The organism is Nonomuraea sp. NPDC049637, assembly GCF_040675235.1.
Classification (GTDB): domain Bacteria; phylum Actinomycetota; class Actinomycetes; order Streptosporangiales; family Streptosporangiaceae; genus Nonomuraea.
The window spans coordinates 1-48,397 of the sequence record NZ_JBFAOM010000062.1; the positions used below are offsets into that span (position 1 = coordinate 1).

Genomic DNA, 48,397 nt, shown 5'->3' on the forward strand with positions numbered 1-48,397 from the left:
GCGCTACGACAAGCGCGCCTACATCTTCCTCGGCACCGTCACCCTGGCCGCCCTGATTATCTGGCTCCGAACCTGATCCAAGAAACAGCTCCTAGGGGCCCGCGGAGTCCAGACTCTGGACCCCATCTTGGACATCCGGGATCTCCGGAGTATCGTCAAGGTATGCCAGCGGACCCCATGCTCGTCGGTCGACGCCACGTCGACCTTCAGCGTGTCCGCAGTGCCATCTGTTGCGACGCCCGCTAACTCATCTTCTCCACCGCAGAGCGCGTCGCATTCACCTGAACCCCTGCACTCGACGACGAGGCAGGAGGAACGCTGCGCGCGCCCACGAAACGAAGGACGCGCAATGAGCACCCCTGCCAGCCGGCATCACAAGCGCCCGCGCGGCGAGGGCCAATGGGCCCTCGGCTACCGGGAACCCCTGAACAAGAACGAAGAGAACAAGAAGAACGACGACGGGCTCAACGTCCGCCAGCGCATCATCGACGTCTACGCCAAGCGCGGCTTCGACTCCATCGACCCCGCCGACCTGCGCGGCCGGATGCGCTGGTACGGCCTCTACACCCAGCGCAAGCCCGGCATCGACGGCGGCAAGACCGCCGTCCTGGAGCCGGAGGAGCTCGACGACCGCTACTTCATGCTCCGCGTGCGCATCGACGGCGGCCAGCTCGACCTGCGCCAGCTCCGCACGATCGCCGACATCGCCAACGAGTACGCGCGCGGCACGGCCGACCTCACCGACCGGCAGAACATCCAGCTCCACTGGATCGAGATCGAGTCGGTGCCCGACATCTGGGAGCGCCTGGAGGCCGTCGGCCTGTCCACCACCGAGGCGTGCGGCGACACCCCGCGGGTGATCCTGGGCTGCCCGCTGGCCGGCATCGACGCCGAGGAGGTGCTGGACGCCACCGACGACATCCACTCGATCAACCAGCAGTTCATCGGCAACCCCGAGTACTCCAACCTGCCGCGCAAGTTCAAGAGCGCGCTGAGCGGCTGCCCGGCCCACTGCACGGTGCACGAGATCAACGACGTCGCCTTCGTCGGCGTCGTCAACGAGCACGGCGAGGCGGGCTACGACCTGTGGGTCGGCGGCGGCCTGTCCACCAACCCGATGCTGGCCAAGCGCCTCGGCGTCTTCGTCAGCCCCGACCGCGTCGACGACGTGTACGCGGGCGTGATCGGCATCTTCCGCGACTACGGCTACCGCCGGCTGCGGCACAGAGCCCGGCTGAAGTTCCTGGTCAACGACTGGGGCGTGGAGAAGTTCCGCGAGGTGCTGGAGACCGAGTACGTCAAGGAGAGCCTGCCCGACGGCCCGGCGCCCGCCCTGCCGCGCGGCAGCCGCCGCGACCACGTGGGCGTCTATCCGCAGAAGGACGGCAACTTCTACGTGGGCTTCGCGCCCAAGGTGGGCCGCCTCGACGGCGACAAGCTCCACGTGATCGCCGACATCGCCGAGCGGCACGGCTCCGGCCGGGTGCGCACCACCGTCGAGCAGAAGATGGTCGTCCTCGACGTCGCGCCGGACCGGGTGGAGTCCATCGTGGCGGAGCTGGAGGCCAACGACCTGCAGGTCAACCCCTCCACGTTCCGCCGCCAGACGATGGCCTGCACCGGCATCGAGTACTGCAAGCTCGCCATCGTCGAGACCAAGGCCACCGCCGCGCACCTGATCGACGAGCTGGAGCGGCGGCTGCCCGACTTCGAGCAGCCGCTCACCATCAACGTCAACGGCTGCCCCAACTCCTGCGCCCGCATCCAGGTCGCCGACATCGGCCTGAAGGGCCAGCTCGTCGTGGACGAGAACGGCGACCAGGTCGAGGGCTACCAGATCCACCTGGGCGGCTCGCTCGGCGTGAACTCCGGCTTCGGCCGCAAGGTGCGCGGCCTGAAGACCACCGCCAAGGCCCTGCCCGACTACGTCGAGCGCGTGGTGCGCAACTACGACGCCCAGAAGAAGGAAGGCGAGTCCTTCGCCGACTGGGTGCAGCGCGCGGACGAGGCGGACCTGAAATGACCACGCGAGCGGTCCCCTTCCACTGCCCGTACTGCGGTGACGAGGACCTGGAGCCCTACGAGGGGGACGGCGGCTGGTACTGCCGCGCCTGCGCCCGCGCCTTCAAGCTGAAGTTTCTCGGAATCGGAGTGAAGATATGACGCTCGTCGACATCGAGGTGGGTTTGCGAGATCAGCGTGGCACGCTCGACCTGCAGGACATCGTCGAGTCCGCCGCCACGTTCCTTGAGGGCGCCCCGGCCCGGGAGATCATCCGGTGGGCCGCGGCGACGTTCGGCGACCGGTTGTGCCTGACGTCCTCCATGAGCGACGCCTTGCTCATCGACCTGGTGAGCCGCGTCAAACCGGGCGTGGACGTGCTGTTCATCGACACCGGCTACCACTTCGCCGAGACGATCGGCACCCGTGACGCCGTGCGGCAGGTCTATGACGTCAACGTGATCGACATCAAGCCGTCCAGGACGGTCCAGGAGCAGGATCGCGACCTCGGGCCGCGCCTGTTCGGCCGCAACCCCGACCTGTGCTGCTACCTGCGCAAGGTCGAGCCGCTCAACCGGGCGCTGGAGCCGTACCTGGCGTGGATCTCCGGCATCCGCCGGGACGAGTCGTCCAGCCGTACGGACACCAGGGTCGTCGAGTGGGACGCCAAGCGCCAGATGGTGAAGGTCAACCCGATCGCCGCCTGGACGCAGGAGGACGTCGACAACTACATCGCCGACAACGGCGTGCTGATCAACCCCCTGCACTACGACAACTACCCCTCGATCGGCTGCGCGCCGTGCACGCGCCAGGTCGCCGAGGGCGAGGACCCGCGCAGCGGCCGCTGGGCGGGGCTGGGGAAGGTCGAATGCGGCATTCACCTGTGATCCCCGGCAGGGGCCGCGTCCCGTTGGCAGGCGGGCCGGCCCCCGGGCGCGTGCCACTGGTGGCGGTCGCGCACGGGTCGCGTGACCCGCGTGCCGCCGCCACCGTGGCCGCGCTGCTGGACCGCGTGCGCCTGGCGCGTCCCGACGTGCCGGTGCGGGTGGCCTACCTCGACCACTGCGCGCCCACGCTGGGGCAGGCGCTCGACGGGCTGAGCGAGGCCGTGGTGCTGCCGCTGCTGCTCACCGAGGCCTACCACAGCCGGGTCGACCTGCCGGCCGCGCTCAACGAGGCCCGCGCGCGCGATCCGCGCCTGCGGGTCCGCTACGGCACGACGCTCGGGCCGCACCCGCTGCTGCTGCCGGCGCTGGAGCGGCGGCTGGCCGAGGCGGGCGTGCCGGCCGGCGACCCCGAGACGGCGGTCGTGCTGGTCTCGGCCGGGTCGAGCGACGCCAGGGCCAACGAGGTGATCGCGGGCATGGCCCGCGCCTGGCGGCGCGCCGGCTGGTGGACGGTGACCGCGGCCTACGCCTCGGCCGCCGGCCCGACGCCGGGGGAGGCCGTCGCGCGGCTTCGCGCCGCGGGCGCGCCGCGCGTGGCCGTCGCCCCCTACCTGCTGGCTCCCGGCTTCTTCGCCGACCGGATCCGCCGGGCCACCGCCCCAGCCGTCTGCGCCGACGTGCTCGGCCCGGCGCCCGAGCTGGTGGACGTGCTGCTGGAGCGGTACGAGGCGGCCCTGCGCGAGCGCCTGCCCGTGGCCGGCTGAGCCCCCCAGCAGCGGGCTCTCAGCAGCGGGCCATGATCGCGCCGGTCCTCGGATCAACGCTGACCACGTTGGGCCGGCACGACCGGGTGCGGGCGTCGGCCAGGATCAGCCGCCACTCGGCGGGGTAGGAGGCGGTCCAGGCCAGCAGCTCGTCGGCGCCCTCGGCGGTCATCGTGCCGGTGCCCGCGTCCGCGGCCTTCACCACGGCGGCGCTCAGCTCGTTGACGCCGTCGCGGGCCTCGGCGTCGCCGAACCAGCCGGGCGGCTGCCGGACCGTGGGCCCGCACGCGCCGGTGGCGACCAGCTCGCCGTTGAGCCAGATCAGCCCGTAGCTGCCCGGCGGGCAGGTGAGGGCGAAGGACACCTTCCCGGCCTTCGACTCGAAGGTGAACGTCTCCCGCCTGCCGCCCTGGGAGTAACCGTGGAAGAGCGGCGGCCTGGGCCGGGCGCGCGTCGGCGCCGGCTGGGCCAGGGCTCCGGCCCACACGTCCCCGGCGGCGGGGGTGGACCCGGGAACGGGCCGGGCGTCCACGGTGAGCACCGTGACGGCCGTGACCGTCAGGGCCGCCGCCGCCACCGAGGCCGCCGCCCGGCCCCGGCGCCGCCGGATGCGGCGGACGCGGGCGTCCACGTCGGCCAGCCGCACCCCGCCCGGGGGCGCGTCGGCGCTGTCGTGTTCGAGCAGGTCACGCAGTCGCTGTTCGGTCATCGTCAGCTTCCCGTCTCCGCCGCGGCCCTGGCCGCGGGGTCGAGCCGCAGCTTGGCCAGCGCGCGGCTGGCCTGGCTGCGAACGGTGGGCACCGAACAGCCCACGATCTGGGCTATGGCCTCGTCGGGCAGGTCCTCGAAGTACCGCAGCACGACCACGGCCCGCTGCTTGGCCGGGAGCGCGGCCAGGGCGGCCCTGAGCGCGTCCCGGGTGCCGATCCCGGCCGTGTCGTCCTGGTCCTGGGGGCGGTCCGGGAGCTCGCCCGTGGCCACCTCGCCCCGCCAGCGCCGCCGCCACCAGGAGGCGTGCGTGTTGGTCAGGATGCGGTAGACGTACGGGTCGGGGTTCGCGCCGACCCGCCGCCAGGCCAGCCAGGCCCTGGCCAGCGCGGTCTGCGTCAGGTCCTCCGCCGTGGCCCAGTCGCGGCACAGCAGGTACGCCGTCCTGAGCAGGCGGGCCGAGCGCTGCTCGACGTAGCGCTCGAAGTCGGCACGATCCCGCATCGAGGGGTCCTCACTGTCCGGTGATGTTCACCGATCACTACGCCGAAGACCCCCGCCCGCGTTGCACGGCCTCAGTAACCCCGGCGGTCGCGGCGGTCGCGGCGCTCTCGCTCCAGGGCGCGGTGCTCGTCGCGGATCTGCCGGCCGACCTCGCGGGCGTCGTCGCGCATCTGGCGGCCGACCTCGCGCCAGTCGTCGCCGTGCAGCGCCCGCCAGTGCTCCCGCCAGGCGGCCAGGCCGCGCTTGACCGGCTGGGCGCGGGAGTCGCCGAGCACCTTGACGTCGCCCATCACGGCGTAGGCGCGCACCCGGATCACCGGCACGTTCATGCCGGGGGCCGCCTCCAGCACGTCGACCTTCTTGTCGCCCATCACGGCGACGCCGTCGAGGTCGACGTTCACGCCGTCGGGCACGATGATCTTGACGTCGCCCATCACGGACACCGCCGTGACGTCGACCACGTCCGTGCGCACCTCGGCCTCGCGCAGGTCGAGCAGCACGTCGCCCATGACGGCGACCGCGCCGAGCTCCTGGTCGATGCGCCAGGTGCCGCGCCGCTTGGTGTCGCCCATGATGCCGACGAACCAGCGCCGCTTGCCGCCCTCGCGGGCCGGGGCCGGCGCGGGCACGGGCCCTGCGCCCACGGGCAGGTCCTGGGTGAGCAGGGCGAGCTCGGCGTGCGTGGTCGCGGTGTAGGCGGCCTCGGTACGGTCGGTCAGCTCGGCGAGCGTGAGCCTGCCCTCGACCGAGGCGACACGCAGCTGTTCCACGACGGCCTCGCGCTCGGCGTCCGACGCGCGCACCTCACCCGGATCTGTCATAGACGCAACATATCGCGTCTTGGGGCGGTTGGGACTCCTCCCCTGGGAGGAACATCCGTACACCCTTGGATGGGTCCAAAAGCCCCGAGGCCGCCCCTCAGCGTGCTCCGGCGACCGGGGGCCGGGAAGACGCTAGGGTCCTGTCATGCATGAGGAACAGCTCTATCGCGCGGCGTTGAACGGCGAGACCGAGACCGTGGGCAAGCTGCTCACCGGCGGCGCCGACCCCAACAAGGCCAGCGAGGGCGAGGAGGCCGGGCTGCCGCTCTGCGCGGCCGCCGCCTGGGACCGCGTCGAGGTCGCCGAGGCGCTGCTGGCGGCCGGGGCCGACGTCAACGGCCGCGAGGCCGGCGGCTGGACGGCGTTGCTCTGGGCCGCCGCCAACGGCCACGCCGCGACCGCGGGCGTGCTGATCGAGGCCGGGGCCGAGGTCGACGCGGCCAACGACGACGGCGACACGCCGCTCACGCTGGCGGCCAGGCGCGGGGCGCTGGGCGTGGTCCAGACGCTGCTGGAGGCGGGCGCCGACCACGAGAAGTTCGACGGCGACGGCGACAGCCCGCTCGACATCGCGGCCGACTGGGTGGGCGTGCACCTGGAGTCCGCGCTGCTCGACCAGATCGCCCAGGAGGGCTGGGAGTACGTCGTGGGCCGCCAGTACGCCAAGGACGGCACCGAGCTGGTCACCGTGGCCGGCCGCTCCCCCGACGGCTCGCAGACCGAGCAGGTGCAGGCCCAGCGGGGCCACGCCGCCGTGGCGACCCTCCTGGAGGACGCGGCGGGCGTCTACACGCCGGTCGACCAGCTCGTCGCCAGGGCCGTCGCCCACCGCGACGTCGACGAGGACGCCGAGACCTGGTGGATCGTGGCCGACTCGCTCGGCCGGCGGGCCGACGACGAGACGTACGAGGCCCTGTCCCGGCTGTGCGTGAGCGAGGACGCGCGCGAGCGGGAGTTCGGGGTCGACGCGATCGCCCAGTTCGGGTTCGCCGACGGCGAGAAGCCCTATCTCGACCGCACGCTCGCGCTGCTGCAGAAGATGGTGACCACCGAGGGCAACCCGCAGGTGCTGCGCTCGGTGCTGGCCGCGCTCGGCCACCAGGGCGACCCGCGCGCGCTGCCCGCCGTGCTCGACATCATCGGCCGGCCGGGCCACAAGCGCACGATGACGGACGCCATCGCGCTGGCCGACGTCCTGCCCGCCGACCACGAGGAGGGCCTGTCGCTGCTCATCGAGATGTCCCGGGACGAGGAGGCCGAGATCCGCGACTGGGCCACGGCCGGGCTGGCCGGGCTGTCGGCGGACACGCCCCGCATCCGGGAGGCGCTGGCCGACCGGCTGGCCGACGCCGACCTGCGAACGGTGGCCGAGGCGGCGCGGGGGCTCGCGGCGCGCGGCGACGAGCGGGCCGAGCAGGGCGTCAGGCGGGTGCTGGAGGAGAGCGACGACGACTACGCCAGAGACCTCGTCACGGGGATCGGCGGGGAGTGACCCTGTCGCCCCCGGCGGCCGCCCGCTGGGCGGGGTCGCCGGGGGCCCGGGTTCTGGCCCTGGAGCAGGGGCCGCCCGCCCACCCGGTCAGTCCGACAGGGCGGTGCGGAGCTGGTTCAGCACGGCGCGCAGGATGCGGGAGACGTGCATCTGCGAGATGCCGAACTCGGCGGCGATCTCCGACTGGGTCATGTTGCCGTAGAAGCGCATCAGCAGGATGTTGCGCTCCCGCGACGGCAGGGCGTCGATGAGCGGCTTGACCGAGTACTTGCCGAGCAGCGTGTCCAGCGACTCGTCCTGCGAGGGCAGGAAGTCGCCGAGGTCGGCGCCGTCGTTGTCGCCGCCGACGGGGGCGTCCAGCGACAGGGCGCTGTAGGCGGTCGAGGCGTCCAGGGTGAGCAGGACGTCCTCCTCGCTGATGTTCATGTGCGCGGCGAGCTCGGAGACGGTGGGCGAGTGGCCGAGCGTCTGGGTGAGGTCGGCCGTGGCCTTGTTGAGCTCCAGCCGGCGCTCCTGGTAGACGCGCGGCACCTTGACGGCCCAGGTGCGGTCGCGGAAGTGCCGCTTGACCTCGCCGACCATCGTGATCATGGCGTAGCCGCGGAACTCGTGGCCGAGCTCGGGGTCGAAGCCGTTGATGGCCTTCATCAGGCCGACGTACGCGGCCTGGCGCAGGTCCTCCATCGGCTCGCGCTGGTGGCGGTAGCGACGGGTGACCTCGGTGACGAGGGAGTCGTACATGGTGACGACGCGCTCACGGATGCGGGCCTTGTGCTCGTCCGAGGCTTCCGGCCTGTTCATCTCAGCCAGAAGCTGTTCGGCGGTCATTTCGTCGAGTGCGATATCCAGGACGGCCATCTGAGTTGCTCCATATGCCCGAAGGCGGCCCCGTCCATGGAAAAAGCCCAGGCAGAGGCACGCCACGTTTCTACGTGAGTGAAGCCCTCTGCTGGACTTCGGATCAAAGGATTCCCTATGGATCCCGATTTATCACCCTATATTAGGTCACAGATCGATCACAGCTTACCCGCTCACGGTCCCGACAGGGCGGGAGCCGTGGTCAGGACGTCGCGGGCCAGCGCGAGGTCGCCCGTCAGCTCGGCGGGAAAGGCGTCCGGCTCGCCCCGGCCGCCCAGCAGGAAGCAGAACGCGACCACGTCCGCGGTCAGGTGGGCGTCCGGCGTGCCCGGGACGGTGTCGGCGACGCCGAGCGGGATCAGCCAGTCGCCGCCGCCCGCGCCGGTGAGGGTGAGGCGCAGGGTGCGGCCGGAGCCGTCCAGGCCGGACAGGAGCATCGTCCAGGGCAGCAGGCGGGCGCACAGGTCGGCCGTGGGGCGGATGTGCTCGGGCACGGGGTCGGGCAGGCGGATCCCGGCCGTCGTGGCGGCGTCGGCGGTGTGCACCCACGTCTCCAGGCTCCTGGCCAGGACGTGGTCGCGCACGACCGTCTCCATGCCGTCCACCGTGGCCGGCGTGGCCGGGTCGAGGCCGCCCAGGTGGCGGCAGAGGGCGTCGGCCTGGGCCCGCCAGTCGCGCCTGGTCTGCTCGGGGCTGCGGGCCCGCTCGTACGCCTGCACGTCCGCCGTGCGGCCGGCCGCGTCCCGGGCGGCCAGCGGCGGGCCCAGGACGGGCGCGCCGACGGAGGCGGCCAGCAGGCCGTCCTTGGCGGCCAGGTGGGCCACCAGCTCCTGGAGCGTCCAGCCCTCGACGATGACGCGCGCCCAGTCGTCGTCCACGGCCGAGGCCAGCAGCGCGTCCATGGCGGCGACGCGGCCGGCGTACGGCAGCGCCCAGCCGGCGGTCGGCGCCGCGGGGCGGCGGCGGGCCCTGGCCCCGGCCAGGAGCTGCGGGCGCAGGGAACGGACCGGCACCACCGGGTCCTCCAGCAACGCGTCCAGATACAGGCGCTCGACAGGATCCATCACACTTCTTCCTCCGCCAGCGCGTCGGCCAGGCGCCGCAGCGCCAGCCGGATGCGCGACTTGGCCGTGCCCTCGGGCACGCCCAGCTCCTCGCTCACCTGCCGGTACGTCCGGCCGCCGAAGTAGGCCAGCTCCACCGGCCGGCGCAGCCCCTCGGGCAACGACGTCACCGCCTGCCGCACGCGCTCGGCCTCCTCGGCGGCCAGCACGGCCTCCTCCAGCCTGGCGGGCTCGCGCTCGAACAGCCGCGGCCCGAGCGCGGAGACCCGGCGGCGCTCCTCGGCGCGCACGTGGTCGACCGCGCGGCGGTGGGCGATCGTGGCCAGCCAGGCGCGCAGCGTGCCGCGTCCGGGGTCGTAGGCCAGCGGGCGCTCCCAGAACACCAGGAACACCTCCTGCGTGATGTCCTCGGCGATCACGCGGTCCCTGGTGACCCGTAAGGAGAGCCCGAAGATCAGTGCGGACAGCCGATCGTAGACCTCCCCCAGCGCCGACTCGTCGCCGCCGACCACCCGCTGGTGCAGCAGGCGGTCGTCGTACGGTGCCTCCACTGGCACCACACTCCCGTGGTCCGGACCAAGGCGGGCGGGTGCGCCGCGACCCGAGCATGTCATCATTCGCCGGAAATGTTGAGGCGGACGCCCCCCGCCCCCGGTCCCGCGGCCCCGCGATAGTGTCGAACGGACGACGACCGGAGGGATCACCCGCATGGCCACCACGCGCACCGCCACCACGCACTGGAAGGGCGCCCTGCTCGACGGCTCGGGCACCGTCTCGCTCGACACCTCGGGCGTGGGCACGTTCGAGGTCTCCTGGCCCTCCAGGGCCGAGGCCGCGGGCGGCCGCACCTCCCCCGAGGAGCTCATCGCCGCCGCCCACTCCTCCTGCTTCTCCATGGCCCTGTCGCACGCCCTGGCCGGGGCGGGCACGCCGCCGGAGTCGCTGCGCACGAGCGCGGACGTGACGTTCCAGCCGGGCGAGGGCATCACGGGCATCGTGCTCACCGTGCAGGGGCACGTTCCGGGCATCTCGGCCGAGCAGTTCCAGGAGGCCGCCGCGACCGCCAAGGCGAACTGCCCGGTCAGCAAGGCGTTGGCCGGCACCACGATCACCCTGAAAGCCGAACTCCTCTAACAGGAACGCTTTCGCGTGCGACAATTGGGTCACATGCGCGAGGTCTGGCCGGGCGAACCCTATCCACTCGGCGGCACCTGGGACGGCGTCGGCACCAGCTTTGCCGTGTTCTCCGAGGTCGCCGAGCGGGTCGAGCTGTGCCTTTTTCACGATGACGACAGCGAGGAGCGGGTGCCGCTCCCGGAGGTCGACGGCTTCGTCTGGCACGGCTACCTGCCGGGGATCCAGCCGGGCCAGCGGTACGGCTATCGCGTCCACGGGCCGTACGAGCCGTCGCAGGGGCGTCGCTGCGACCCCTCCAAGCTGCTGCTCGACCCCTACGCCAAGGCCATCGACGGGGAGCTGACCTGGAACGAGGCGCTGTTCCCCTACTACTTCACCGATCCGTCGGTGCGCAACAGGGAGGACAGCGCCCCGTACATGCCGAAGAACGTGGTGATCAACCCGTTCTTCGAGTGGGGCAACGACCGGCCGCCGCGCATCCCGTACCACGAGACGGTGATCTACGAGGCGCACGTGCGGGGGCTGACCATGCGCCACCCGGGCGTGCCGCAGGACCTGCGCGGCACGTACGCCGGGGTCGGGCACCCGGCGATCATCGAGCACCTGCTGTCCATCGGCGTGACGGCGGTCGAGCTCATGCCGGTACACCACTACGTGCCCGAGCACTTCCTGGTGGCCCGGGGGCTGACCAACTACTGGGGCTACAACACGATGGCCTACCTGGCCCCCCACGGCCGCTACTCCGGCTCGGGCACCCGCGGCCAGCAGGTGCTGGAGTTCAAGGCGATGGTCCGGGCGATGCACGAGGCGGGCATCGAGGTCATCCTCGACGTGGTCTACAACCACACCGCCGAGGGCGACCACATGGGCCCCACGCTGGGCTTCCGGGGCATCGACAACGTCAACTACTACCGCCTGCACGACGGCGACCGGCGCTACTACCTCGACTACACCGGGTGCGGCAACTCGCTCAACGTGCGCTCGCCGCACGCGCTGCAGCTCATCATGGACTCGCTGCGCTACTGGGTGCTGGAGATGCACGTCGACGGCTTCCGCTTCGACCTGGCCTCGGCCCTGGCCAGGGAGCTGCACGACGTCGACCGGCTGAGCGCGTTCTTCGACCTCATCCAGCAGGACCCGGTGATCTCGCAGGTGAAGCTGATCGCCGAGCCCTGGGACGTGGGGCCGGGCGGCTACCAGGTCGGCAACTTCCCGCCGCTCTGGACGGAGTGGAACGGCAAGTACCGCGACACCGTGCGCGACTTCTGGCGGGGCACGAACTCCGCGCTCCCCGAGTTCGCCTCCCGCCTGACCGGCTCGGCCGACCTGTACGAGTCCTCCGGCCGCCGCCCGGTGGCCTCGATCAACTTCGTCACCTGCCACGACGGCTTCACCCTGACCGACCTGGTCTCCTACGACCACAAGCACAACGAGGCCAACGCCGAGGAGAACCGCGACGGCACCAACGACAACCGCTCCTGGAACTGCGGCGCCGAGGGCCCGGTGGAGGACCCGGACATCGTCGCCCTGCGCCGCCGCCAGCGCCGCAACTTCCTGACCACGCTGTTCCTGTCGCAGGGCGTGCCGATGCTCTCCCACGGCGACGAGATCGGCCGCACCCAGCGGGGCAACAACAACGCCTACTGCCAGGACAACGAGCTGGCCTGGATCGACTGGTCGATGCTGCACGCCGAGTCCGACCTGCTGGAGTTCGTCAAGACGTTGTCGAAGCTGCGCCGCGAGCACCCGGTCTTCCAGCGCCGCCGCTTCTTCCACGGCCGCCACCCCGACAACGGCAAGCGCGACCTGGTCTGGCTCACCCCGGGCGGCAAGGAGATGACGGCCGGCGACTGGCACACCGGCTACGCCAAGTCGCTGATGGTCTACCTCAACGGCGAGGCCATCACCGAGCCCGGCCCGCGCGGCGAGCGGATCGTGGACGACTCCTTCCTCCTGCTCATCAACGCCCACCACGAGAACCTGTCGTTCACGCTGCCGGGGCCGGAGTTCGGGGCCGAGTGGCTGCCGGTGCTCGACACCTGTCACGACGTGGTGGAGGAGGCGTTCGGCGACGAGCGGTGGCGGGCGGGCGACCTGGTGGCGGTGACCGGCCGGTCGTTCCAGGTCCTGCGGCTGCCCAGGGAGCCGCAGACGCCCTAGCTCCATCGACCACCCAGCCGCCGGTTCGTCAGAACACGCGGGCGATGCCGGCCGTGACGAGGAGCAGGGCGAACGTGGCCACCCCCGCCACGCCGTGCAGGGCCACGGCGAGCACCGGGAAGCCGGTGGCCCGGCGCTGGTGGCGTCCGCCGCCGAGCCAGCGGGTGAACATCGTGAAGCCCAGCAGGGCGGCCACGGTGAGCCCGCAGAGGGCGAGCCAGGCCAGCGGGGCGCGGCCGGTCAGCAGGTAGGCCACCCAGCAGGCCAGCGACGCGGCCGCGAGCGCCGGATGGGACAGCAGCAGCGTCACCGGGAAGCGGGTGACCTTGGCCTCCTGGCGGCGCAGGCCGCCGGCCGAGAGCCAGCGCCACAGCAGGTAGACCCCGATCAGTGCGGCGATCGTCCATGTGACGGCGGTGAGCAGGCCCATGTCCCCTCCCGGCGAGTCCCTGCCGCCACCGTACGCAGACTCCGGGCCTTTCGTCCTTCAGTTACTCAAAAGTGCCGTCAGCCGCAAAACCCCTGGGGACGGTTTGTCGGTGGGGTGTGCCAAGGTAGAGGAGTGCGGCGCATCTATCCCGACTTTCAAGACAATCCGGACATCCCCGAGGCGTACGCCTACCCCGAGGGGCGGCCCTGGCTGCGGCTCAACATGGTGTCCAGCGCCGATGGCGCGGCGTGGCTGCAGGGGCGCTCGGGCGGGCTGTCGAGCAGGGGCGACAAGCGCATCTTCGCCGTCCTGCGCGGCTTGTCCGACGTGATCGTCGCGGGCGCGGCGACCGTCCGCACCGAGGGCTACGGCCCGGTCAAGCCGCGCGCCTCCTGGTCCTCGATCCGGGCCGGGCGTCCCGACGTGCCGCCGATCGCGGTGATCACCCGCAGCCTCGACCTCGACCTCGACGGCGAGCTGTTCACCGACGCGACCAACCCGACGATCGTGATCACCTGCGAGTCCGCGCCCGCCGAGCGCCGCAAGCTGGCCGGCCGGCGGTCCGACCTGATCATCGCCGGCGACGACGGCGTCGACATGCGGCTGGCCGTGCGCGAGCTGCACGAGCGCGGCCTGACGCGCGTCCTGTGCGAGGGCGGCCCGCGCATCAACGCGCAGCTGTCGGCCGACGACCTGATCGACGAGTTGTGCCTGTCGGTGAGTCCCATGCTGGTCGCGGGCGGCGCGGCCCGCATACTGAACGGCGTGGCCGCGCAGGTCCCGCTTGACCTCCGCCAGGTCCTGGAAGAGGAGGGGGTCCTCTTCTGCAGATACACGAGGGAGCAGAGCCCATGACCGAGCAGCCCGTCGAAGAGCCGGAGCCGGTGCCCAACCTCCCGGTCCGGCCGCCCGTGCCGCCGATGCTGGCCAAGCCGGTCAAGGCCATGCCCAAGCAGGACGGCACCCTGTTCTACGAGCCCAAGTGGGACGGCTTCCGCTGCATCGTGTTCAGGGACGGCGACGAGGTCTACCTCGGCAGCCGCAACGAGCGTCCGTTCACCCGGTACTTCCCCGAGCTGGTCGAGGCGGTCAAGGCCGAGCTGCCCGGCAAGGTGGTGATCGACGGCGAGATCGTGCTGCCCCGGGGGGCGCAGCTCGACTTCGACGCCCTCCAGCAGCGCATCCATCCGGCCGCCTCGCGGGTCAAGCTGCTCTCGGAGCAGACGCCGGCCCAGTTCATCGCCTTCGACCTGCTGGCCGTGGGCGACGAGTCGCTGATGGAGGAGCCGTTCTCCGAGCGGCGTCGGCGGCTGGAGGAGTTGTTCCCGCACCAGGGCGGGTCCGTCCGGCTGACCCCGGTCACCACCGCCGACGAGCAGGCGCGCGAATGGTTCGACGCCTTCGAGGGCGCGGGGCTCGACGGCATCATCGTCAAGCCGGGCGACCAGCCGTACGTGCCCGACAAGCGCACGATGTTCAAGGTCAAGCACGAGCGCACGGCCGACGTCGTGATCTGCGGCTACCGCGAGCACAAGACCGGCCCCATCGTCGGCTCGCTGCTGCTCGGCCTCTACGGCGACGACGGCCGGCTGCACCACGTGGGCGTGGCGGCCTCGTTCCCCATGGCGCGCAGGGCCGAGCTGGTGGAGGAGCTCAAGCCGTACCTGGCGGAGCTGAGCGAGCACCCGTGGGGCCACTGGGCCGAGCAGGCCACGGCCAACGCCGGGCAGCCGGCGGCCGGGCCCGCGACCGGCGGGCAGCGGGTGCCGGGGGCGGTGTCGCGGTGGAATGCCAAGAAGGACCTGTCGTTCATCCCGCTCCGGCCCGAGCTGGTGATCGAGGTGGCCTACGACCAGATGGAGGGCGACCGGTTCCGGCACACGGCGCACTTCCGGCGGTGGCGCCCTGACCGCACGCCCGAGTCGTGCACGTACGAGCAGCTGGAACGGCCAGTCAGCTACGACCTCGACGACATCCTCGCCCGTTAGGGGGCAAAGCGGTCTAGGCTCTCCCCTATGACCACCGGTGATGAGCTCAAGGCGGCCGTGTCCGCGCGACGCGACCTCGGCCCCGACTTCGAGGACGCGCTGGTGGAGTCGTTCCTCGACAAGGTGGGCCAGGAGGTCGACCGGCGGGTCGACGAGCGCCTGGCCGGCGCGGCGCCGCGGGCCAAGGCGCCCGCCAGGGGGTCGGACGGGCAGCGGCTGGCGCTGGCGATCGTCTCGCTCTCCCTGGGCACGCTCTCCACGGTCGCGCTCGCCTTCGCGGGCGGCGGGCGGGCGATGGCGCTGATCCCGATCTGGGTCGGGATCATCATCGTGAACGTCGTCTTCAACGGCTCCCGCGAGAAGTAGCCCCGCCGCGGGCGGGCTTGCGGGTCAGGTCAGCCAGATGAGGCCGGCGAAGCGGCCGCCGGGCTGTTCGCGGCGGTGGGAGTAGAGCTCGGCGGACTCGATGGTGCAGCGCGCGTCGTGCCGCACGTCGGCGACGCCCGCCGCCCTGAGCTGGGACTCGATCCCGGCCCGCAGGTCGAGCGCCGGGGTCCCCCACGACGTCGTGGACCACGTCGGCGGCACCTTCGAGGCGACCTGCTCACGCAGCTCCGCGGGCACCTCGTAGCAGCGGCCGCAGGCGCCGGGGCCGATCAGCGCGACCATCCGGCCCGGCCGGGCGCCCTTGGCCGCCATGGCCTCGACCAGGGCGGTGGCCACGCCCGCCTCGGTGCCGGGACGTCCGGAGTGGGCGGCGCCGACCATGCGCGCCTCGGGGTCGGCCACCAGCACGGCCGGGCAGTCGGCGCCCAGCGAGGCCAGCGCCAGGCGCGGCTCGGTGGTGAACACGCCGTCGAGCGGCGGCGGGTCGTCGCCGAACGGCTCGCTCACGTACGCGACCTCGGCGCTGTGGACCTGGCGCATGTAGACGACGGCGCGCACGCCCAGCTCGGCCGCCAGGCCCTCGCGGTTGGCCCGTACGGCCGCCGGGTCGTCGCCGACCATGCCGCCGAGGTTGCGCGAGCCGTACGGCGGGGCGCTGACCCCTCCGTGGCGGTCGGTGACGACGGCGTGCACTCCGGGGGCCAGCAGCATGCCCCGATCCTAGCCGGGTTGCGGCGAGAAGCCGGGCCGCGGTGAGGAGCCGGGTTGCGGCGAGAAGCCGGGTTGAGGGGAGAAGCCGGGTTGCGGCGAGAGGCCGGGCTGGGGAGAGGAGCCGGGGCCGCCCGGGGAGGAGCCGTGCAGGATGGTGCCGGGCGGGCGGCCGAGCTCCAGGTACATGTTCACCTCGTCGAAGCGCCATTCGCCCACCTCGACCACGTTCGGCAGCCGCCCCCACTCGCGGAACCCGAGGCTCTGGTACAGCGCGATCGCGCCGTGGTTGTTGCCGCGCGCCCGCAGTGTGAGCGTCTCGATGCCGGCGGCGCGGGCGTCGTCCGCCAGGCCGGACACCACCACCCGGCCCAGGCCGAGCCCGCGCGCCTGCGGGTGGGCCATGACCTTGCCGATCTCGCCGGAGTGCCGGAAGACCGCCTCCTGGCCGCGCCGCCACAGGCCCATGGCCTGCACCGTGCCGTCGACCGTGGCCAGGGCGAGCCGCCCCTCGCCCGTCCTGGCCATCGCGAGCGTGGCCTCCACCCAGGGGTCGGTCTCGTCCCTGGTGGGCGGCGCGAGGTAGCCGACCGCGCCTCCCAGTTCGACGACGGCGTGCAGCACGCGGTGGACGGCGGCGAGCAGGGGCTCGTCGGCGGTTTCCGGCCAGGTCAGGTCGATTTTCACGGAAGACCATTATGCCCCGATCCGCCCGGGACTGGCCTGCTCGTAGCAAGCAAGCATATGCTTGGGCGCGTGCCTGACTACCGCAATCTCATCGGCGGCGAGCTGGTCCCCGCGGACCGGACGATGGACACCGTCAACCCCGCCACGGGCGAGGCGTGGGCCCGGATCCCGGCCAGTGGCGCACGCGAGGCCGAGGCCGCCGTCGCGGCGGCGCGGGCGGCCTTCCCCGCCTGGTCGGCCATGCCCGCGCTGGGCCGGGCGCACTTCCTGCGCAAGGTGTCGGAGCTGTTCGCCCGGCACGCCGAGGAACTGGCCCGGCTGGAGACCCGCGACAACGGCCGCATCCTGCGCGACACGCTCAAGAAGGACCTGCCGGGCATGGCCCACCTGTGGCAGCTGGCCGCCGGGCAGTGCCTGGAGGCGGTCAAGGGCGACACCGTCCTGCTCGGGCCCGACACGCTCGGGCTGACGCGGCGCGAGCCGTACGGGGTGGCGGTCTGCATCATCCCCTGGAACTCCCCCATCTCCACCTTCTCCGCCAAGGCGGCCTACGCCCTGGCCGCCGGGAACACGGTGATCGTCAAGCCGGCCGAGCAGGCCGGTGCGTCGGTGCTGCGGCTGGGCGAGCTGCTGGCCGAGGTGTTCCCGCCCGGCGTGCTGAACATCGTCAGCGGGCTCGGCGAGGAGGTCGGCGACGCGCTCGTCCGGCACCGGGACGTCGGCAAGATCAGCCTCACCGGCTCCACGGCCACCGGCCAGGCCATCACCCGGGCCTCGGCGGACGCGCTGAAGCCGCTGACGTTCGAGCTGGGCGGCAAGTCGCCCAACATCGTCTTCCCCGACGCCGACCTGGACGCCGCCGCGCAGGGCGTCACCGTGAACTCCGTCTACACCGGCAACGCCGGGCAGGTGTGCGTGGCCGGCTCGCGCATCCTCGTCCACCGGTCGATCTGGGACGACCTGCTCGGGCGGATCAGGCGCATCTGCGCCGGTCTGGTCCTGGACGACCCCCTCGACCTGGCCACGACCATGGGCCCGATCGTGTCGGCCGGGCAGTTCGAGCGGGTGCGCTCGTACCTGGAGACGGCCGAGAAGGAGGGGGCCGAACTGGTCTTCGGCGGGCGGTCGGGGGCCGAGGTGGTGCCCGGCCTGCCGGGCGGCTACTGGGTGGCGCCCACGCTCTACACGACCGAGGACAACGGCCTGCGCATCTGCCAGGAGGAGATCTTCGGGCCGGTGGCGGTGGCCATCCCGTTCGAGAGCGACGAGCAGGCGCTGGAGATCGCCAACGACTCGCCGTACGGGCTGGCGGCCGGGGTGTGGACGCGGGACCTCGGGCGGGCGCACCGGTTCGTGCGGGATCTGCAGAGCGGCACCGTGTGGGTGAACACCTACCGCCAGATGCCGCCGGGCCTGCCGTTCGGCGGCGTGAAGGACAGCGGGTACGGCCACGATTCCGTGCTGGAGTACACCAGGGAAAAGGCAGCCATCATCCAGATTTAGTTAGATAGATTCCCTCCATGAGCGAGGGGATCAACGACCAGTCCGAGCTGACCGAGCTGTCCGAGGCAGCCGCCCAGTCGCGCGCGTCCGTGCTGCGCAGCCGAGCCGAATCGTACATCGCGCTGTCGCGGCACGAGGCCGCTATCACCGATCTGACCGAGTCGATAACGCTGGTCCCGGACAACGCCCGGGCCTGGCGGCTGCGCGGCGAGAGCCATCGGGTCATCGAGCGGTACGAGGCCGCCCTGGCCGACTTCGACGAGTCGTTGAGACTGGAACCCGACAGCGCGTACGCGCTGGGCTCGCGCGGGCAGGCGTACGCGGCGCTCGGCCGGCTGGAGGAGGCGATGGACGACTTCGACCACGCGCTCACCCTCGCCCCCGAGTCCCTGTGGATCCTGGAGGCCAAGGCCGACGCCCTGGTGGACATGGACCGGCTGGACGAGGCCCTGGACGAGCACGCCAAGATCATCGCGTTGAACGAGGAGCTGGCGTACTCGTGGGTGGCGCGCGGTGACCTGTACCAGCGCATGCACCTCTACAGCGAGGCCATCGCCGACTACACCAGGGCCCTGGAGGCCGACCCCGACCACGTGCGGGCGCTCAGCCGGCGCGGCGAGGCGCTGCGCATGATCGACCGCTACCAGGAGGCGCTGGGCGACCTGAACCGCGCGGTCGAGCTCGACCCCGACAACGACCGCGCGTTCGGCAGCCGGGGCGCGGTGCTGAGCGAGATGGGCGACAACGAGGCCGCGCTGCGCGACCTGGACCGGGCCATCGAGCTGGACCCCGAGTACATCTGGGCCTACCGGGTGCGCGGCGAGATCTTCCAGGAGATGGAGCGGCATGAGGAGGCGGTGAGCGACTTCACGCTGGCGCTGCGCCTGGAGTTCGGCGACGACTAGGCCGTCGCGAGGGGCGGGCCGCCCCGGGGGGCGGCCCGCCGTTGGGCACTTGAATGCGCCTGTCGTCAGAGCGCCAGCAGGGCGTTCACCGGCAGGCGGCTGTCGGACAGCGGCCGTACGGCGATGCGCAGCAGGGCCAGCGCGTTGTCGTCGCCGGCGATGCGGTTGGCGCTGAGCCCGCCGCACGCCTGGCAGTGGTGGATGATCAGCCACTCCCCGTCCGTCCTGACGGTGACGCTCAGCGCCGCCATCGGGCCCCGGCAGCCCGCCCGCCGGTCCCCCGGGATCCGGTGGTCGACGTGCAGGCTGGTCAGGCAGTGCGGGCAGTGGTTGCGGTGCGCCGTGCCCGGCGCGTCCATCGGTACGTCCAGCCGGCAGCCGACGCAGCGGAACGCGTCGCCGCGCTCGCCACGTTGCACCGCCTTGGGCTGTTGCGGCCTGGCCCGGCCAGGGTTCCTCCTGGGCATGTCACAGGTCGCCGAACGCTTCGAGCGGGAACGGCGGCTGCGCGAGCGGGCGTACGGCCATGCGCATGAGGATGAGCTGGTTGTCGTCCCCGCAGATCGGGTTGGACGTCAGCTCGCCGCAGCGCGAGCAGCGATGGATGATCATCCAGTCGCCGGTGCGGAGGACCGCGATGGAGATCGGGTTCATCCGCGACCTGCACTCCGACGGGCCGCCCTCGACCCGGTCGAGAACGTGCAACGAGTGCAGGCAGCTCGGGCAGTGGTTGCGGCGGACGCCGCCGGGCGCGTACGCGGCGACGGTCAGGCCGCAGCGGACGCAGGCGAAGGTGTCGGTGCTGATGATGGAACGAGGTTTGCCGTTGGCAGACAACCTGGGTTCTCCTTGCCGGATTTGTCGTGAAAAAAGGCAGCAAGGGAGCGCCGAGCGGGCCTCACAGGCACGCTGGTGTCACAGGCGGTCCGGGCCCACTGAGGCCAGGGCTTCAGATACTCGTCCTCAGGCTCTGGAACACAGGGGAGGCGGGCACACCCGTGACACGGAGAGGCGCGCTGGGCGCCGTGCCGGGCATCAACCCACCTCCAAAAATCGCACCGGACGGGACGGTTGCCAGGGTAATCACCCCCGACGGTCGCGCGCCAACGGTTTTTCCGGGCCCTGGAGATCGACCGAATATCGTTCTAGTGTTCGTCCATGGGGATCGGGCTGACCGAGGAACACCGGGCGCTGGCGCACTCCGTGCGGGGGCTGGCGGGGCGTACCGTCGAGCACCTGGCGCTGGCCGGGCAGGGGCTGCTGGGCCTGCACCTGCCGGAGGAGCACGGCGGGCAGGGGTACGGGCTGGTCGAGCTGTGCGTGGCGCTGGAGGTGCTGGGCGAGCTGCGGGTGGCGGGGCCGTACCTGCCGGTCGTGCTGGCCTCGGCGGCGCTCGCCCGGTCCGGGAGACCCGCGCCCGGCCTGCTGCGCGGGCTGGCCGACGGGTCGCTGACGGCGGCCGTCGCGCTCGGGCCGCTCGCCCTCGGGGCGGCCGGGGCCGACCTGTTCCTCGTGCCGCACGGTGACGGGTGGGCGCTGCTCGACCGGGCCGGCGTGCGTGCCGAGCCCGCCGAGGGCGTCGATCTGGACCGGGAGCTGTGCGCGGTCACGCCCGTCATGGGCCGCGACGTCCCGCCGGAGCGTCTGCTGGGGCCGGTGCCGGTGCGGGAGCTGGCCGTGGTGCTGCTCGGCGCGGACGCGTGCGGCACCGCCGCCTGGGCGGTCGGCACGGCCGCCGCCCACGCCAAGGTACGCGAGCAGTTCGGCCGCCCGATCGGCCAGTTCCAGGGCGTCAAGCACCGGGTGGCGGCCGCCCTGGTGGCCCTGGAGCAGGCCCGCGCCGCCGTCTGGGACGCCGCCCGCGCCTTGGACACTCCGCCCACTGACAGACCGGGCACGTCCGGCTCTCCCGGCGCGTCCGACTCGCCCGGCGCGCCTTCCGGGCCCGGCGCGTCCAACGGGTTCGGCGGGTCCGGCGGGCTCCGGGACGATGTGCGGCTGGCCGTCGGGGTGGCGGCCGTGCTGGGGCCGGACGCGGCGGTGCGCTGCGCGGCCGACGCCATCCAGGTGCTCGGCGGCATCGGCTACACCTTCGAGCACGACGCCCACCGCCACTACCGCCGCGCCCTGTCCGGCCGCATGCTCGCCGGCGACCCGGGGCCGTGGGCCGAGCAGGTCGCCGAGCTGGCCCTGGCGGGCGTCCGCCGCGCGATGGAGCCCGATCTGCCCGAGGAGTCCGTGCCGCTCAGCGAGGCGATCAGGGCGGAGGCCGAGTCGTTGCGGCGCGAGGAGCCGCTCGCCCGGCTGGGCCGGTTCGCGCGGGAGGGCTGGATCATGCCCTACCTGCCCAGGCCGTGGGGACGCGCGGCCACGCCGCCGGAACAGGTGATCATCCACCAGGAGTTCCGCGACCTCAGGCGTCCCAACCTGGGGATCGCCGCCTGGGCGGTGCCGTCCATCGTCACGTACGGCACCCCCGAGCAGCAGGAGCGTTTCCTGCCCAGGACGTTCACCGGCGAGCTCGTGTGGTGCCAGCTGTTCAGCGAGCCGGGCGCCGGGTCCGACCTGGCCGCTCTGTCCACCAGGGCCGTCCGCGTGGCGGGCGGCTGGTCGCTGACCGGCCAGAAGATCTGGACGTCCCTCGCCCAGTACGCCCACTGGGGCATCTGCCTGGCCCGCACCTCCCCCGGCAGACCCAAGCACGAGGGGATCACGTACTTCCTGGTGGACATGTCCGCCCCCGGCGTCACGGTCAGGCCGCTCAAGGAGATCAACGGGGACGAGATCTTCAACGAGGTCTTCCTCGACGACGTCTTCGTCCCGGACGATCTGGTGGTGGGCGAGGTGGACGGCGGCTGGCGGGTGGCCCGCGACACGCTCTCCCACGAGCGCGTCGCGCTCGGCGACTCCTGGGGCCCGGGCTCCCGGCACACCGACATGGTCCGGCTGATCGGGACCCTGCCGCCGCTGCGGCAGTCGCAACGCGAGCAGGCGGGCCGCCTGTGGGCCGAGGGCCAGGCGATCTCGGCGCTCGGGCTGCGCGTGACGCTGTCCAGGCTGGCCGGGGCCGACCCGGGGCCCGCCTCCAGCGTGCGCAAGCTGCTCGGCATGCGGCACGCGCAGGAGGTCTCGGAGTTCTGCTGGTCGCTGGCGCCGTCCGACCGCCACTGGAACCGCATGATCATGACCACCCGGGCCTTCACCATCGGCGGCGGCACCACCGAGGTGCAGCTCAACATCATCGCCGAGCGCGCGCTGGGGCTTCCGCGCGATCCGTGACGCCCGCCCGCACGCACCTGACCTCGGCCGACATCGCCAGGTGACGGGCGGCGATCCCGGGCATGGCGGTCACCCCGAAGGCGGTGCGGTCCACGCGGGCGGCGACCACGACGGTGAAGCCGTTCGCGGTCACGTCGCAGCGCTCGACGGTGAGGGTGAACGGGCGCTCGACGCCGGTCACGGTGAGCGTCCCGGTCAGCGTGCCGTCGGCGGCGGGGCCGCCGGCGAAGGTGATGACGGGGTGGCCGGCGGCGTCGAGGAAGCGGGCGGAGCGCACGGTCTCGTCGCGCCGGCGGTTGCCGGTGTGGAAGCCGGCGGCGTCGATCTCCACGCGCACGCGGGAGTCGGCGAGCGGTTCTGCGACGTCCACGGTGCCGCCCCTGACGTCGAAGGTGCCGCGGACGCGGGCGAGGCCGTACAGGTGCCGGGTGGTGAAGCGGATCGCGGAGTTCTCGGTGTCGATCTCGTAGCGGCCCAGCGGGGGGAGGTTCGTCATGGGTCCATTGCACGGCGGCGGGGTGGCCGTGCGGCAGAGCGGGCCGTCGGGGGTGGGGGCGACGATCGGCGGGAGCGCATGCGACTTTCGTATGGTTTCCCACTTACCCGATATTTACGACATACGGGGATGTCGTAGCGTTTGCGGCATGGGTGCAGGGGCGTGTCGCCGTTCCCTCGTGCTGGACGTGGGCATCGCGGGCGGCTTCGCGCTGCTGGACACCGGCTCGACGCTGCTCGGCCTGTCGTGGTGGCCCGAGCGTCCGGGTCCGCTCGCCTGGGCGCTGCTGGCGGTCCAGGCGGCCGCCTGCCTGTCGCTGGTGGCCCGCCGCCGGGCGCCGCTGACGGTCCTGGCCGTGCTGGGGACGTACACGCTGGTGGTGACGTTGCTCATCTCGCCGGTCGGGCTGCTGGTCCCGGCCGGGCAGGGGAACGTGTGGGCGCCGTTCGCGACCATCGCTGCGGCCTACGGACCGCTCTACGACCGCAGGGACCGGCGGATCGCCGTCGCCGCGCTGGCCGCGTACACGATGGTGATCGCGCGGGTGTGGGACCCGTCGGCAGGGGTGCTCATCGACGGGGTGCTGCGCACGGCCGTCGGCCCGCTGCTCGCGCTCTACCTCGACGGGCGGCGGCGGGTGCTCAGGATGCTGGTCGAACGCGCCGAGCGGGCCGAACGCGAGCGGCACCTGCTGGCCGAGCAGGCCCGCGCCGAGGAGCGCGCCCGGCTGGCCGGCGAGATGCACGACGTCGTCACCCACCGGGTGAGCCTCATGGTGCTGCAGGCCGGCGCGCTGCGGGTCACCGCGGCCGACGAGCACACCCGGCAGACCGCCGAGGAGCTGCGGGCCGCGGGCTGCCAGGTGCTCGACGAGCTGCGGGACCTGATCGGCGTCCTGCGCACCGCGCCGGAGCCGGACGTGCCGCCGACCGCGGCCGACTTCGCCGCGCTGGTCGCCGAGTCCGCCTCCGTGGGCACCCCGGCCGAGCTGGTCGAGGAGGGCGACCGGGCGCTGGCCTCGCCGGTGGTGGGGCGCACGGCGTACCGGATCGTGCGCGAGGCGCTGACCAACGTGCGCAAGCACGCGCCGGGCGCGCGGGTGCAGGTGCGGATCGAGTACGGCCAGGCGCGGGTACGGCTCACGGTGCGCAACACGCCGCCGACCGGCCTGCCCGGCGGCCCCCTGGCCGGCACCGGCTCCGGCCTCGGCATCGCGGACCTGCGACGGCGGGTCGAGGTCGTGCACGGCACGCTGCGCGCCGGGCCGGCCCCCGACGGCGGGTTCACCGTCGAGGCCGTTCTCCCGGCGTACGTGGCGACATGATCAGGGTCGTGGTCGTGGACGACGAGCCGATGGTCTGCCGCTTCCTGCGCACCATCCTCGGCTCGGCGCCCGACATCGAGGTCGTGGACGAGGCCCACGACGGCGCCGCCGGCGTCGAGGCGGTCGTGCGCAGCCGTCCGGACGTGGTGCTCATGGACCTGCGCATGCCCCGCGTGGACGGGCTCACCGCGATCGAACGCCTGGCCGAGCTGCCCCGGCCGCCGGTCGTCGTGGTGCTGACGACGTTCGACGCCGACGAGTACGTGCTGCGCGCACTGCGCGCGGGCGCGGCCGGCTTCCTGGTCAAGTCCACGCCGCCGGAGGATCTGATCGGACTCGTCCGGGTGGCCGCCGAGGGGCACACCGTGCTGTCGCCGATCGCCGCCCGCAGGCTGGTGGCGGCCTCGGCCGCGGCGGACCCGGCCCGCGCCCGCGCCCGCGAGCTGCTGGAGTCGCTGACGGAACGCGAGCGCGAGGTGCTGACCTGCCTCGGCGAGGGGCTGTCGAACGCGCGCATCGCCGCCCGCCTCCACCTGGCCGAACCCACCATCAAGGGGTACGTGTCGCGCCTGCTGGACAAGCTGGGCTGCCGCAACCGCACCCAGGCGGGCCTCATCGCACACGACGCGGGCCTGACCCGGTAGGCGCCACGGGCGGAGGGTTTGGCGGAGGGTTTGGCGGAGGGTCTGGCGACGGGTTTGGCGGCGGGTTTGGCGGCGGAGCAGCGAGGTAGGTGATAAGCCGCAAAGGGGGACAAATGCCATGAGTAATCCGCAACAGCCCGAACTTCGCCGGTCGGGTAAGTCCGGCGCGAACTCGAAATCCACCGACGCCGTGCCGGAGTCCAAGAGCGGCGGCAAGCGGGCCGGCCGCCCGCACGGCAGCGACAAGGGGCACAAGGGCGGCGGCAAGGGCGGCGGCGTGCCTCCGGGCCAGCACCCGCCGTATCCGGGGTGAGCCGGATGAAGGGCAGCCTGCAGTTCATCGGCAACGCGACCACGCTGATCCGCTACAACGGCTTCACGCTGCTGACGGATCCCAACTTCCTGCACCGCGGCCAGCGGGCGTACCTGGGCTACGGCCTGAGCTCGCGACGGCTGAAGGACCCGGCCATCGACGTGTCGGACCTGCCGCCCATCGACGCGGTGGTGCTGTCGCACCTGCACGGGGACCACTGGGACCGGGTGACGGAGAAGGGCCTGGACAAGGGCACCCAGATCATCACCACCCGGCAGGCGGCGCGCACGCTGCGCCGCCGCGGGTTCGGCCGCAGCACGGGCCTGGAGGTGTGGGAGCAGCACGAGCTGAGCGGCCCGCAGGGCAGCGTGACCGTCACCGCCCTGCCCGCCCGGCACGCGCCCGGCCCCGCCGAGGCGCTGCTGCCGCCGGTGATCGGGACGATGCTGGAGTTCCGCGGCCCCGAGGGCCTGGTGGAGCTGCGCCTGCACATCAGCGGCGACACCCTGCTCGACCGCCGCCTGGAGGCGATCCCGCGTCGTTTCCCGGAGGTCGACCTCGCACTCGTGCACCTGGGCGGCACCCGCCTGCTCGGCACCCTGCTGGTCACCATGGACGGCGAGCAGGGCGCGACCTGGGTCGACCTGATCAACCCGCACACCGTGGTGCCGGTGCACTACGACGACTACGGCGTCTTCAGCTCACCGCTGGACGACTTCCGGCACCACATCGAGCAGGTGGGCCTGGCCGACCGGGTGGTCTACCTGGAACGCGGCGAAACCCGCGAACTGGCGCCACACCACCTCGTACGCCGCTGAGCTTCGGCCTAGTTCTCGCTGAGCTTTCCGCTCCGCACCCGTCCGGGCTGTTCCCGGAGGGGTGCTGCGGCGTTTCCGCTGGGGTGAGGATTCTTCTACCTGGAGGAGGAATCTCCTACCGGGAGCGGAAGTTACCCATCCGATTTCTCCCCCGGCGGGGGTTACGGGAGTTACCTTCGTTCTCGGCCGCACCTCCTGTGCCGCCGCACGGCCGGGCCGTCGGGCCCCGTCCCAGGCGCCGGGTCCGGCCGTGCGGCCCACAGCCGCCGGCCGCCTCAGGAGAGCTTGGCCAGCTTCTCCGACGTCCGCTGGAACGCCTTGCCGGTCCACTTGTAGGTCTGGCGGACGAGCAGGTCGGGGCAGCACCGGGGAGCCTTGTCGCTGACCACCTTGCCGCTCAGGCGCACCTCGCCGTGCTGGACGGCGACGGTCTGGGTCTTGAAGTACCGGTTCTTGCCGAGCATGCCGATCAGACGCGGGGCCGAACGCCGGGACGCGCCGTCGTAGACGAAGGCCGTCACCGGGTTGCCCGCCGTGGGGCTCGGGCAGGACGAGGTGACGACGGTGTCGGGACGCCCGTCCCGCGTGAGGTCGCCGACGGCGGCCACGCGGGCGCGGACGACGTACCACTTGTCCTTCGGGCCCGGCTTGGGGCAGTGCAGCGCCCGCTCCACGACGGGCGCCCAGTCGAGGCCCCGGAACGGGTCGGTCGCCGCCGGGCCGGTCGCGGCGAAGGCGGCGCCCGTGGCGAGGATCGGCGCCAGTGAGGTCGACAGGGCGACGGTCGACGCCCAGACGCGGAGTCGGCGGGCCATCGGGCTGCTCTTGTGCGTGGCGCTTGAGTTCATGACCGTTTCGATGCGGGAAACGCCTGACAAGTTCGGCCCGAAACGCGTGACCTCCGGCGTCATGCCGTCCGAAGGGTTTCGCCGTCCTGCCGTCCGGGGCGTTTCGTCACGCGGAAGGGGCGCAGGGGTTTGTGGGGACTCGACCACATTTTCGGAAGCGTCGTCCCAGCGTTACGCGCGACACGCCCAGACCTGCGGCTCTCATCCTGTACCAGGTCACGATCGCCACCGCCGTTATCGATCTGAGATGTTCACCTATGTCTCCACCTCGCCCCCTGCCCAGGCAGCCGCCTGGCCGAGGCCGGAACGGAAGGACACCTCACATGCGCCCAGCCACCCGCGCAGCCCTCGTCACCCTCGCCGTCACGTGCTGCACCTTCAGCTCGTTGCCGGCCTGGGCGGCGCCGGCCGGGAACGCGCCGTCGTGCGTGACCGTCTGGCAGAACACCGGGACCATCACCAAGACCGGTTACGCCCGCAACGACTGCGGCTACCGGCTCCGACTGAAGATCATCTGGGCGCGCGGGACGGACGGCGCGTGCCAGACCGTGGACCCCGGCGAGACCATCTACTCGCGCGTGCCGCGCGGCGTGCGCACCTTCGACGGAGCCGACACCTGCTGACCAGCTCCCGCGAAAAGGCCGGCTCCCCGACGCGGGCCGGCCTTTCGCGTTGCCGTCGGGCGGGGGAGCCAGCCTTTCGGGTTGCCGTCGCCCCGGAGGTCAGCCGTCGGTGACCGAGACTCCCGCTGCGCCCGACAAGTGAGTGATCACTTCTCCTCCGGCGCGTTCCTGGCCTTGCTGGGTTGGACGCGCTTGGGCTCGCCCGGCATCTTCGGGTAGTTGGGCGGGTAGGGCAGGTCGCCGCGGTCGTCGGCGGCGTACATCTCCAGCAGGGGCTCGATCGAGTACGCCCGGTCGTCGATGGCCGCGTGCACGTCGCCCAGCTTGGCGAAGCGGGCCGGGACGGTGCGGATGTCGAAGTCGCGCGGGTCGGCGTCGGCCAGCTCGTCCCAGGTCAGCGGGGTCGAGACGGGGGCGTGCGGGCGGGCCCGGACGGAGTAGGCGCTGGCGACGGTGCGGTCTCTGGCGTTCTGGTTGAAGTCGATGAAGACGCGGTCGCCGCGCTCCTCCTTCCACCACGCGGTGGTCACCAGGGCGGGGTCGCGGGCCTCGACCGCCCTGGCCAGCGCGATGCCGGCGTGCCGCACCTGGACGAAGTCCCAGCGGGGCTCGATGCGCACCGCGATGTGCACGCCGCGGTTGCCCGACGTCTTGACGAACCCCGCCATGCCCAGCTCGTCGAGCACCTCGCGGGTGCGCTCGGCGGCCCGGCGGGCGGCGTCGAACTCCAGGCCGGGCTGCGGGTCGAGGTCGATGCGCAGCTCGTCGGGGTGCTCGACGTCGGCGGCCCGCACCTGCCAGGGATGGAAGTCGATCGTGCCCAGGTTGGCGCAGTAGGCGATCGCGGCGATCTCGGTCACCCGGAGCGAGTCGGCGGTGCGGCCGCTGGGGAAGGTGACCGTGACCGACTGCAGCCACTCGGGATGCCTGGGCGGCATGCGCTTCTGGTAGATGGCCTCGGTCTGGACGCCGTCGGGATGGCGCTTGATGTTGGTCGGCCGGTCTCTGAGCGCGCGCAGGGCCCCCTCGCCGACGCTCACGTAGTACTCGACCAGCTCCCGCTTTGTCGCCCCGATCTCCGGGAAGTAGACCTTGTCGGGATTGGTGACCTTGACGGTCCGCTCCCCCACCTTGAGCTCTATGAACGGCGATGCCATGCCACCGAACCTACTCCCCCGCCCCGACAGAACAGCCGACGACAGAGCCGACAGCCGAGCCGACAGCAGGGCCGACCAAAGAGCCGACGTGAGAGGTGGGCCCGTCCCGGAGCCGCGTCGGTGGCGGGACCGGGGCTCGACGGGACGGACCTAAGATCATCCATCGCCGTTCCGGGCGCTGGCGCGCCACCCGGCCGGCCATCTCGGGTCGCCAGCGGCGCCAGCACGGGCGTGGGCTGTGCCGCTACGGCGAGCCGCGGACGATCTCACCCCTTGGCAGGAGGCGATGACACCCCCTTACCGACAAAGACGCGAATTCGGCCGAGAAAGGATGCTTCACCCTCCGGAGATCTCTTTTTGCCGGATCTCGTAGTCTGGACGCATGGACAAGGTGGTCAAGAGCGAGGCCGAATGGCGGGCCAGGCTTTCTCCTGAGGAGTTCCACGTGCTCAGGGAGGCCGGGACCGAGCGCCCGTTCACGGGGGAGTACGTCGACACCAAGACCGAGGGCGTGTACTCGTGCCGCGCCTGCGGCGCCGAGCTGTTCCGGTCCGACACGAAGTTCGAGTCGCACTGCGGATGGCCGAGCTTCTTCGAGCCGTCGGGGTCGGAGGCGGTGAGGCTGATCGAGGACAACAGTCACGGCATGGTGCGCACGGAGGTGCGCTGCGCCCGCTGCGACTCCCACCTCGGTCACGTCTTCCACGGCGAGGGTTATCCGACGCCGACCGACGATCGTTACTGCATCAACTCGGTCTCCCTGAGGCTCGAACCCAAGGGGTGATCGATCAGCGACAGAGCGTACCGATCGTCCACAAGGGGTAGGGGCCTGCTTGTGGGCCGTGTCCATCTTCGCCACCGCTGGGTGACGATTGAGACGATCGGGCGGGTCGTGACTCAGCGGTGTGAAGTGTGCTCGAAGACGAGGGTCCGGGTGCGCTAGCCGGCCCGCGCCTCCCGGCCCGCGTCAGTTCGGCCGGGGGTACGTGACCCGGCAGTTGTGATCGGACGGGCCCAGGATGTTGGCGAGGACGGGGTTCCCGTTCTCGCCGAACTCCGCCTGCACGAACACGATCGGGCGCTTCACGCCGTTCGCCCTGAGGTACTCCAGGCCGCGTTTGCACAGCGTGATGGCCGTGGCGGAGTTGTCGGCGCTGTCCGGTAAGTTCGTGTAAATGCGCAAATATCCGCCTACGGTGCGGATGTCCTTGAGGTGTTTCATCGCCTTGTCGCCCCGTCCCCACCGGGCGCGGAAGTACTCGGCGGCCTCCCGGTCGGTGTGCCGCGACGGCCCGTCGGCCTTGTAACCGCCCGAGTCGCCGCCCTTGGCGTCGCCCTTCGCATCGCCCGGCTCGTCGGCCTCGGGCAGGCTGACCTGGGCGTCGCCGGTCTCGGTCTTCCCCGTGACGGTGTCCGGCCCGCCCTGGACGGCGTCCGGCTTCGCGGCGGGGTCGGCGGCGCCGGTCCTGGCGGGCCTCCCTGAGCCGGCGGGGTCGGCGGCCGGCGTGCTCGGCCGGGCCTGGCCCTTCGGCAGCTCGCGCGCCTCCGCGGCGCCCTTGCCGCTGGCCGGCGCCCGTCCCGGGTTCGCCGGGACGCCGCCCTCGGCCGCCGGGTCCTGCCGGGCCGTGGCGCCCTCCGCGCCGGCCGCGGCTCCGGAGGCGGTGACCGTCCCGCCGAGCGCGCCGTTCAGGCCGAGCAGCAGCGCCACTCCCCCGGCCAGCGCCACCGCGCCCGCCGCCAGGCCCCGTGTTCCCGTACGCCCGCGCCGCCGCCGCCCACGCCGCCCGCGTCCCGCACGCACCTCCGCCGGGCCGCCGGTCACCCGCGCTTGCCCGGTACGCGCCTCAGTCCGCCCGCCGGTCACCCGCGCGTGACCCGTACGCGCCTCAGCCCGGCCTCCGGTACGGGACTCCGCCCGGCCGCCGGTCTGCCGGGCGGCCGGTGTCGTGTCCGGTGACGCCGCATGACGGCCCGGCGCGCGCCGGCGCCCGGGGCCCTGACCTTCCGCGGACTGTTCCACCCGGCCCTCCTAGCCCCTGCGTGGCCCGTGCCACCGACGTCACGCCACCGAAAGGGAATTCACCCTCGATTGTGACAAAGGGGATAGATCACTTCAGGGAGATCGTCAAGTTGGCCTCGATGTCCCTGACCGCCCCTGCCGCCCCTGGCCGCCACGATCGCTAGGGGAGGGCCGCGACCAGCTCCTGCACCGGCTTGCGGGCGCCCGTGTAGAACGGGATCTCCACGCGGGTGTGGCGGCGGGCCTGCGCGCCGCGCAGCGTGCGCATCAGGTCGACGATGCGGTGGAGCTCGTCGGCCTCGAACGCCAGCATCCACTCGTAGTCGTTGAGCGAGAAGCAGGCCACGGTGTTGGCCCGCACGTCGGGGTAGTCGCGGGCCATCCGGCCGTGCTCGGCCAGCATCGCCCGCCGCTCGGAGTCCTCCAGCAGGTACCACTCGTAGGAGCGCACGAACGGGTAGACGCTGACGTACGCCCGCGGCTCCTCCTCGGCCAGGAAGGCCGGGATGTGGGACTTGTTGAACTCGGCCGGCCGGTGGAGCGCCATGGCCGACCAGACCGGCCTGCTGTGCCGGCCGAGGCCGGTGCGGCGGAACCGGGAGTAGACGTCCTGGAGGTCCTCGGGCGTGGGCGCGTGCCACCAGAACATGTAGTCGGCGTCGGCACGGAAGCCGGCGACGTCGTAGACCCCCCTGGTCACGACGTCCTTCCCGGCCGCCTGTGCGAGCAGCTCCTCGACCTCGTCGGCCATGTTCTCCCGGTTGCCCGGGACCTGCTCGGTCACCTGGAAGACCGACCACATGGTGTAACGGATCACCTGGTTGAGATCGCGGGCCTTCAGCCGCGGCGCGCCCTCTGTCATGTCCCTCATTCTCCTTCTCGCGACAGGTGGTCCAGAATCCGGGCCGCGGCCGTGCGGGCGGTCGCGATGCAGGCGGGGACGCCGATGCCGTCGTAGGCCGCGCCGCACACGGCGAGCCCGGCGGCGCCCGAGACCGCGGCGCGCACCCTGGCCACCCGGTCGAGGTGGCCCACGTTGTACTGCGGCAGCCCGCCGCCCCAGCGGGTGACCCGGCTGTCGACCGGCAGGCCGCGCACGCCGATCACGTCGGCCAGCTCGGCCATGGCCAGCGACACCAGCTCGGCGTCGTCGCGCTGGAGCAGGTGCTCCTCGCCGATCCTGCCGACCGAGCAGCGTACGAGCAGCAGGTCCTGGGCCAGGTGGGGCCACTTGACCGAGCTGAACGTCACCGCCTTGACCGGCCGGCCCTCCACCGGCGGCACCAGGTAGCCGCTGCCGGTCGGCGGCTGCGGGAGCGCGCCGATCGGGTAGGCGAGCGTGACGACGGCCATGCTGGCGTATTCGATCCTGGCCAGCTCGGCGGCGGCCTTGGGCACCTCGGCCTTCAGCAGGCGGGCGGTGGCGGGCGCGGGCGTGGCCAGGATCACGGCGTCGGCCTCGATCACCTCGGGCCGCGGCACCGGCCCGGCGACCAGCCGCCAGCCGTGCTCGGTGCGGTGGAGCTCGCGCACGGTCACGCCGGTGCGGACGTCGGCCCCGGACGCCTTGGCCACCGCCTCGGGCAGGCCGCCCAGGCCCTGGCGCAGCGTCGTGAAGACCGGTCCGCCGTTCTTGGGCGCCTCCTCGACGATGTGCCGGGCGGCGTTCAGCAACGAGCGCTCACCCCTGGCGACGGCCGCAATCTGCGGCATCGTCGCCTCCAGCGACAACATGTCGGAACGGCCGGCGTAGACCCCGCCGAGCAGCGGCTCGACCAGGCGCTCGACGATCTCGCCGCCCATCCTGGCCCGGATGTAGGAGGCCACGGACACGTCGGTGCGCACCAGCGTGGCCGGCAGGACCTGGTCGAGCGGCACCCGCAGCAGGCCGCCGGGCGAGATGATGCCGGACTTGGCCAGCTCCGCCAGGTCGGCCGGCACGCCCATGACGTGCCCCTTCGGCATCTGCCGCAGCGCGCCCCTGGAGTAGACGGCCGACCGCACGGTGCCGGGCAGGACCAGCTCGTCCTCCAGCCCGACGGCCTTGGCCAGCTCGACGCCCTCCGGCCGCCGGGCCAGCATGGCCTCGGCCCCGGCGTCGAGGCTCACCCCCGCGACCTCGGAGGCGTGCAGCTTGCCACCGAGGCGGGGGCTGCCCTCCAACACGGTGACCTTGACGTGCTCGCTCGTACCCTGACGGAGGAACCACGCGGCCGCCAGGCCGGAGATCCCGCCGCCGATGACGACGACGTGCGCCCGTTTCCCTTCCACGTCTCCTGACGCTACCGCCTCGGCCGACCGCCCAGCTGATCGGGGCACGTGACCCTACCGTGATGTATGTCGCCAAACCGGGGTGATCCCGTTTCCGTCATAGAGGGCATGAGGAGAATCCGGTTGGGCATCGCGCTCTCGGCCTGCGCCACGCTGCTGCTCGCGGGCTGCGGCGGCGGCAACGTCGAGATGGCGTCGGGCGGCTCGCCCGCGGTGGCCTCGCAGGCCATGGCCGCCCCCGAGGCACGGGACCTGGCCGCGCCGAGGAAGCAGGCCGCGCCGCAGGACGGCGACAGCGCGGTCGCCGGCGTCGAACCGGCCCAGCGGCAGCCGGACCGGCAGGTGATCTACACCGGCAGCATGACCGTGCGCGCCAAGCAGGTCACCGCGGCCGCGCAGCAGGCCAAGCAGCTCGTCACGGCGGCGGGCGGCTACCTGTCGAAGGAGGAGGCCGAGTCGGCCGGCGACACCGAGGACACGGCCCTGCTGGAGTTCAAGATCCCGCCTGCCCGGTACGCCGACGTGACCGCCAGGCTCGGCAAGGAGCTGGGCAAGCAGCTCTCGATGACCCAGGGCACCCAGGACGTCACGCTCCAGGTCGCCGACGTCGAGAGTCGGCTGAAGTCGGCGCAGAAGTCGCTGGAGTCGCTGCGCACGCTGCTGAAGAAGGCCGAGACCATCGGTCAGGTGCTGCAGGTGGAGCGGGAGATCAACTCCCGCGAGGCGGACCTGGAGGCGTTGCAGGCCCAGCAGAAGGAGCTGTCCACCCAGGTCGCGATGGCCACGCTGACGCTCCGGCTGGTCGGGCCGGTGGCCGTGGTCGAGGACCCGGCCGAGGAGCCGGCGGGCTTCCTCGGCGGGCTGAAGACCGGGTGGGAGGCGCTGGTGTCGTTCACCAAGACGGCGCTGACCGTGTTCGGCGCGCTGCTGCCGTGGCTGGTCGTCCTGACGCCGCTGGTGACCGCGGCGGTGTTCCTGGTGCGGCGCAACCGCGCGCGCCGCCCCGCGCCCCCCGCCGGGCCCGACCCGGCCGAGCCGGCCGCGCCCGACCCCGCCGAGCCCGGGCCGTCGGCGGCGTGACGGTCAGGCGCCCGCTTCGTGCACCAGGCCGGCGTGACGGTCAGGCGCCCGCTTCGTGCACCAGGTCGGTCAGGCGCTTGAGCTGGTCGGGGTCGGTCGAGGGGAGCACGCCGTGGCCGAGGTTGAACACGTGCCCCTCGGCCGCCGCGCCGCGCCGCAGCACCTCGCGGGCCCTGCGCTCCACGACCTCCCACGGCGCGAGCAGGATCGCCGGGTCGAGGTTGCCCTGCAGCGCCTTGCCCGGCCCGACGCGCCGGGCCGCCTCGTCGAGCGGCACCCGCCAGTCGACGCCCACGACGTCGGCCCCGGCCTCGCCGAGCACGCCGAGCAGCTCGCCGGTGCCCACGCCGAAGTGGATGCGGGGCACGCCCGTGACGCCCTCGAAGATGCGCCGGGTGTGGGGCAGGACGAACTCGCGGTAGTCCTCCGGGGCCACCGCGCCCACCCACGAGTCGAAGAGCTGGATCGCCGAGGCGCCGGCCGCGATCTGGATGCGCAGGTGCTCCAGCACGATGTCGGACAGGCGTTCCATGAGGGAGTGCCACAGGGCGGGCTCGCCGTACATCATGGCCTTGGTGCGGTCGTGGTTCTTCGACGGGCCGCCCTCGATGAGGTAGGAGCCGAGCGTGAAGGGCGCGCCGGCGAAGCCGATCAGCGGGGTGCCGCCCAGCTCGCCGACCAGGGCCGAGATCGCCTCCGTCACGTAGGGCACGTCGTCCGGCTCCAGCGGGCGCAGCGCCTGCACGGCCCGCGCGTCGCGGATCGGGTCGGCGACGACCGGGCCGACGCCCGGCTTGATGTCGAGGTCGACGCCGATGGCCTTGAGCGGGACGACGATGTCGCTGAAGAAGATGGCCGCGTCGACGCCGTAGCGGCGCACGGGCTGCATGGTGATCTCGACGATCAGGTCGGGCGTCGCGCAGGCGGTGAGCATCGGCACACCCTCGCGGACCTTCAGGTATTCGGGCAGCGAGCGCCCGGCCTGCCTCATGTACCAGACCGGGGTGTGCGGGACGGGCTGCCTGCGGCAGGCGCGCAGGAAGGCTGAGTCGGCGAGATTCACCCTCCAAGGGTGCCATGGCACCCGGTCGGCCGGGACATCGGACGCGAGGTGACCGGATCGGCCGGGACATCGGCGCGAGGTGTCGGAAAAACATGCATTGGATACCCAAAATCATGATCAGATAGCCAGATGAAGGTTTACCGGTCTGCCCGGCAGCGGCGTCGCACACGGGTCGAACACACCCCATGCCCGCCCAGAGAGCCGGTCTCGACTGGACCAAATGTTCACCAACCCACCGCGCGGCACCGATTCAGCGACCACTTTCGGGACACGCCGAGCGCGTTGCGGGGAATTGTCAGCGGCTCGTGCCAACGTCGGAGCCACGACCCGAAGAAAGGCCCCGGTTCGATGACTGGTGCGATGACCGCGTTGTGGAGTTCCCCGGAGGTTCGCAGCGAGCGCTGTGCTGCCTGCGCCGGCGAGCGGCTGTTCGAGCAGCCGCCCTGCTTCGACGGACACGGTCCTGGCGAGTGCCCGGAATGGGCCTGCGCCGAATGCGGCCACGCGATCCTGCTCGGCTCGGCCGAGACCACCCGACCGGTTCGCCAGCTGGTTACGGCAGCGGCTTGATCACCAAGGATGAGCACCCCCGTGGTCCCCTTCCGTCCGTCCTCGACCTACGCTTCGGCTATGACCCTCGGTGACCAGCCACCGCCGCCCGCCGCGTTCACCCGCGCGGCGCAGAGCCTGCGGCTGTCCGAGGTCAGGCCGGAGATCGAGCTGGAGGACCTCCCCGCGCCGCAGCGGCTGGCCCCCTACTCGGCCGCCATCGGCGCCTCGGTCTACCGCGACGACGACGAGCTCGCGGTCGGCCGGCTGATCCTGCTCTACGACCCCGACGGCCAGCGCGGCTGGGAGGGCCCGTTCCGGCTGGTGGCCTACGTCCGGGCCGACATGGAGCCGGAGATCACCTCCGACCCGCTGCTCGGCCCGGTCGTGTGGAGCTGGCTGACCGAGGCCCTGGAGGCGCACGAAGCCGACTACTCCGCCGCGGGCGGTACCGTGACTAGAGCCGTGTCCGAGGGTTTCGGCAACAAGGCGGAAGATCCCGTCACGACCGAGCTCGAGCTGCGTGCTTCCTGGTCGCCCGCCGATGAGGATCTGTCCGGCCACGTCGCCGCCTGGTGCGACCTCATGTGCCTGGCGGCGGGGATCCCGCCGCTCCCGCCCGACGTGGCCGCGCTGCCACGCCGACGTGATGATCCGGAGAGTGACCGTACGAAGTGAGGGCACCAGTCAAGACAGCACCAGCGTCATGAGGTCGGTGAGCTCATGACAGAAGAACGCACAGTCGAGCCCCTGCTCGAACCCCGCGAGGGCATCCCCCCGGTGATCGCCGACGCGCAAGGGCTGGCGCGGGTCGTCGACGCCTTCGCCGCGGGCACCGGGCCCGTGGCGGTCGACGCCGAGCGTGCCTCCGGCTACCGCTACGGCAACCGGGCCTACCTGGTCCAGCTCCGCCGGGCCGGAGCCGGCACCGCGTTGATCGACCCGGTCGGCTGCCCCGACCTGTCGGCGCTCGACGCCGCGCTCACCGGCACCGAGGTCGTGCTGCACGCCGCGTCCCAGGACCTGCCGTGCCTGATGGAGGTCGGCTTCAAGCCGCGCGAGATCTTCGACACCGAGCTGGCCGGCCGGCTGCTCGGTTACGAACGCGTCGGGCTCGGCACGATGGTCGAGACCGTGCTCGGGCTGCGGCTGGAGAAGGGCCACTCGGCCGCCGACTGGTCCACCAGGCCGCTGCCTGAGGACTGGCTGCGCTACGCCGCCCTCGACGTCGAGGTCCTGGTCGAGCTGCGCGACATGCTCCACCAGGAGCTGGCCGCGTCGGGGAAGCTGGAGTGGGCGCGCGAGGAGTTCGCGGCCGTGCTCAACACCCCGCCGCCGGTGCCGCGCTCCGACCCGTGGCGGCGTACGTCGGGCATCCACAAGGTGCGCAACGTGCGCGCCCTGGCCATCGTGCGCGAGTTGTGGACCATGCGCGACACGATCGCCAGGGAGAACGACCTGGCCCCCGGCCGGGTGCTGCCCGACGCCGCGATCGTCACCGCCGCCCTTGAGGGGCCCCGCACCAAGAAGGCCCTGACCGAGATCTCGGCCTTCACCGGCCGCAGCGCCCGCCGGTACATGAACGACTGGCTGGCCGCCGTCAACCGGGCCCGGACCTTGCCCGACGGCGAGCTGCCCCAGCCGAGCACGCCCGGCGACGGGCCGCCTCCGCCCAACCGCTGGGCCGACCGCGACCCGGCGGCGGCCAAGCGTCTGGCGGCGGCGCGGGCCGTGGTGGCCGCGCTGGCCGAGGAGCACCGCATGCCCACGGAGAACCTGCTCCAGCCCGACGCGGTGCGCAGGCTCACCTGGGAACCCCCCGCCGAGATCACCGACGAGAGCGTGACCGCGCGGCTGCGCGCGCTCGGGGCGCGTGAGTGGCAGCTCTCGCTCGCGGCCCACCCCATCGCCAAGGCGCTGGCCCGGCTCGACGGCTAGCTCCCCCGCCGGCGCACGGGCGGAGGGTCCGCCTCCGCCCGCCGGCGTCGTCACCGTCCCACTTGACGCTCGCAGGGGGACGGCCGTACGTTTCGGGAAAGCGCTTTCCCCATCCGTTGCCTGAAGGGATCCCCATGAGCGTGCGCACGATCGGCGTCGTGATGAACGGCGTCACCGGACGAATGGGCTATCGCCAGCACCTCGTCCGTTCCGTCCTGGCCATCAACGAGCAGGGCGGCGTCACGCTCTCGGACGGCGACCGGGTCAGGCTGCGCCCGGTCCTGGTCGGCCGCAACGCCGACAAGCTCGCCGACATCGCCGACCGGCACGGGATCCCCGACCACACCACCGACCTCGACGCCGCCCTCGCCGACGACGACAACCTGATCTACTTCGACGCCCAGGTCACCAGCGCCCGCGTCAAGGCCGTGCTCAAGGCCATCGAGGCGGGCAAGCACGTCTACGCCGAGAAGCCCACGGCCGAGTCGGTGCAGGAGGCCGTCGCGCTGGCCGAGGCCGCCACGGCCAGGGGCGTGAAGAACGGCGTGGTGCAGGACAAGCTGTTCCTGCCGGGCCTGCTCAAGCTGAAGCGGCTGATCGACGGCGGCTTCTTCGGCCGGATCCTGTCGGTGCGCGGCGAGTTCGGCTACTGGGTGTTCGAGGGCGACTGGCAGGAGGCGCAGCGGCCGTCCTGGAACTACCGGGCGCAGGACGGCGGCGGGATCGTGCTCGACATGTTCCCGCACTGGCACTACGTGCTGGAGAACCTGTTCGGCCGGGTCCGGTCGGTCTACGCCAAGGCCGTGACGCACGTCCCGTCCCGGGTGGACGAGCAGGGCCGCGCGTACGAGGCCACCGCGGACGACGCCGCGTACGGGATCTTCGAGCTCGAAGGGGACGTGATCGCTCAGATCAACTCCTCCTGGACGGTCCGCGTGAACCGCGACGAGCTGGTCGAGTTCCAGGTGGACGGCACGCACGGCAGCGCCGTCGCGGGCCTGCGCAACTGCCGCTTCCAGCACCGGGCCGCCACCCCCAAGCCGGTCTGGAACCCCGACCTGCCCGCCACGGCCCGCTTCCGCGAGGACTGGCAGGAGGTGCCGGACAACGCCGAGTTCGACAACGGGTTCAAGGTCCAGTGGACGGCCTTCGTCCGGCACGTGCTGGAGGACGCGCCGTTCCCCTACGACTTCGCCTCGGGGGCGCGCGGCGTGCAGCTCGCCGAGCTGGGCCTGCGCTCGAACGCCGAGGGCCGCAGGATCGAGGTGCCGCAGCTGTGAGGATCGACCTGCCGGGCGGCGCGTACGAGCTGCGCGAGCCGGTGACCTGGCCGGTCTCGGCCGCCCCGGCCGCGAGCCGGGTCGTCTACGCGGCCGCGCACGTCGTCGCCGACCCGCTCGGCGACAACACGCCGGGCTCCCCCGCCGCCGTCGACTGGGCGGCCACGCTGCGGTTCCGCCGCCACCTGTGGTCGCACGGCCTGCGGGTGGCCGACGCCATGGACACCGCCCAGCGCAACATGGGCCTGGACTGGGCGGCCACCAAGGAGCTGATCCGGCTCAGCGCCGAGGAGGCGCGCGCCTTCGGCGACCCGGCGGCGCTGGTGGCCTGCGGCGCGGGCACCGACCACGCGCCCGCCGCCGCCGACCTGCACACGATCACCGCCGCGTACGCCGAGCAGGTGGAGGCCGTCCAGGCGGCCGGGGCGGGCGTGATCGTGATGGCCTCCCGCCAGCTCGCCAGGGTGGCGGCCGGGCCCGCCGACTACCACCAGGTGTACGGCAAGGTCCTCGGGCTGGCCGACCGCCCGGTGATCCTGCACTGGCTGGGCGAGATGTTCGACCCGCAGCTCGCCGGCTACTGGGGCGCGCCCGGCGTGGACGCCGCGACGGAGTCGTTCCTGGAGCTGGTTCACGCCCACGCCGCCGTGGTGGACGGCGTCAAGGTGTCGCTGCTGGACGAGGAGCACGAGGTGCGGCTGCGCGCCGCGCTGCCCGAGGGCGTCCGGCTCTACACCGGGGACGACTTCAACTACCCCTCCCTCATCAGGTCGGGCTCGCACGCGCTGCTCGGCATCTTCGACGCGATCGCCCCGGCCGCCGCCGCCGCCCTGCGCGAGCTGGACGCCGCCGAGGCGGCCACCGGCGACCAGGCGGCCCGCCACCTGGCCCGCTACGACGAGATCCTGGCCCCCACGGTCGCCCTGTCGCGGAAGATCTTCGAGGCGCCGACGTACCACTACAAGACCGGCATCGTCTTCCTGGCCTGGCTCAACGGCCACCAGGACGCGTTCGCCATGGTGAACGGCGCCCAGTCGGCGCGCTCGCTGCGCCACCTGGCGGAGGTGTTCAGGCTGGCCGACCGGGCCGGGCTGCTGGCCGACCAGGAGCTGGCCGTGCGCAGGATGACGGCGCTGCTGGCGGTGAACGGCCTGTGAGCCTGTCGCTGAACCAGTGGACGACCAGGCGCTGGTCGGTCGCCGAGGCCGTGGACGGCTGCGCGCGGCACGGCCTGGAGGCGATCGGGCTGTGGCGCGAGAAGGTCGCCGAGGAGGGGCTCGCGCGCAGCGCCAAGCTGGTGCGCGAGGCCGGGCTGCGGGTGTCCTCGCTGTGCCGGGGCGGCTTCCTCACGGCGGGCGGGCTGCCCGGCGAGGAGGGGCGGCGCGCGTTCGAGCGGGCGCTCGACGACAACCGGCGGGCCGTGGACGAGGCGGCCGAGCTGTCGGCCGCGTGCCTGGTGATGGTGGTCGGCGGCCTGCCGGGGGTGCGGCCGGGCGAGCCGCTGCCGCCCGGTTTCTCCAAGGACGTCGCCGGGGCGCGGGAGCGGGTCGCCGAGGCGCTGTCGGTGCTGGCGCCCTACGCCGGCGAGCGCGGCGTCAGGCTGGCGCTGGAGCCGCTGCATCCGATCTACTGCCCCGACCGGGCGGTGCTGTCCACGCTGGGCCAGGCGCTCGACCTCAGCCTGCCCTATCCGGAGGAGCAGGTCGGGGTGGTGGTGGACACCTTCCACGTGTGGTGGGACCCCAGGCTGGCCGAGGACGTCGCGCGGGCCGGGCGGCGCATCGCCTCGTACCAGGTGTGCGACTACCTGCACCCGCTGCCCGCCGACGTGCTGCTCGGGCGGGGCATGATGGGCGACGGGGTGATCGACTTCGCGCCGATCACCCGGGCCGTGCTGGCCGCCGGGTACGCCGGCGACATCGAGGTCGAGATCTTCAACGCCGACGTCTGGGCGGCCGACCCGGACGAGGTGCTGGCCACGATGAAGGCCCGCTACGCCGAGCTGGTGGTCTAGACGCGGCCGGGGTCGATCGTGCCGTCGAGGGTGAGGGCGGCTTCGAGCAGGAAGTAGTCGCCCCAGACCAGCTCGTGGGCGGTGGCCAGGCCCTTGCGCCGGTCGTAGCAGCCGTCCACCAGGCCGCCGTGCTCGTTGAGGTGGCCGCGGGCCAGCGCCTCCAGCGTGGCGGCGGCCTGCTCGCGGTAGCCGTCCTTGGCCAGCGGCGCGAGCTTGGCCAGGGCGGCGGCGGCGATCGCGGTGGCCGAGGTGTCGCGGGGCGCGGCGGGGATGTCCGGGTCGTCGAAGTCCCAGTAGCAGACCAGGTCGGACGGGACGTGCGCCAGGTACCAGTCGGCGACCTCGGTGGCCGGGCCGATGAACTCGGCCGACAGGTGGGCGGCCTGGGCCAGGCCCAGCATGGCCCACGTCTGCGCGCGCGCCCAGGTGCTGCCCGGTGAGGAGCCGTTGACCGCGCCGGCCGAGGTCTGGGCGACCGAGCCGTCCTCCCGGACGCACATGGCGTAGCCGGTGCGGGCGTGGGACTCGGCCATCACCAGCAGCTCGCGGGCGCCGGTGCGCTCGCAGGCGAAGGCCAGCAGCGGGACGGTGCCGGGCAGGCCGTCCACGCAGGCGCCGGGGCGCGGCCAGCCGTATTTGACGACGTCCTCCTCCTGGGGAGGCAGCAGGCCGGCCAGCGGGTCGAAGCCGATGCTCAGCGACCGGGCGGCGGCCACGGCGGTCGTGGCGCCGGGATCCTCGTCGCCGGCGAGCACGGCCGGGAGCGCGGCGCCGTACCAGAACAACATGCCGCGCAGCAGCGTGGGGGCGTCGGTGCGGGCGGTCAGCCGCTCGGCGACCTGACCGGCGGCGCGGGCGTAGCGGGGCTCGCCGGTGACGACCGCCGCCAGGGACAGCAGGCCGCCCCAGAAGCCGCCGCACCAGTCTCCGTCCTCGGACCAGGTCCATTCGCCCGTCGCGGGGTCGGCGTAGAGGGGGAAGCGTCCTTGAGACTGCGCGAGGGTCCCGCCGACCCTGCGCACCAGCTCTGTGACCAGCATGGAACCGCCTCATCCGGAAACGTGATGCCTCCTCCGGTTACCCGGGGCGGCACGGGCTTAACGGGGCGCGTCCCAGACGATCAGGTAGCGCCGCAGCAACAACCGGCGGAACCGGCAGCCGGGCAACAGCCGCCTGGCGGCCCGCTCTTGGGCCCGTGGCGGAGCTGGTGCACGCGGGTGACGACCTGCGCGGTGCCGCTGATGACCCAGTCGAGGGGCGAACGGTTCCTGGCGTGCCCGACGACCACCAGCCGGCCGCCGGGCGCGAGCAGCCGCCGCAACGCCCCCACGGCCGCGCCGAACTCGGCGTGGTGCACGACGGCCACGGCACTGATGAAGTCGTACCCGGACTCGGGCAGCGCGGCCGGGTCGAGGTAGTCGGCCTCGGCGAAGGTGAGTCCGGGCCGGTCGCCGTGGTGTGATCTGGCCAGGGCGACGGCCTGCGGGGACCGGTCGACGCCGGTCACGTCGGGGAGGCGGGCGGCGAGCTTGCCCGCCAGGAGGCCGTCGCCGCAGCCGACGTCGAGGGCGCGGGCCGAGCCGGGCGGGATCAGGCTCAGCACCAGCCGCTGGTAGTGCACGTTGTGATTCCAGTGCGGATCGGGCACCTGATCACCATAGTGGTCTAAAGGGTCACCGTGCCCGCCGCTCCGTCGACGGTGATCTCCTGGCCCGTGGCGATGCGGCCGGTGGCGTCGCGGACGCCGACGACGGCGGGGATGCCGTACTCGCGGGCCACCACGGCGCCGTGCGACATGGCGCCGCCCATCTCCATCACCAGGCCGCCGGCCGTGAGGAACAGCGGGGTCCAGCCGGGGTCGGTCGAGGGGCAGACCAGGATCTCGCCCGGTTCGAGGTGGGCGCCGTTCGGGTCGAGCACCACCCTGGCGACGCCGGTGACCGTGCCGGCCGAGGCCGCCGTGCCGGTCAGCGCGCCGTCGGGGACGGGTCCGGCAAGGGCCTCGGGCTCGGTGCCGTCGGAGAGCACGATCCGGGGCACGTGCCTGCGGCGCGACTCCCGCTCGTACGCCGTCCGCCGCTCGCGTACCAGGTCGCGCAGGTCGCCGCCGGACAGGGCGGCCCTGGCCTCCTCCAGGCGCAGGAAGTACACGTCGGCGGCGTCGTCCAGGACGCCGGCGGCCGCCAGGTGCTCCCCGACCGCGCGCAGGCTCCGCCGGACGGCGGCGATGGCCCTGACGGCGTGGTACTTGGGCAGTTCGCGCAGCCCCGCGTACGCCCGGGTGCGGCCGAGCGCGAAGCGCACCACGGGCGCCCGCCACCGGCCCCTGCGCGCGGCCAGCGCGGCGACCCGGTCCACCTCCGCCCGCGCCGCCCGCGCGCCCCTGGCGAACAGCGCGTCGGGGGCGAGGGCGGAGCCGGCGTCCATGCGCAGGTAGTTGGCCAGTACGCCGAGGATGTGGGTGGGGTCGTCGGACCAGCGGGGCACGCCGGCGTCGATCTCGGCCACGCCGCGGTGGCCGTACCGGCCGAGGAAGGCGGCGATCTCCTTCTGGGCCCGCGGCGGCAGCTCGCCGGCCCGGTAGCGGCGGGCCAGCTCGGCCGCGGGCGCCTCGCGGAACGCCTCTGGCTCGACGCGGGTGGCCAGGTCCCACAGTTCGAGGTCCATCTCGGTGGTCGGGTTGTTCGGGACGCCGCGCAGGACGTCCTGCAGGTCGCCCACCCGCGTGCCGGAGAGCCGGGCGGCCAGGCCGAGCAGCGCGTAGCCGGTGATCACGATCGGCATGATCGAGACGATGGCCGGGAACGTCCCGCCGAGCAGCCGTTCGGCGTGGTCGAGGCGCTGGGCGGGGGTGGCGCCGGGCGGCGGGTCGAGCCTGCGGTCCAGCTCCTCGCCGACGCGGGCGGCGTGGGCGAGCGCCCTGGCCGGGCTCAGCAGCGCGTCGCGGACCCGCGCCGGCGCGTGGACGCGGCGCGCGAAGCGGCGCAGCCCGCGCAGGAACGGCCTCGGCGAGGTCTGCGCCACCGACAGCCGCGGGTCGCCCGCCAGCTCCCGCACGACGGCCGCGGCCCGCGCCTCCCCCAGGGGCATCATGCGGGTCAGGACCGCCCGCCCGGCACGGCTGCGCAGCGGCGTGGTCAGGTCGATCCACAACCGCTGCCCGGCCTCGGCCAGGAACGCCGGGCCGTCGAGCGGGTCGGCCGGCGCGTGCCCGAACAGCGTCGCCGCGCCCGAGGCGACCAGGTTGAACACCGACACCCCCATCGGCGTGAACGGCCCCATCACGCCCTGGGCGACGTTGAGCGACAGGTGGACGCGCAGGCCGGGACCGGCCGGCCGGGGCAGCGGATAGAGGGTGGTGATCGGCCTGGCCTGGGTGAGCCAGAGCGCGCCGTCCTGGCCGATGGCCCACTCGACGTCCTGCGGCGTGCCGTAGTGGTCCTCGACGCGCGCACCGAGCTCGGCCAGGGCGAGCACCTGCGCCTCGGTGAGGCACAGGCCCCCGGCGGCGGTCTCGACGCGTTCGACGCCGCCGCCGGGCCGGGGCCGGACGGCCAGGTCCGTCCCGCCCGCCCGCCGTTCCAGCACCTGGCCGCCCGAGACGACGAACCGGTCGGGGTCGACGGCTCCGGAGACGACCGCCTCGCCGAGGCCGGGCGCGGCGTCGATGACGGTCTCGCGCCGCCTGCCGGTCACCGGGTTCGCGGTGAACATCACCCCGGCCACCCGCGCGTCCACCATCACCTGGACGACCACCGCGAGCCGGACGCCGGCGTGGCCGACGCCGTTGGACTCCCGGTAGGCCACGGCCCGGTCGCTCCACAACGAGGCCCAGCAGCGGCGCACGGCGTCGAGCACCGCCTCGGCGCCCACCACGTTGAGCACGGTGTCCTGCTGGCCGGCGAAGCTGGCGAACGGCAGGTCCTCCGCCGTGGCCGAGGAGCGCACGGCCACCGGGACGTCCGCGCCGAGCCGCGCGTAGGACGTCAGGATCGCCTCGCGCACCGGGGCGGGCATCTCGGCCCCGAGCAGGTGGCGCCTGGCCCGCGCGGCGAGCCCGTCGCCCGGGGTGAGGTCGAGCCCGGCGGCGACCTGCCGGTAGGCGTCGGTGGTGAGCGCCCAGCCGGGCGGGACGGGCAGGCCGGCGCGGATCAGCTCGCCGAGGTTGGCGGCCTTTCCGCCCACGTCGGCGAGCATCGTGGCGTCGATCTCGGAGAGGTCGCGTGTGGTCCTCATGGAAGGCACCCCTTCTCCGGAGTCTGCCACAAATTCACCAACTGTTGAACAGCGGTGTCCCGTCCAGTTCCCAGGCCGGGTCGAGCGGCACACCGAGCAGGGCCAGGGCGGTCGGGCCGACGTCCACCAGGCGGGGCTCGGCCAGCGGGCGGCCGCCGAGGTCCGCGCCCAGCCGGTTGGCGATCACGAACACCGTGCGCTCCTCGGCCGAGGTGCCGCCGTGGCCGCCCTCGTCCACGTGGCCGTGGTCGGTGGTGACCAGCACGGTCCAGCTCTCCCCCGGACGGCCGCGGACGGCGTCCAGCAGGCGGCCGAGGTAGGCGTCCTGGGCGTGCAGGGCGGCGGCGTACTCGGGGCAGTGGGGGCCGAGGGCGTGGGCCACCTCGTCGGTGTCGCCGAGATAGACGAAGGCGAGGTCGGGGCCGGTCTCGGCGAGGTGGCGCTCGGCGGCGTCGGCGATCTGCCGGTCGGCGGCGGTCCAGGTGAGGGCGTAGCCGTCCAGGACCATGCGGTGGTCGATGGCGGGGCCGAACGCGTTGTGCTCGCCGAGGGCGGCCCAGGAGAGGAAGGCGGCGGTCACGAGGTCGGGGCGGGCGTTCTTCGCACGACTCAAAAAGTCCGGAAATTTCGTGAACTGGGGGCTGGTGAAGCTGTTGTCCACGACGCCGTGTTTGTCGGGCCAGGCGCCCGTGGCGATCGACGACCAGCCGGGGCCGGAGTCCGTGCGCGACCTGATCACGCGGCCCGCCGCCGGCGGCTCCGGAGCCTTGGGCACGACCTCGCCGGGCGACTCCGTCCTGGGGGCCGCCCCGGGGACCGCCGCCTCGCCGTACGGGAGCCGGCTGGTGCCGTACGCGCCGGTGGCCATCAACGACGACAGGACCGGCGGGGCCAGGGCGACGAGCCGGTCGAAGCGCAGGCCGTCCATGCCGACCACGAGGACTTTGTTCTTGTTAAGGGGCATTCCCCCATCTAAGCGGTGAACCGCCGCACCCAGGCGACCGCGCCCGGCAGGATCTCCTCGACCGGCGCCACGTCCGGGTACCAGGTGCGCTCCCACTCCAGCGAGACCCATCCGGCGTACCCGGCCGCGCGCAGCAGGTCGCCGGCCTCCTCCAGCGGGACCGAGCCCGTCCCCATCGGGACCGGGGTGGTGTCCTCGGCCGAGACGGCGTCCTTGACCTGGACGTAGGCGAGCGAGGGCCCGAGCGCCGCGAGCGTGGCGGCCGGGGACTCGCCGTGCCGCCACGGGTGCAGCAGGTCCCACAGCGCGCCGGTGACCTCGGGGCGGCCCGCCTCGGCCAGCAGCCCGGCCACGGCGGCGCCGGTGGGCATCCGGTCGTGCGTCTCGACCAGCACGCGTACGCCGAGGGTGGCGGCCGTACCGGCCACGGACCTCAGCCTGCGGGCGCCGACCGCCGGATCGTCGCCGCGCGGGAACACCCGCACGCCCGGCGCGCCCAGGTCGGCGGCCAACCGTAGGTCGGCGAGGAGCGCGTCGGCGACCGGCGCGTCCGGTCCCGGCTCACAGATGCCGACATACCCGGCCAGGGCGGCGATCTCCAGCCCCGCCCGCTCCACCTGTTCCCGCACCCCGCGCCGCTCCTGCGCGGTGAGCCCGGCGTGGACGCCGGTGTCGGGATGCAGCCGCAGCTCAAGCCCCTGGCAGCCGTGCGCGACGGCGATCCCGGCCGCCCGCTCCAGCCCCTCCCCCGGCATCCCCAACGTGCTGACCGCCAGCTTCACGCCGCCACCCCGGCTCCCGCGCCCGTCCCGCTCACGCGCCCTCCCCGGCTCCCGCGCCCGTCCCGCCCACGCCCTGCCCGGCTTCCGCGGCCGTCCCATTCACGTCATTCTCCTGACGCTCTCCCGCAGCACGACCTCGCCCGCGACGTGCTCGACCACGGGGGCGGCGGCGGCGTCCTCCCGGCCGAGCGCGAGCTCCAGGGCTCGCGCCCCCATGTCCGTCAGCGGCAGCCGCACGGTCGTCAGCGCGGGCACGTGATCACGCAGCGTGACGATGTCGTCGAACCCGGCCACCGAGACGTCCTCGGGCACCCGGATCCCGCGCTCCCGGCAGGCGGCCAGCGCGCCCACGGCCATCACGTCGTTGACCGCGAACACGCAGGTCGCCGCGCCGATCTCGGTCGCGGCCCGGTAGCCTCCGTCGCGGTCGAACGGCCCGTGGATCACAACGGGCTCGGGCAGGCCCAGCTCCCGCAGCGCCTGCGCGAACCCCTCGCACCGGTCGGCGGCGGTCACCAGGTGGGGCGGCCCGGCCAGCACGGCGAAGCGGGTGTGCCCGAGCCCGGCCAGCGCGCGGGCCAGGGCCGCGGCGCCGGCCCGGTTGGCGGGCGCGACGGTGTCCACGCCGAGCAGGTCCTGGCCGACGCAGGCGGCCCGCCCGCCGCCCTCCCGGTAGCGGGCCAGCTCCTCGCGCAGCCGCCCGGTCACGACGGGGTCGGCGACCCGCGAGCCGACCAGCAGCACGGCGCGCACGCGCTGGGCGTTCATGGTGGCGACGTAGGCGATCTCCTGCTCGGGGTCGCGGTGGGTGGTGCCCACCATGACCAGCATGCCCTCGGTGGCGGCGGCCCGCATCGCGCCGTCGGCCAGCGCGGCGAAGTAGGGGTCGGTCAGGTCGTGGACGACGATGCCGATGACGTTGCTCGCCCCCCGGGCCAGCGTCTGGGCGGCGATGTTGGCGCGGTAGCCGAGCTCGTCGGCGGCCCGTTCGACGCGGGCCCGCAGGGTCGCGCCCACCTGGCGGGTGCTGCCGTTGAGCACCCGCGAGGCGGTGGCGAGGGAGACGCCCGCCTGTTTGGCGACGTCCTCAAGCGTGACCACGAGACCTCCCGGAAAGCGGTTTCCAAGTCTGCCAGACGACGACCTGGCTCCGCATCCTCGCACGCCCGCCCCGGCGGCGACACAACTCCCGGCGCCGCGCTCACCAGGACGGCGGCGGGATCCTCACGCCCAGGGGAACAGGATGTCGAACAGGCCCTTCTTCTCGCTCGGGGAGGGGGCGGGCTGCTCCTGCTGGGCGGGCGGCGCCTGGGTGGGGGGCGCGGTCTCCTGCCGCTCCGGCCGCCTGGTGGCGGGCGCCTCGGCCGAGTCCTCCGGGGTGCCGTCGGAGGTCTCGTTCATCTCGTCCTGCGAGCCGTGGGTGGCCTTCTCCTCGGGCGTGGCCGTCGGGCGGCTCTCGCGGGCGGTGGCGGTGGGCCGCACCGACGGCTCGCGGGTGGGACGGGGGCGGCGGGCCACAGGGGTGGGGGTTACGGTCTCGGACACGGTCGGCTCGGCGGTGTCCGTTTCCTCGGGCGCGGGGGCGGACTCGGTCTCCTCCGGGAGCGCGGTCCGCGCCGGGGCGGTGACCTGGCTCGCGCCGGCGCAGGCGCCGGCGCCGCACGGGTCGTCGGAGGAGGTGCCGGTGAGCAGCC

Annotated in this window: 51 protein-coding genes and 1 pseudogene; 27 read left to right on the forward strand and 25 right to left on the reverse strand. The window is 73.1% G+C overall.

Features of this window, described 5'->3' with window-relative positions:
- Nucleotides 1-162 precede the first annotated feature (162 nt).
- The 5 genes from AB0J71_RS44895 to AB0J71_RS44915 all read left to right on the forward strand — a co-directional run bounded on the left by AB0J71_RS44895 (nt 163) and on the right by AB0J71_RS44915 (nt 3,652).
- Nucleotides 163-246: a putative leader peptide gene (locus AB0J71_RS44895; protein WP_311132608.1), complete on the forward strand. Its 84-nt coding sequence runs from the start codon at nt 163-165 to the stop codon at nt 244-246.
- Between the two features lie 103 nt (nt 247-349).
- Nucleotides 350-2,023, forward strand: coding sequence for a nitrite/sulfite reductase (locus AB0J71_RS44900; RefSeq protein WP_352328174.1), 1,674 nt, complete (start codon nt 350-352; stop codon nt 2,021-2,023).
- On the forward strand, nt 2,020-2,163 hold the full coding sequence (locus tag AB0J71_RS44905) for an Insertion element protein (protein WP_103955276.1): 144 nt from the start codon (nt 2,020-2,022) through the stop codon (nt 2,161-2,163). Before AB0J71_RS44900 ends, AB0J71_RS44905 begins: the two co-directional genes overlap by 4 nt.
- A complete protein-coding gene (locus tag AB0J71_RS44910) occupies nt 2,160-2,888 on the forward strand; it encodes a phosphoadenylyl-sulfate reductase (protein WP_352328173.1) in 729 nt (242 codons plus the stop codon). Before AB0J71_RS44905 ends, AB0J71_RS44910 begins: the two co-directional genes overlap by 4 nt.
- Complete coding sequence (locus tag AB0J71_RS44915) at nt 2,870-3,652, forward strand: sirohydrochlorin chelatase (RefSeq protein ID WP_364420305.1); 783 nt, start codon at nt 2,870-2,872, stop codon at nt 3,650-3,652. The genes AB0J71_RS44910 and AB0J71_RS44915 overlap by 19 nt, the downstream gene beginning before the upstream one ends.
- Nucleotides 3,653-3,671: 19 nt before the next feature.
- Here AB0J71_RS44915 and AB0J71_RS44920 read toward each other — a convergent pair whose 3' ends face one another.
- The 3 genes from AB0J71_RS44920 to AB0J71_RS44930 all read right to left on the reverse strand — a co-directional run bounded on the left by AB0J71_RS44920 (nt 3,672) and on the right by AB0J71_RS44930 (nt 5,685).
- A complete protein-coding gene (locus tag AB0J71_RS44920; protein WP_364420307.1) occupies nt 3,672-4,361 on the reverse strand; it encodes a hypothetical protein in 690 nt (229 codons plus the stop codon).
- 2 nt (nt 4,362-4,363) lie between these two features.
- Nucleotides 4,364-4,864: a SigE family RNA polymerase sigma factor gene (locus tag AB0J71_RS44925; protein ID WP_352331324.1), complete on the reverse strand. Its 501-nt coding sequence runs from the start codon at nt 4,862-4,864 to the stop codon at nt 4,364-4,366.
- 71 nt (nt 4,865-4,935) lie between these two features.
- Nucleotides 4,936-5,685: a DUF1707 domain-containing protein gene (locus AB0J71_RS44930; protein WP_352331322.1), complete on the reverse strand. Its 750-nt coding sequence runs from the start codon at nt 5,683-5,685 to the stop codon at nt 4,936-4,938.
- 145 nt (nt 5,686-5,830) lie between these two features.
- Here AB0J71_RS44930 and AB0J71_RS44935 point away from each other — a divergent pair, with 145 nt between their 5' ends.
- Nucleotides 5,831-7,177 carry an ankyrin repeat domain-containing protein gene (locus tag AB0J71_RS44935; RefSeq protein ID WP_364420309.1) on the forward strand — a complete coding sequence of 449 codons (1,347 nt, stop codon included), beginning with the start codon at nt 5,831-5,833 and terminating at the stop codon, nt 7,175-7,177.
- 87 nt (nt 7,178-7,264) lie between these two features.
- Here the strand turns inward: AB0J71_RS44935 and AB0J71_RS44940 are convergent, their stop codons facing one another.
- The 3 genes from AB0J71_RS44940 to AB0J71_RS44950 form a co-directional block, all read right to left on the reverse strand.
- Nucleotides 7,265-8,035, reverse strand: a complete 771-nt coding sequence (locus AB0J71_RS44940; RefSeq protein WP_352325697.1) for a SigB/SigF/SigG family RNA polymerase sigma factor — start codon at nt 8,033-8,035, stop codon at nt 7,265-7,267.
- 173 nt (nt 8,036-8,208) lie between these two features.
- Nucleotides 8,209-9,099 (reverse strand): maleylpyruvate isomerase family mycothiol-dependent enzyme, encoded by an 891-nt coding sequence (locus AB0J71_RS44945; protein WP_364420311.1) that lies wholly within the window; start codon nt 9,097-9,099, stop codon nt 8,209-8,211.
- Nucleotides 9,099-9,656 carry a sigma-70 family RNA polymerase sigma factor gene (locus tag AB0J71_RS44950; protein ID WP_357964903.1) on the reverse strand — a complete coding sequence of 186 codons (558 nt, stop codon included), beginning with the start codon at nt 9,654-9,656 and terminating at the stop codon, nt 9,099-9,101. The genes AB0J71_RS44945 and AB0J71_RS44950 overlap by 1 nt, the downstream gene beginning before the upstream one ends.
- Before the next feature lie 151 nt (nt 9,657-9,807).
- On the opposite strand from AB0J71_RS44950, the gene AB0J71_RS44955 reads away from it, so the two are divergent.
- Entirely contained in the window at nt 9,808-10,233 is a 426-nt protein-coding gene (locus AB0J71_RS44955) for an OsmC family protein (RefSeq protein WP_352325694.1), read from the forward strand.
- A gap of 33 nt (nt 10,234-10,266) precedes the next feature.
- Nucleotides 10,267-12,396, forward strand: a complete 2,130-nt coding sequence (glgX, locus tag AB0J71_RS44960; protein ID WP_364420315.1) for a glycogen debranching protein GlgX — start codon at nt 10,267-10,269, stop codon at nt 12,394-12,396.
- A 28-nt stretch (nt 12,397-12,424) separates the two neighbouring features.
- On the opposite strand, the gene AB0J71_RS44965 is transcribed toward glgX, so the two are convergent.
- Nucleotides 12,425-12,826: a hypothetical protein gene (locus tag AB0J71_RS44965; RefSeq protein ID WP_352325691.1), complete on the reverse strand. Its 402-nt coding sequence runs from the start codon at nt 12,824-12,826 to the stop codon at nt 12,425-12,427.
- A gap of 132 nt (nt 12,827-12,958) precedes the next feature.
- Between AB0J71_RS44965 and AB0J71_RS44970 the strand changes: the two genes are divergently transcribed.
- The 3 genes from AB0J71_RS44970 to AB0J71_RS44980 are packed head-to-tail and all read left to right on the forward strand — an operon-like array spanning nt 12,959 to nt 15,180.
- Nucleotides 12,959-13,681, forward strand: a complete 723-nt coding sequence (locus AB0J71_RS44970) for a pyrimidine reductase family protein (protein ID WP_352325690.1) — start codon at nt 12,959-12,961, stop codon at nt 13,679-13,681.
- On the forward strand, nt 13,678-14,814 hold the full coding sequence (locus tag AB0J71_RS44975; protein ID WP_352363783.1) for an ATP-dependent DNA ligase: 1,137 nt from the start codon (nt 13,678-13,680) through the stop codon (nt 14,812-14,814). Before AB0J71_RS44970 ends, AB0J71_RS44975 begins: the two co-directional genes overlap by 4 nt.
- Nucleotides 14,815-14,841: 27 nt before the next feature.
- Nucleotides 14,842-15,180: a hypothetical protein gene (locus AB0J71_RS44980; RefSeq protein ID WP_352325688.1), complete on the forward strand. Its 339-nt coding sequence runs from the start codon at nt 14,842-14,844 to the stop codon at nt 15,178-15,180.
- A gap of 24 nt (nt 15,181-15,204) precedes the next feature.
- Here the strand turns inward: AB0J71_RS44980 and pgeF are convergent, their stop codons facing one another.
- Both pgeF and AB0J71_RS44990 read right to left on the reverse strand, forming a co-directional pair.
- The gene (gene pgeF, locus AB0J71_RS44985) at nt 15,205-15,912 is read right to left on the reverse strand and encodes a peptidoglycan editing factor PgeF (RefSeq protein ID WP_352325686.1); all 708 of its coding nucleotides are present in this window, start codon (nt 15,910-15,912) and stop codon (nt 15,205-15,207) included.
- A 9-nt stretch (nt 15,913-15,921) separates the two neighbouring features.
- Nucleotides 15,922-16,596: a GNAT family N-acetyltransferase gene (locus tag AB0J71_RS44990; protein WP_364420317.1), complete on the reverse strand. Its 675-nt coding sequence runs from the start codon at nt 16,594-16,596 to the stop codon at nt 15,922-15,924.
- A 69-nt stretch (nt 16,597-16,665) separates the two neighbouring features.
- Here AB0J71_RS44990 and AB0J71_RS44995 point away from each other — a divergent pair, with 69 nt between their 5' ends.
- The gene (locus AB0J71_RS44995; protein ID WP_352325683.1) at nt 16,666-18,099 is read left to right on the forward strand and encodes an aldehyde dehydrogenase family protein; all 1,434 of its coding nucleotides are present in this window, start codon (nt 16,666-16,668) and stop codon (nt 18,097-18,099) included.
- Between the two features lie 17 nt (nt 18,100-18,116).
- The gene (locus tag AB0J71_RS45000; protein WP_364420318.1) at nt 18,117-19,004 is read left to right on the forward strand and encodes a tetratricopeptide repeat protein; all 888 of its coding nucleotides are present in this window, start codon (nt 18,117-18,119) and stop codon (nt 19,002-19,004) included.
- A 65-nt stretch (nt 19,005-19,069) separates the two neighbouring features.
- On the opposite strand, the gene AB0J71_RS45005 is transcribed toward AB0J71_RS45000, so the two are convergent.
- Together AB0J71_RS45005 and AB0J71_RS45010 are read right to left on the reverse strand one after the other, a co-directional pair.
- Nucleotides 19,070-19,471, reverse strand: a complete 402-nt coding sequence (locus tag AB0J71_RS45005) for an RNHCP domain-containing protein (RefSeq protein WP_352325681.1) — start codon at nt 19,469-19,471, stop codon at nt 19,070-19,072.
- A 1-nt stretch (nt 19,472) separates the two neighbouring features.
- A complete protein-coding gene (locus tag AB0J71_RS45010; protein ID WP_352325680.1) occupies nt 19,473-19,841 on the reverse strand; it encodes an RNHCP domain-containing protein in 369 nt (122 codons plus the stop codon).
- 321 nt (nt 19,842-20,162) lie between these two features.
- On the opposite strand from AB0J71_RS45010, the gene AB0J71_RS45015 reads away from it, so the two are divergent.
- The gene (locus tag AB0J71_RS45015; RefSeq protein WP_364420320.1) at nt 20,163-22,283 is read left to right on the forward strand and encodes an acyl-CoA dehydrogenase; all 2,121 of its coding nucleotides are present in this window, start codon (nt 20,163-20,165) and stop codon (nt 22,281-22,283) included.
- On the opposite strand, the gene AB0J71_RS45020 is transcribed toward AB0J71_RS45015, so the two are convergent.
- Nucleotides 22,243-22,779 (reverse strand): YceI family protein, encoded by a 537-nt coding sequence (locus tag AB0J71_RS45020; RefSeq protein WP_364420322.1) that lies wholly within the window; start codon nt 22,777-22,779, stop codon nt 22,243-22,245. The genes AB0J71_RS45015 and AB0J71_RS45020 overlap by 41 nt on opposite strands.
- 148 nt (nt 22,780-22,927) lie before the next feature.
- On the opposite strand from AB0J71_RS45020, the gene AB0J71_RS45025 reads away from it, so the two are divergent.
- The 4 genes from AB0J71_RS45025 to AB0J71_RS45040 all read left to right on the forward strand — a co-directional run bounded on the left by AB0J71_RS45025 (nt 22,928) and on the right by AB0J71_RS45040 (nt 25,878).
- Nucleotides 22,928-24,103, forward strand: coding sequence for a histidine kinase (locus AB0J71_RS45025; RefSeq protein WP_364420324.1), 1,176 nt, complete (start codon nt 22,928-22,930; stop codon nt 24,101-24,103).
- Nucleotides 24,100-24,747 (forward strand): response regulator transcription factor, encoded by a 648-nt coding sequence (locus AB0J71_RS45030; RefSeq protein ID WP_364420326.1) that lies wholly within the window; start codon nt 24,100-24,102, stop codon nt 24,745-24,747. Before AB0J71_RS45025 ends, AB0J71_RS45030 begins: the two co-directional genes overlap by 4 nt.
- A gap of 118 nt (nt 24,748-24,865) precedes the next feature.
- Nucleotides 24,866-25,060, forward strand: a complete 195-nt coding sequence (locus AB0J71_RS45035) for a hypothetical protein (RefSeq protein ID WP_352325673.1) — start codon at nt 24,866-24,868, stop codon at nt 25,058-25,060.
- Between the two features lie 5 nt (nt 25,061-25,065).
- Nucleotides 25,066-25,878, forward strand: a complete 813-nt coding sequence (locus AB0J71_RS45040; RefSeq protein ID WP_352325672.1) for an MBL fold metallo-hydrolase — start codon at nt 25,066-25,068, stop codon at nt 25,876-25,878.
- A gap of 275 nt (nt 25,879-26,153) precedes the next feature.
- Here the strand turns inward: AB0J71_RS45040 and AB0J71_RS45045 are convergent, their stop codons facing one another.
- The gene (locus AB0J71_RS45045; RefSeq protein ID WP_364420328.1) at nt 26,154-26,726 is read right to left on the reverse strand and encodes a hypothetical protein; all 573 of its coding nucleotides are present in this window, start codon (nt 26,724-26,726) and stop codon (nt 26,154-26,156) included.
- A 323-nt stretch (nt 26,727-27,049) separates the two neighbouring features.
- Here AB0J71_RS45045 and AB0J71_RS45050 point away from each other — a divergent pair, with 323 nt between their 5' ends.
- Nucleotides 27,050-27,349 (forward strand): hypothetical protein, encoded by a 300-nt coding sequence (locus tag AB0J71_RS45050; protein ID WP_352365619.1) that lies wholly within the window; start codon nt 27,050-27,052, stop codon nt 27,347-27,349.
- 146 nt (nt 27,350-27,495) lie between these two features.
- Here AB0J71_RS45050 and ligD read toward each other — a convergent pair whose 3' ends face one another.
- Nucleotides 27,496-28,506 carry a non-homologous end-joining DNA ligase gene (gene ligD, locus AB0J71_RS45055; RefSeq protein ID WP_364420331.1) on the reverse strand — a complete coding sequence of 337 codons (1,011 nt, stop codon included), beginning with the start codon at nt 28,504-28,506 and terminating at the stop codon, nt 27,496-27,498.
- Between ligD and AB0J71_RS45060 the strand changes: the two genes are divergently transcribed.
- Both AB0J71_RS45060 and msrB read left to right on the forward strand, forming a co-directional pair.
- Nucleotides 28,500-28,598 (forward strand): PT domain-containing protein, encoded by a 99-nt coding sequence (locus AB0J71_RS45060; RefSeq protein WP_352325043.1) that lies wholly within the window; start codon nt 28,500-28,502, stop codon nt 28,596-28,598. The two genes, ligD and AB0J71_RS45060, sit on opposite strands and share 7 nt — an antisense overlap.
- 290 nt (nt 28,599-28,888) lie before the next feature.
- Nucleotides 28,889-29,290 (forward strand): peptide-methionine (R)-S-oxide reductase MsrB, encoded by a 402-nt coding sequence (gene msrB / locus AB0J71_RS45065; RefSeq protein ID WP_352325044.1) that lies wholly within the window; start codon nt 28,889-28,891, stop codon nt 29,288-29,290.
- Nucleotides 29,291-29,473: 183 nt separating this feature from the next.
- Here msrB and AB0J71_RS45070 read toward each other — a convergent pair whose 3' ends face one another.
- The 3 genes from AB0J71_RS45070 to hemG form a co-directional block, all read right to left on the reverse strand.
- Nucleotides 29,474-30,307 carry a hypothetical protein gene (locus tag AB0J71_RS45070; protein ID WP_364420333.1) on the reverse strand — a complete coding sequence of 278 codons (834 nt, stop codon included), beginning with the start codon at nt 30,305-30,307 and terminating at the stop codon, nt 29,474-29,476.
- Between the two features lie 379 nt (nt 30,308-30,686).
- Nucleotides 30,687-31,397, reverse strand: coding sequence for a hydrogen peroxide-dependent heme synthase (gene hemQ, locus AB0J71_RS45075; RefSeq protein WP_352325047.1), 711 nt, complete (start codon nt 31,395-31,397; stop codon nt 30,687-30,689).
- On the reverse strand, nt 31,394-32,797 hold the full coding sequence (gene hemG / locus AB0J71_RS45080; RefSeq protein ID WP_364420336.1) for a protoporphyrinogen oxidase: 1,404 nt from the start codon (nt 32,795-32,797) through the stop codon (nt 31,394-31,396). Before hemG ends, hemQ begins: the two co-directional genes overlap by 4 nt.
- A 123-nt stretch (nt 32,798-32,920) precedes the next feature.
- Here hemG and AB0J71_RS45085 point away from each other — a divergent pair, with 123 nt between their 5' ends.
- Nucleotides 32,921-33,877 (forward strand): DUF4349 domain-containing protein, encoded by a 957-nt coding sequence (locus tag AB0J71_RS45085; RefSeq protein WP_364420338.1) that lies wholly within the window; start codon nt 32,921-32,923, stop codon nt 33,875-33,877.
- 40 nt (nt 33,878-33,917) lie between these two features.
- Here the strand turns inward: AB0J71_RS45085 and hemE are convergent, their stop codons facing one another.
- Nucleotides 33,918-34,868, reverse strand: coding sequence for a uroporphyrinogen decarboxylase (hemE, locus tag AB0J71_RS45090; protein WP_364420354.1), 951 nt, complete (start codon nt 34,866-34,868; stop codon nt 33,918-33,920).
- A gap of 702 nt (nt 34,869-35,570) precedes the next feature.
- Here hemE and AB0J71_RS45095 point away from each other — a divergent pair.
- The 5 genes from AB0J71_RS45095 (at nt 35,571) to AB0J71_RS45115 (ending at nt 40,721) form a co-directional block, all read left to right on the forward strand.
- Entirely contained in the window at nt 35,571-36,167 is a 597-nt protein-coding gene (locus tag AB0J71_RS45095; protein WP_352325050.1) for a DUF3000 domain-containing protein, read from the forward strand.
- 45 nt (nt 36,168-36,212) lie between these two features.
- A complete protein-coding gene (locus AB0J71_RS45100) occupies nt 36,213-37,427 on the forward strand; it encodes a ribonuclease D (RefSeq protein WP_352325052.1) in 1,215 nt (404 codons plus the stop codon).
- Nucleotides 37,428-37,561: 134 nt separating this feature from the next.
- Nucleotides 37,562-38,707 (forward strand): Gfo/Idh/MocA family oxidoreductase, encoded by a 1,146-nt coding sequence (locus AB0J71_RS45105; RefSeq protein WP_364420340.1) that lies wholly within the window; start codon nt 37,562-37,564, stop codon nt 38,705-38,707.
- Nucleotides 38,704-39,864, forward strand: a complete 1,161-nt coding sequence (locus AB0J71_RS45110; protein ID WP_352325054.1) for a DUF993 family protein — start codon at nt 38,704-38,706, stop codon at nt 39,862-39,864. The genes AB0J71_RS45105 and AB0J71_RS45110 overlap by 4 nt, the downstream gene beginning before the upstream one ends.
- On the forward strand, nt 39,861-40,721 hold the full coding sequence (locus AB0J71_RS45115; protein WP_352325055.1) for a sugar phosphate isomerase/epimerase family protein: 861 nt from the start codon (nt 39,861-39,863) through the stop codon (nt 40,719-40,721). Before AB0J71_RS45110 ends, AB0J71_RS45115 begins: the two co-directional genes overlap by 4 nt.
- Here AB0J71_RS45115 and AB0J71_RS45120 read toward each other — a convergent pair.
- The 7 genes and pseudogenes from AB0J71_RS45120 to AB0J71_RS45150 form a co-directional block, all read right to left on the reverse strand.
- Nucleotides 40,718-41,761, reverse strand: a complete 1,044-nt coding sequence (locus AB0J71_RS45120) for a hypothetical protein (protein WP_352325056.1) — start codon at nt 41,759-41,761, stop codon at nt 40,718-40,720. The genes AB0J71_RS45115 and AB0J71_RS45120 overlap by 4 nt on opposite strands.
- 80 nt (nt 41,762-41,841) lie before the next feature.
- A complete protein-coding gene (locus AB0J71_RS45125; protein WP_364420342.1) occupies nt 41,842-42,369 on the reverse strand; it encodes a class I SAM-dependent methyltransferase in 528 nt (175 codons plus the stop codon).
- 17 nt (nt 42,370-42,386) lie between these two features.
- Nucleotides 42,387-44,957, reverse strand: coding sequence for a PEP/pyruvate-binding domain-containing protein (locus tag AB0J71_RS45130; protein WP_364420344.1), 2,571 nt, complete (start codon nt 44,955-44,957; stop codon nt 42,387-42,389).
- 34 nt (nt 44,958-44,991) lie between these two features.
- Nucleotides 44,992-45,921, reverse strand: coding sequence for an alkaline phosphatase family protein (locus AB0J71_RS45135; protein ID WP_364420346.1), 930 nt, complete (start codon nt 45,919-45,921; stop codon nt 44,992-44,994).
- Between the two features lie 8 nt (nt 45,922-45,929).
- Entirely contained in the window at nt 45,930-46,703 is a 774-nt protein-coding gene (locus tag AB0J71_RS45140) for a sugar phosphate isomerase/epimerase family protein (protein WP_364420348.1), read from the reverse strand.
- 99 nt (nt 46,704-46,802) lie between these two features.
- The gene (locus AB0J71_RS45145; RefSeq protein ID WP_364420351.1) at nt 46,803-47,804 is read right to left on the reverse strand and encodes a LacI family DNA-binding transcriptional regulator; all 1,002 of its coding nucleotides are present in this window, start codon (nt 47,802-47,804) and stop codon (nt 46,803-46,805) included.
- A gap of 123 nt (nt 47,805-47,927) precedes the next feature.
- Nucleotides 47,928-48,397, reverse strand: a pseudogene (locus AB0J71_RS45150) (hypothetical protein); the annotation flags it as partial.

What these genes read in the sequence shown, in the direction of transcription:
- AB0J71_RS45040 (WP_352325672.1), top strand. Translation starts at nt 25,066, where the DNA reads ATGAAGGGCAGCCTGCAGTTCATCGGCAACGCGACCACGCTGATCCGC.
- AB0J71_RS44930 (WP_352331322.1), bottom strand. Translation starts at nt 5,685, where the DNA reads ATGACAGATCCGGGTGAGGTGCGCGCGTCGGACGCCGAGCGCGAGGCC.
- AB0J71_RS44915 (WP_364420305.1), top strand. Translation starts at nt 2,870, where the DNA reads ATGCGGCATTCACCTGTGATCCCCGGCAGGGGCCGCGTCCCGTTGGCA.
- AB0J71_RS45005 (WP_352325681.1), bottom strand. Translation starts at nt 19,471, where the DNA reads ATGCCCAGGAGGAACCCTGGCCGGGCCAGGCCGCAACAGCCCAAGGCG.
- AB0J71_RS45135 (WP_364420346.1), bottom strand. Translation starts at nt 45,921, where the DNA reads ATGCCCCTTAACAAGAACAAAGTCCTCGTGGTCGGCATGGACGGCCTG.
- AB0J71_RS44910 (WP_352328173.1), top strand. Translation starts at nt 2,160, where the DNA reads ATGACGCTCGTCGACATCGAGGTGGGTTTGCGAGATCAGCGTGGCACG.
- AB0J71_RS44980 (WP_352325688.1), top strand. Translation starts at nt 14,842, where the DNA reads ATGACCACCGGTGATGAGCTCAAGGCGGCCGTGTCCGCGCGACGCGAC.
- AB0J71_RS44900 (WP_352328174.1), top strand. Translation starts at nt 350, where the DNA reads ATGAGCACCCCTGCCAGCCGGCATCACAAGCGCCCGCGCGGCGAGGGC.
- AB0J71_RS45100 (WP_352325052.1), top strand. Translation starts at nt 36,213, where the DNA reads ATGACAGAAGAACGCACAGTCGAGCCCCTGCTCGAACCCCGCGAGGGC.
- AB0J71_RS45120 (WP_352325056.1), bottom strand. Translation starts at nt 41,761, where the DNA reads ATGCTGGTCACAGAGCTGGTGCGCAGGGTCGGCGGGACCCTCGCGCAG.
- hemQ (WP_352325047.1), bottom strand. Translation starts at nt 31,397, where the DNA reads ATGAGGGACATGACAGAGGGCGCGCCGCGGCTGAAGGCCCGCGATCTC.
- ligD (WP_364420331.1), bottom strand. Translation starts at nt 28,506, where the DNA reads ATGGCATCGCCGTTCATAGAGCTCAAGGTGGGGGAGCGGACCGTCAAG.
- AB0J71_RS45060 (WP_352325043.1), top strand. Translation starts at nt 28,500, where the DNA reads ATGCCATGCCACCGAACCTACTCCCCCGCCCCGACAGAACAGCCGACG.
- AB0J71_RS44895 (WP_311132608.1), top strand. Translation starts at nt 163, where the DNA reads ATGCCAGCGGACCCCATGCTCGTCGGTCGACGCCACGTCGACCTTCAG.
- AB0J71_RS44935 (WP_364420309.1), top strand. Translation starts at nt 5,831, where the DNA reads ATGCATGAGGAACAGCTCTATCGCGCGGCGTTGAACGGCGAGACCGAG.
- AB0J71_RS44955 (WP_352325694.1), top strand. Translation starts at nt 9,808, where the DNA reads ATGGCCACCACGCGCACCGCCACCACGCACTGGAAGGGCGCCCTGCTC.
- msrB (WP_352325044.1), top strand. Translation starts at nt 28,889, where the DNA reads ATGGACAAGGTGGTCAAGAGCGAGGCCGAATGGCGGGCCAGGCTTTCT.
- AB0J71_RS45000 (WP_364420318.1), top strand. Translation starts at nt 18,117, where the DNA reads ATGAGCGAGGGGATCAACGACCAGTCCGAGCTGACCGAGCTGTCCGAG.
- AB0J71_RS44965 (WP_352325691.1), bottom strand. Translation starts at nt 12,826, where the DNA reads ATGGGCCTGCTCACCGCCGTCACATGGACGATCGCCGCACTGATCGGG.
- AB0J71_RS44975 (WP_352363783.1), top strand. Translation starts at nt 13,678, where the DNA reads ATGACCGAGCAGCCCGTCGAAGAGCCGGAGCCGGTGCCCAACCTCCCG.
- AB0J71_RS45045 (WP_364420328.1), bottom strand. Translation starts at nt 26,726, where the DNA reads ATGAACTCAAGCGCCACGCACAAGAGCAGCCCGATGGCCCGCCGACTC.
- AB0J71_RS45105 (WP_364420340.1), top strand. Translation starts at nt 37,562, where the DNA reads ATGAGCGTGCGCACGATCGGCGTCGTGATGAACGGCGTCACCGGACGA.
- pgeF (WP_352325686.1), bottom strand. Translation starts at nt 15,912, where the DNA reads ATGCTGCTGGCCCCCGGAGTGCACGCCGTCGTCACCGACCGCCACGGA.
- AB0J71_RS45095 (WP_352325050.1), top strand. Translation starts at nt 35,571, where the DNA reads ATGACCCTCGGTGACCAGCCACCGCCGCCCGCCGCGTTCACCCGCGCG.
- hemE (WP_364420354.1), bottom strand. Translation starts at nt 34,868, where the DNA reads ATGAGGCAGGCCGGGCGCTCGCTGCCCGAATACCTGAAGGTCCGCGAG.
- AB0J71_RS45025 (WP_364420324.1), top strand. Translation starts at nt 22,928, where the DNA reads ATGGGTGCAGGGGCGTGTCGCCGTTCCCTCGTGCTGGACGTGGGCATC.
- AB0J71_RS45035 (WP_352325673.1), top strand. Translation starts at nt 24,866, where the DNA reads ATGAGTAATCCGCAACAGCCCGAACTTCGCCGGTCGGGTAAGTCCGGC.
- AB0J71_RS45050 (WP_352365619.1), top strand. Translation starts at nt 27,050, where the DNA reads ATGCGCCCAGCCACCCGCGCAGCCCTCGTCACCCTCGCCGTCACGTGC.
- AB0J71_RS45020 (WP_364420322.1), bottom strand. Translation starts at nt 22,779, where the DNA reads ATGACGAACCTCCCCCCGCTGGGCCGCTACGAGATCGACACCGAGAAC.
- AB0J71_RS44945 (WP_364420311.1), bottom strand. Translation starts at nt 9,099, where the DNA reads ATGGATCCTGTCGAGCGCCTGTATCTGGACGCGTTGCTGGAGGACCCG.
- AB0J71_RS45030 (WP_364420326.1), top strand. Translation starts at nt 24,100, where the DNA reads ATGATCAGGGTCGTGGTCGTGGACGACGAGCCGATGGTCTGCCGCTTC.
- AB0J71_RS44940 (WP_352325697.1), bottom strand. Translation starts at nt 8,035, where the DNA reads ATGGCCGTCCTGGATATCGCACTCGACGAAATGACCGCCGAACAGCTT.
- AB0J71_RS44905 (WP_103955276.1), top strand. Translation starts at nt 2,020, where the DNA reads ATGACCACGCGAGCGGTCCCCTTCCACTGCCCGTACTGCGGTGACGAG.
- AB0J71_RS44920 (WP_364420307.1), bottom strand. Translation starts at nt 4,361, where the DNA reads ATGACCGAACAGCGACTGCGTGACCTGCTCGAACACGACAGCGCCGAC.
- glgX (WP_364420315.1), top strand. Translation starts at nt 10,267, where the DNA reads ATGCGCGAGGTCTGGCCGGGCGAACCCTATCCACTCGGCGGCACCTGG.
- AB0J71_RS45130 (WP_364420344.1), bottom strand. Translation starts at nt 44,957, where the DNA reads ATGAGGACCACACGCGACCTCTCCGAGATCGACGCCACGATGCTCGCC.
- AB0J71_RS45015 (WP_364420320.1), top strand. Translation starts at nt 20,163, where the DNA reads ATGGGGATCGGGCTGACCGAGGAACACCGGGCGCTGGCGCACTCCGTG.
- AB0J71_RS44925 (WP_352331324.1), bottom strand. Translation starts at nt 4,864, where the DNA reads ATGCGGGATCGTGCCGACTTCGAGCGCTACGTCGAGCAGCGCTCGGCC.